Annotated in this window: 52 protein-coding genes, 1 tRNA gene and 1 pseudogene (1 of these 54 only partly in view); 24 read left to right on the top strand and 30 right to left on the bottom strand. The window is 69.6% G+C overall.

Annotated elements, in window-relative coordinates:
• Window positions 1-33 precede the first annotated feature (33 nt).
• The 5 genes from RR1_RS22885 to purS form a co-directional block, all read right to left on the bottom strand.
• The gene (locus RR1_RS22885; RefSeq protein ID WP_010840224.1) at window positions 34-162 is read right to left on the bottom strand and encodes a hypothetical protein; all 129 of its coding nucleotides are present in this window, start codon (window positions 160-162) and stop codon (window positions 34-36) included.
• A gap of 139 nt (window positions 163-301) precedes the next feature.
• Window positions 302-1,585 (bottom strand): M18 family aminopeptidase, encoded by a 1,284-nt coding sequence (locus tag RR1_RS11015; protein WP_072713631.1) that lies wholly within the window; start codon window positions 1,583-1,585, stop codon window positions 302-304.
• A 41-nt stretch (window positions 1,586-1,626) separates the two neighbouring features.
• Entirely contained in the window at window positions 1,627-2,967 is a 1,341-nt protein-coding gene (locus RR1_RS11010) for a glycoside hydrolase family 183 protein (protein ID WP_010840226.1), read from the bottom strand.
• A 134-nt stretch (window positions 2,968-3,101) separates the two neighbouring features.
• Complete coding sequence (gene purQ / locus RR1_RS11005; RefSeq protein WP_010840227.1) at window positions 3,102-3,779, bottom strand: phosphoribosylformylglycinamidine synthase subunit PurQ; 678 nt, start codon at window positions 3,777-3,779, stop codon at window positions 3,102-3,104.
• A 2-nt stretch (window positions 3,780-3,781) separates the two neighbouring features.
• On the bottom strand, window positions 3,782-4,021 hold the full coding sequence (purS, locus tag RR1_RS11000) for a phosphoribosylformylglycinamidine synthase subunit PurS (protein ID WP_010840228.1): 240 nt from the start codon (window positions 4,019-4,021) through the stop codon (window positions 3,782-3,784).
• Window positions 4,022-4,153: 132 nt separating this feature from the next.
• Between purS and RR1_RS10995 the strand changes: the two genes are divergently transcribed.
• On the top strand, window positions 4,154-4,798 hold the full coding sequence (locus RR1_RS10995) for an MBL fold metallo-hydrolase (protein WP_040775436.1): 645 nt from the start codon (window positions 4,154-4,156) through the stop codon (window positions 4,796-4,798).
• A 10-nt stretch (window positions 4,799-4,808) separates the two neighbouring features.
• Here RR1_RS10995 and RR1_RS10990 read toward each other — a convergent pair whose 3' ends face one another.
• The 5 genes from RR1_RS10990 to RR1_RS10970 all read right to left on the bottom strand — a co-directional run bounded on the left by RR1_RS10990 (window position 4,809) and on the right by RR1_RS10970 (window position 9,503).
• Window positions 4,809-5,507, bottom strand: a complete 699-nt coding sequence (locus RR1_RS10990) for a DUF2334 domain-containing protein (protein ID WP_010840230.1) — start codon at window positions 5,505-5,507, stop codon at window positions 4,809-4,811.
• Window positions 5,504-6,985: an MFS transporter gene (locus RR1_RS10985; RefSeq protein WP_010840231.1), complete on the bottom strand. Its 1,482-nt coding sequence runs from the start codon at window positions 6,983-6,985 to the stop codon at window positions 5,504-5,506. The genes RR1_RS10990 and RR1_RS10985 overlap by 4 nt, the downstream gene beginning before the upstream one ends.
• The gene (locus RR1_RS10980) at window positions 6,982-7,494 is read right to left on the bottom strand and encodes a MarR family winged helix-turn-helix transcriptional regulator (protein WP_081634270.1); all 513 of its coding nucleotides are present in this window, start codon (window positions 7,492-7,494) and stop codon (window positions 6,982-6,984) included. Before RR1_RS10980 ends, RR1_RS10985 begins: the two co-directional genes overlap by 4 nt.
• Window positions 7,495-7,585: 91 nt before the next feature.
• Entirely contained in the window at window positions 7,586-8,083 is a 498-nt protein-coding gene (locus RR1_RS10975) for a glutathione peroxidase (protein ID WP_010840233.1), read from the bottom strand.
• Window positions 8,084-8,093: 10 nt separating this feature from the next.
• A complete protein-coding gene (locus RR1_RS10970) occupies window positions 8,094-9,503 on the bottom strand; it encodes a cation:dicarboxylate symporter family transporter (RefSeq protein ID WP_040775439.1) in 1,410 nt (469 codons plus the stop codon).
• Between the two features lie 135 nt (window positions 9,504-9,638).
• On the opposite strand from RR1_RS10970, the gene RR1_RS10965 reads away from it, so the two are divergent.
• Both RR1_RS10965 and RR1_RS10960 read left to right on the top strand, forming a co-directional pair.
• A complete protein-coding gene (locus RR1_RS10965) occupies window positions 9,639-11,249 on the top strand; it encodes a sensor histidine kinase (RefSeq protein ID WP_238559095.1) in 1,611 nt (536 codons plus the stop codon).
• Window positions 11,246-11,932: a response regulator gene (locus RR1_RS10960; RefSeq protein ID WP_010840237.1), complete on the top strand. Its 687-nt coding sequence runs from the start codon at window positions 11,246-11,248 to the stop codon at window positions 11,930-11,932. The genes RR1_RS10965 and RR1_RS10960 overlap by 4 nt, the downstream gene beginning before the upstream one ends.
• A 3-nt stretch (window positions 11,933-11,935) precedes the next feature.
• On the opposite strand, the gene RR1_RS10955 is transcribed toward RR1_RS10960, so the two are convergent.
• Genes RR1_RS10955 through RR1_RS10945 form a run of 3 tightly spaced genes read right to left on the bottom strand, consistent with a single transcriptional unit; the run spans window position 11,936 to window position 15,643 of the window.
• Window positions 11,936-14,077: a S9 family peptidase gene (locus tag RR1_RS10955; RefSeq protein WP_010840238.1), complete on the bottom strand. Its 2,142-nt coding sequence runs from the start codon at window positions 14,075-14,077 to the stop codon at window positions 11,936-11,938.
• 3 nt (window positions 14,078-14,080) lie between these two features.
• A complete protein-coding gene (locus RR1_RS10950; protein WP_010840239.1) occupies window positions 14,081-14,965 on the bottom strand; it encodes a phosphoribosylaminoimidazolesuccinocarboxamide synthase in 885 nt (294 codons plus the stop codon).
• Between the two features lie 45 nt (window positions 14,966-15,010).
• Window positions 15,011-15,643 (bottom strand): TetR/AcrR family transcriptional regulator, encoded by a 633-nt coding sequence (locus RR1_RS10945; RefSeq protein ID WP_010840240.1) that lies wholly within the window; start codon window positions 15,641-15,643, stop codon window positions 15,011-15,013.
• A gap of 70 nt (window positions 15,644-15,713) precedes the next feature.
• Here RR1_RS10945 and RR1_RS10940 point away from each other — a divergent pair, with 70 nt between their 5' ends.
• A complete protein-coding gene (locus tag RR1_RS10940) occupies window positions 15,714-17,105 on the top strand; it encodes an MFS transporter (RefSeq protein ID WP_010840241.1) in 1,392 nt (463 codons plus the stop codon).
• Here RR1_RS10940 and RR1_RS10935 read toward each other — a convergent pair.
• Entirely contained in the window at window positions 17,102-17,719 is a 618-nt protein-coding gene (locus tag RR1_RS10935) for a GyrI-like domain-containing protein (protein ID WP_040775444.1), read from the bottom strand. The two genes, RR1_RS10940 and RR1_RS10935, sit on opposite strands and share 4 nt — an antisense overlap.
• Before the next feature lie 112 nt (window positions 17,720-17,831).
• On the opposite strand from RR1_RS10935, the gene RR1_RS10930 reads away from it, so the two are divergent.
• Together RR1_RS10930 and RR1_RS10925 are read left to right on the top strand one after the other, a co-directional pair.
• Window positions 17,832-19,127 (top strand): HNH endonuclease signature motif containing protein, encoded by a 1,296-nt coding sequence (locus RR1_RS10930; RefSeq protein WP_010840243.1) that lies wholly within the window; start codon window positions 17,832-17,834, stop codon window positions 19,125-19,127.
• Between the two features lie 124 nt (window positions 19,128-19,251).
• Window positions 19,252-20,664, top strand: coding sequence for an MDR family MFS transporter (locus RR1_RS10925; protein WP_010840244.1), 1,413 nt, complete (start codon window positions 19,252-19,254; stop codon window positions 20,662-20,664).
• 3 nt (window positions 20,665-20,667) lie between these two features.
• Here RR1_RS10925 and RR1_RS10920 read toward each other — a convergent pair whose 3' ends face one another.
• Window positions 20,668-22,602 carry an oxidoreductase gene (locus RR1_RS10920; protein ID WP_040775447.1) on the bottom strand — a complete coding sequence of 645 codons (1,935 nt, stop codon included), beginning with the start codon at window positions 22,600-22,602 and terminating at the stop codon, window positions 20,668-20,670.
• A gap of 117 nt (window positions 22,603-22,719) precedes the next feature.
• Window positions 22,720-24,542: pseudogene (locus RR1_RS10915) on the bottom strand (ABC transporter ATP-binding protein).
• Window positions 24,543-24,626: 84 nt separating this feature from the next.
• On the opposite strand from RR1_RS10915, the gene RR1_RS10910 reads away from it, so the two are divergent.
• On the top strand, window positions 24,627-25,043 hold the full coding sequence (locus tag RR1_RS10910) for a MarR family winged helix-turn-helix transcriptional regulator (protein WP_010840247.1): 417 nt from the start codon (window positions 24,627-24,629) through the stop codon (window positions 25,041-25,043).
• Here the strand turns inward: RR1_RS10910 and purB are convergent.
• The 4 genes from purB to RR1_RS10890 all read right to left on the bottom strand — a co-directional run bounded on the left by purB (window position 25,040) and on the right by RR1_RS10890 (window position 29,343).
• On the bottom strand, window positions 25,040-26,479 hold the full coding sequence (gene purB, locus RR1_RS10905; RefSeq protein ID WP_010840248.1) for an adenylosuccinate lyase: 1,440 nt from the start codon (window positions 26,477-26,479) through the stop codon (window positions 25,040-25,042). The genes RR1_RS10910 and purB overlap by 4 nt on opposite strands.
• A gap of 52 nt (window positions 26,480-26,531) precedes the next feature.
• On the bottom strand, window positions 26,532-27,191 hold the full coding sequence (locus RR1_RS10900; RefSeq protein ID WP_010840249.1) for a TetR/AcrR family transcriptional regulator: 660 nt from the start codon (window positions 27,189-27,191) through the stop codon (window positions 26,532-26,534).
• Between the two features lie 74 nt (window positions 27,192-27,265).
• Window positions 27,266-28,423, bottom strand: a complete 1,158-nt coding sequence (locus RR1_RS10895) for an aminotransferase class I/II-fold pyridoxal phosphate-dependent enzyme (protein ID WP_040775451.1) — start codon at window positions 28,421-28,423, stop codon at window positions 27,266-27,268.
• Window positions 28,378-29,343 (bottom strand): LysR family transcriptional regulator, encoded by a 966-nt coding sequence (locus tag RR1_RS10890; protein WP_010840251.1) that lies wholly within the window; start codon window positions 29,341-29,343, stop codon window positions 28,378-28,380. The genes RR1_RS10895 and RR1_RS10890 overlap by 46 nt, the downstream gene beginning before the upstream one ends.
• Window positions 29,344-29,449: 106 nt before the next feature.
• Here RR1_RS10890 and RR1_RS22630 point away from each other — a divergent pair, with 106 nt between their 5' ends.
• The 6 genes from RR1_RS22630 (at window position 29,450) to RR1_RS10860 (ending at window position 35,559) form a co-directional block, all read left to right on the top strand.
• Window positions 29,450-30,829, top strand: a complete 1,380-nt coding sequence (locus tag RR1_RS22630; protein WP_040775510.1) for an MFS transporter — start codon at window positions 29,450-29,452, stop codon at window positions 30,827-30,829.
• Window positions 30,826-31,563, top strand: coding sequence for a 3-hydroxybutyrate dehydrogenase (locus tag RR1_RS22625; RefSeq protein ID WP_010840253.1), 738 nt, complete (start codon window positions 30,826-30,828; stop codon window positions 31,561-31,563). The genes RR1_RS22630 and RR1_RS22625 overlap by 4 nt, the downstream gene beginning before the upstream one ends.
• A gap of 145 nt (window positions 31,564-31,708) precedes the next feature.
• On the top strand, window positions 31,709-32,557 hold the full coding sequence (locus tag RR1_RS10875) for an ABC transporter permease (RefSeq protein ID WP_010840254.1): 849 nt from the start codon (window positions 31,709-31,711) through the stop codon (window positions 32,555-32,557).
• Between the two features lie 13 nt (window positions 32,558-32,570).
• Window positions 32,571-33,302 carry an ABC transporter ATP-binding protein gene (locus RR1_RS10870; RefSeq protein ID WP_040775513.1) on the top strand — a complete coding sequence of 244 codons (732 nt, stop codon included), beginning with the start codon at window positions 32,571-32,573 and terminating at the stop codon, window positions 33,300-33,302.
• 42 nt (window positions 33,303-33,344) lie between these two features.
• Window positions 33,345-34,397: an ABC transporter substrate-binding protein gene (locus RR1_RS10865; RefSeq protein ID WP_010840256.1), complete on the top strand. Its 1,053-nt coding sequence runs from the start codon at window positions 33,345-33,347 to the stop codon at window positions 34,395-34,397.
• Between the two features lie 28 nt (window positions 34,398-34,425).
• Window positions 34,426-35,559, top strand: a complete 1,134-nt coding sequence (locus RR1_RS10860) for an LLM class flavin-dependent oxidoreductase (RefSeq protein ID WP_010840257.1) — start codon at window positions 34,426-34,428, stop codon at window positions 35,557-35,559.
• Window positions 35,560-35,566: 7 nt separating this feature from the next.
• On the opposite strand, the gene purD is transcribed toward RR1_RS10860, so the two are convergent.
• The 5 genes from purD to RR1_RS10835 form a co-directional block, all read right to left on the bottom strand.
• Window positions 35,567-36,826, bottom strand: coding sequence for a phosphoribosylamine--glycine ligase (purD, locus tag RR1_RS10855; protein ID WP_010840258.1), 1,260 nt, complete (start codon window positions 36,824-36,826; stop codon window positions 35,567-35,569).
• Window positions 36,827-36,868: 42 nt separating this feature from the next.
• Window positions 36,869-38,182: an MCE family protein gene (locus RR1_RS10850; RefSeq protein WP_040775519.1), complete on the bottom strand. Its 1,314-nt coding sequence runs from the start codon at window positions 38,180-38,182 to the stop codon at window positions 36,869-36,871.
• 138 nt (window positions 38,183-38,320) lie between these two features.
• Window positions 38,321-40,432, bottom strand: a complete 2,112-nt coding sequence (locus tag RR1_RS10845; protein WP_010840260.1) for an ArnT family glycosyltransferase — start codon at window positions 40,430-40,432, stop codon at window positions 38,321-38,323.
• On the bottom strand, window positions 40,429-41,721 hold the full coding sequence (locus tag RR1_RS10840) for a bifunctional glycosyltransferase family 2/GtrA family protein (RefSeq protein ID WP_010840261.1): 1,293 nt from the start codon (window positions 41,719-41,721) through the stop codon (window positions 40,429-40,431). Before RR1_RS10840 ends, RR1_RS10845 begins: the two co-directional genes overlap by 4 nt.
• A gap of 64 nt (window positions 41,722-41,785) precedes the next feature.
• On the bottom strand, window positions 41,786-44,404 hold the full coding sequence (locus tag RR1_RS10835; RefSeq protein ID WP_010840262.1) for a cation-translocating P-type ATPase: 2,619 nt from the start codon (window positions 44,402-44,404) through the stop codon (window positions 41,786-41,788).
• 61 nt (window positions 44,405-44,465) lie between these two features.
• Here RR1_RS10835 and RR1_RS10830 point away from each other — a divergent pair, with 61 nt between their 5' ends.
• A complete protein-coding gene (locus RR1_RS10830; protein WP_040775529.1) occupies window positions 44,466-44,894 on the top strand; it encodes an HIT family protein in 429 nt (142 codons plus the stop codon).
• A gap of 52 nt (window positions 44,895-44,946) precedes the next feature.
• The gene (locus RR1_RS10825; RefSeq protein ID WP_010840264.1) at window positions 44,947-45,540 is read left to right on the top strand and encodes a methylated-DNA--[protein]-cysteine S-methyltransferase; all 594 of its coding nucleotides are present in this window, start codon (window positions 44,947-44,949) and stop codon (window positions 45,538-45,540) included.
• On the opposite strand, the gene RR1_RS10820 is transcribed toward RR1_RS10825, so the two are convergent.
• Window positions 45,517-46,935 carry a sensor histidine kinase gene (locus RR1_RS10820; RefSeq protein ID WP_040775531.1) on the bottom strand — a complete coding sequence of 473 codons (1,419 nt, stop codon included), beginning with the start codon at window positions 46,933-46,935 and terminating at the stop codon, window positions 45,517-45,519. The two genes, RR1_RS10825 and RR1_RS10820, sit on opposite strands and share 24 nt — an antisense overlap.
• A gap of 2 nt (window positions 46,936-46,937) precedes the next feature.
• Entirely contained in the window at window positions 46,938-47,648 is a 711-nt protein-coding gene (locus RR1_RS10815) for a response regulator transcription factor (RefSeq protein ID WP_040775535.1), read from the bottom strand.
• 120 nt (window positions 47,649-47,768) lie between these two features.
• Here RR1_RS10815 and RR1_RS10810 point away from each other — a divergent pair, with 120 nt between their 5' ends.
• The 3 genes from RR1_RS10810 to RR1_RS10800 all read left to right on the top strand — a co-directional run bounded on the left by RR1_RS10810 (window position 47,769) and on the right by RR1_RS10800 (window position 50,398).
• On the top strand, window positions 47,769-48,641 hold the full coding sequence (locus tag RR1_RS10810; RefSeq protein ID WP_040775538.1) for a hypothetical protein: 873 nt from the start codon (window positions 47,769-47,771) through the stop codon (window positions 48,639-48,641).
• A gap of 475 nt (window positions 48,642-49,116) precedes the next feature.
• The gene (locus RR1_RS10805) at window positions 49,117-49,446 is read left to right on the top strand and encodes a PadR family transcriptional regulator (RefSeq protein WP_010840269.1); all 330 of its coding nucleotides are present in this window, start codon (window positions 49,117-49,119) and stop codon (window positions 49,444-49,446) included.
• Window position 49,447: 1 nt separating this feature from the next.
• Entirely contained in the window at window positions 49,448-50,398 is a 951-nt protein-coding gene (locus RR1_RS10800) for a permease prefix domain 1-containing protein (RefSeq protein ID WP_010840270.1), read from the top strand.
• An 11-nt stretch (window positions 50,399-50,409) separates the two neighbouring features.
• On the opposite strand, the gene RR1_RS10795 is transcribed toward RR1_RS10800, so the two are convergent.
• On the bottom strand, window positions 50,410-51,303 hold the full coding sequence (locus tag RR1_RS10795) for a LysR family transcriptional regulator (RefSeq protein ID WP_010840271.1): 894 nt from the start codon (window positions 51,301-51,303) through the stop codon (window positions 50,410-50,412).
• 161 nt (window positions 51,304-51,464) lie between these two features.
• Between RR1_RS10795 and RR1_RS10790 the strand changes: the two genes are divergently transcribed.
• The 4 genes from RR1_RS10790 to RR1_RS10775 all read left to right on the top strand — a co-directional run bounded on the left by RR1_RS10790 (window position 51,465) and on the right by RR1_RS10775 (window position 55,428).
• On the top strand, window positions 51,465-52,793 hold the full coding sequence (locus tag RR1_RS10790; protein WP_081634272.1) for an NAD(P)/FAD-dependent oxidoreductase: 1,329 nt from the start codon (window positions 51,465-51,467) through the stop codon (window positions 52,791-52,793).
• Window positions 52,794-52,838: 45 nt separating this feature from the next.
• Window positions 52,839-53,297: a hypothetical protein gene (locus tag RR1_RS21940; protein WP_040775455.1), complete on the top strand. Its 459-nt coding sequence runs from the start codon at window positions 52,839-52,841 to the stop codon at window positions 53,295-53,297.
• Between the two features lie 54 nt (window positions 53,298-53,351).
• Entirely contained in the window at window positions 53,352-53,927 is a 576-nt protein-coding gene (locus RR1_RS10780; protein ID WP_010840276.1) for a hypothetical protein, read from the top strand.
• A 61-nt stretch (window positions 53,928-53,988) separates the two neighbouring features.
• On the top strand, window positions 53,989-55,428 hold the full coding sequence (locus RR1_RS10775) for a PepSY-associated TM helix domain-containing protein (protein WP_010840277.1): 1,440 nt from the start codon (window positions 53,989-53,991) through the stop codon (window positions 55,426-55,428).
• Between the two features lie 328 nt (window positions 55,429-55,756).
• On the opposite strand, the gene RR1_RS10770 is transcribed toward RR1_RS10775, so the two are convergent.
• A complete protein-coding gene (locus RR1_RS10770; protein WP_010840278.1) occupies window positions 55,757-56,116 on the bottom strand; it encodes a hypothetical protein in 360 nt (119 codons plus the stop codon).
• 811 nt (window positions 56,117-56,927) lie between these two features.
• Between RR1_RS10770 and RR1_RS23110 the strand changes: the two genes are divergently transcribed.
• The gene (locus RR1_RS23110; protein ID WP_040775458.1) at window positions 56,928-57,149 is read left to right on the top strand and encodes a tyrosine-type recombinase/integrase; all 222 of its coding nucleotides are present in this window, start codon (window positions 56,928-56,930) and stop codon (window positions 57,147-57,149) included.
• A 75-nt stretch (window positions 57,150-57,224) separates the two neighbouring features.
• On the opposite strand, the gene RR1_RS10755 is transcribed toward RR1_RS23110, so the two are convergent.
• Window positions 57,225-57,296: transfer RNA gene (locus RR1_RS10755), tRNA-Thr, on the bottom strand.
• Window positions 57,297-57,483: 187 nt separating this feature from the next.
• On the opposite strand from RR1_RS10755, the gene RR1_RS10750 reads away from it, so the two are divergent.
• Window positions 57,484-57,671 carry the 5' end (the start) of a threonine/serine exporter family protein gene (locus RR1_RS10750; RefSeq protein ID WP_010840281.1) on the top strand. It continues 1,333 nt past the right edge of the window, so the window shows 188 of its 1,521 coding nt (coding positions 1-188); its start codon is at window positions 57,484-57,486; the stop codon falls past the right edge of the window.

The raw sequence follows: 57,671 nt of genomic DNA, 5'->3' as shown, positions 1-57,671 counted from the left end.
GCAGACGCGAGTCGCGAACGAGCGACGGCCCGACTACTCGGCGACGGCGTCGGCCACCAGCGGGGTGATCTGCTCGGTCGCCCACGTCAGCGACGGGCCGGACGGGAACGCGAGCGCGGCCGGGACACCGACGGGCTTGGGGATGGAGACGAGGCCTCCCACGAGTCCGCGTCGGGTTCGGTGTCGAACTGGACGACGGGCGCGAGCGGGCGCTGCGGCGCGTCGTCGACGACGGTCTCACCGAAGGCGCCGCTCAGAGTCACCGGGAACGATCCGGTCTCGGCCGGTCCCGCGGCGTCGGTCAGTCCTCGGGGCTGAGGAAGGCCGCGAGCGCGTCCGAGTACATCCGGATGTCCGCTGCTCCCATGATCTCTCGCGCCGAGTGCATCGCGAGCTGCGGCGCTCCGACGTCGACGGTCGTGATTCCGGTGCGCGAGGCCGTGATCGGGCCGATCGTCGAACCGCACGGGAGATCGGCCCGATGGACGTATCGCTGCAGCGGCACCCCGACCTGCGCGCACGCGAGCGCGAACGCGGCCTCGCCGCGCGAGTCGGACGCGTACCGCAGATTCTGGTTGACCTTGAGGACGGGGCCGCCGCCGAGCGCGATGCGATGCAGCGGTTCGTGCCGTTCGGGCTGGGTCGGGTGCGTCGCATGGGCCATGTCGCCCGACGCGACGAGCGACCCGGCCTTGGCCCGCAGGTACTCCTCGCGGCCGCCGCCGCGCGCGAGCACGATCCGCTCGAGCACGGAGTTCAGCAGATCCGAGAACGCGCCGCGCTCGGACATGCTGCCGACCTCCTCGTGATCGAAGAGGGCGAGCACCGGGACGAAGTCGCCGGGCGCGTCCGCCGCGGCGAGCAGTGCGTGCATGCCGGCGTAGCAGGTTCCCTGATTGTCGAGGCGTGGCGCGCTGACGAACTCGGAGTCGACACCCGTGACCCGGCTGGGCGCGCAGTCGTGCGTCATGAGCTCGAAGCCGAGGACGTCGTCCGGGGCCACCTCGGCGCGATCGGCGATGTAGGCGAGGAACGACCGCGGGGTGTCGCCGAGACCCCACACGGCGTCGACGTGCCGCTGCGGATCGAGGTGCACGCCCTTGCGATCCTCCGACAGGTGGATCGCGAGCTGCGGGACGCGCAGGACGGGATCATCGACCCGCACCAGGACGTCCTCGGCGACCGCGCCGCGGCGCACGCTCAGCCGGCCCGACACCCCGAGGTCGCGGTCGAGCCACGAGTTCAGCCACGCGCCGCCGTAGGGCTCGAGCGCGACGATCCGCCACCCGGCGGCGACGCGATCCGGATGCTGCTTGACGCGGAGGTTGGGGCTGTCGGTGTGGCCGCCGACGATCCGGAACGGCGCTGTGCGCGAGACCGATTCGGTGCTCCACGCGATGAGCGACCCACCCCGGACGACGAAGTACCGGCCGGGCTCGCTCGGCCACGACTGCGTCTCGTCGACCCGGACGAAGCCGCTCGCGAGCAGTGCTGCCGACGCCGTCGCACACACGTGGAACGGCGACGGCGACGCGTCGACGAAATCGCACAGGCCTTCGGCGTTGGTCCACGTCGTGAGGGTCATGCCCCCATCATGTCAGGCCCGCGCCGTGCCGGACGCCACCGTCACCCCGGGTAGTCGATCCGTTCCAGCGTCGTCTGCGGATCGAGCCGGTCGGCCTGATCGGTCGCCGACATCTGCAGGCCCTGCAGGTCGCTGCGCATGTAGATGACGTTGTACCGGTTCCACGTCGTCGCGACGAAGTACAGGTAGCGCCCGTCCGACCACGGATGCATGAAGCCGTCGTACAGCGACGGGAGCAGCGCGCCGTTGAGCAGCGTCTGCATTCCGCTCCACGGCCCCTCGAGGTCGTCCGCCTGCCGGATGACGAGGCCGCGCACGGGATCGGTGAACATCGCGACGTACTTGCCGAGGTAGTCGTTCCACTGCACCGACAGCTCGCTCACGGTGCCGGGGATGACGACGTCGGCGGCCGCGATGTCGTCGACCCACGCCGACCCGTTCCAGTACTGGTAGGCCGCGAGGTCGTTGACCTGCTCGGGCGCGAAGCGCGCGAGACGCGCGGGCCCGAATCTGCCCGAACCGGTGCCGAACTCGTAGATGTAGCCGTCGTCGCCGGTGACGTAGGCACTCTGCTGGAAGTTCGCGTTCGCGGCCGCGACCGACGGCAGCCCCGGGATGGTGACCTCGGGGATGGGCGCGGGCACCCGCGCCGTGCCGGGCTCGGTGGTCCAGTTCTCGCCGCCATCCGTCGAGCGCGCGAGACCGGAGTAGTTCGTCGTCCAGTTGCCCGGCGTGTCCCAGCTGCGCACCGACATGTAGCGGACGTACTGATCGGAACCGATCGAGACACCGGCCGTGGGGATCACGGTGTACTCGACGGGGCTTCCGGGCGGCAGGTCGAGGAGCCCGTCGATGATCTGCTTGGAGTGCCCCGGGGCGTCGAGCGGCGACGAGTCGATCCGCATGCCGTCCTCGAGGTTCGTGTCGCTGCTGCGGAACAGGACGTTGCTCCGCCAGTCGGCATCGGGCGTCTCGCAGTCGCCGACGGTGTCGCCGAAGGCCATCATGACCTCGCCGCCGCTCGGCCACATGATGCCGAGGTCGGTGCCGGAGACGCTGAACCGCTCGATGGTCTCGTTCGGGCTGCCCGGGCCCGTGACCATCTCGATCGCCTGCGTACGCCCGATGAGCTGCGGGACGCCGCCGTCGGGCGGACCCGACAGCCACGGCAGGCCGAAGTCACGGAACGATCCGGTGGAACTACCGAACACCGTGCTGCCGCTGCTGCTTCCGGACGTCTGCCCGCACGGGCCGCCCTGCGCGGCGGCCGGAGTCGCCACCGCGACCGACAACCCCGCGGCGACCGCCGCGGCCGACAGCGCCGAACACCACCGGGCCGAACCCCACCGGAAGGAACTCGATCGAACGTTCGGCACCCGCATCCTCCTCGTCGCACGCAGTCGCACATGCACTCTGGGCATGTGCCGACACCCAATCACGAGGAGGCCACGACGTCCCCGGTTTGGGGCGAGATCGTTACCGGGCGGAGACGGTCCTGGTCGCGCAGAGAGACCGATCAGGCGGAGACGACGGCGTCGAGGACCGAATAGAACATGCCGAGACCGTCGTCGCTCGGGCCGGTGAGCGGCTCGGTCGCGTGCTCGGGGTGCGGCATGAGGCCGACGACGCGGCCGTTCGCCGACGAGATGCCCGCGATGGCGCCCTGCGACCCGTTCGGGTTGTCACCCGAGTAACGGAAGACGACGCGGCCCTCGCCCTCGAGCTCGTCGAGGACGTGCTGCGGCGCCTGGTAGCGGCCCTCGCCCGACTTGAGCGGCACGAGGATCTCGGCGCCGGCGTCGTAACGGCTCGTCCACGCGGTCGAGGTGTTCTCGACCTTCAGCCACTGGTCGCGACACACGAAGTGCAGGCCCTCGTTGCGGGTCAGCGCACCCGGCAGCAGGCCCGCTTCGGCCAGCACCTGGAAGCCGTTGCAGATACCGAGGACGGGCATGCCCTTCCCGGCTGCCTCGACGACCTTGCCCATGACGGGGGCGAACCGGGCGATCGCGCCGCAGCGCAGGTAGTCGCCGTACGAGAAGCCGCCGGGAACGATCACGGCGTCGACGCCGCGGAGGTCGGCGTCACCGTGCCACAGGCTCACGGCCTCGCCACCGGCGAGCCGGACGGCGCGCGCGGCGTCGACGTCGTCGAGCGTGCCGGGGAAGGTGACGACCCCGATGCGTGCGGTCATGCTCACGCCTCGATCCGGCGGACGGTCCAGTCCTCGATCACGGTGTTCGCGAGCAGCGCTTCGGCGATCTGCTCGAGCTGCGCGTCGTCGACGCTGCCGTCGACCTCGAGCTCGAACCGCTTGCCCTGGCGCACGTCGGTGACGCCGTTGAATCCGAGACGCGGCAGCGCCTTCGCGACGGCCTGACCCTGCGGGTCGAGAATCTCGGCCTTGGGCATGACTTCGACGACGACACGGGCCACGCGAACGCTCCTCGGTAGGTACGGCGGGCCGATGGGGGCGTATCGGCCGCTGCCGAGTTTACCGGTCGGTCCGCGGCGGCCCGCAGCGCGTCGTTTCACCACCGGCCGCGCCGGGCCGGTGATACTCGAGGGATGCATCTGACTCACTTCGGACACAGCTGCGTGCTCGTGGAACTCGGCGGCACGAAGATCCTCTTCGACCCGGGCAACCTGTCGCACGGGTTCGAAGGCGTCACGGATCTCGACGCGATCATGATCACGCACCAGCATCCCGATCACGTCGACACCACCCGCCTGCCCGCGCTCGTCGACGGCAACCCCGGTGCCGCGCGCTACGCCGACCCGCAGACCGCGCAGCAGCTCGGCGGAGACTGGACGCCCGTGCGGCCGGGCGACGAGTTCGACGTCGCGAACGTGCACGTCGCGGGCACGGGCGGGATGCACGCGGTGATCCACCCGGACATCCCGCTCATCGACAACATCGCGTACCTGGTCGGCGACGCCGAGAACCGGGCGCGATTCATGCACCCGGGCGACTCGCTGTTCGTTCCCGACGAGAAGGTCGACGTCCTCGCGCTCCCCGCGGCGGCGCCGTGGCTCAAGATCTGGGAGTCGATCGACTACCTGCGTGCCGTGGCGCCGCGGGTCGCGGTCCCGATCCATCACGGCATCCTCGGCGACGCCGGCCGCGGCATCTTCTTCGGCCGTTACCCGGAGATGGCGCCCGAGGGCACCGAGTTCCGCGTCGTCGCCGACGAGGAGTCGGTCGAACTCTGACGACCTGCTCTCACGCGGCGCGGCGCAGCCGCTTCTCCCACGCGTAGACGGCGGGCACCGTGCCGTGGTGCAGCGCGAGGTCCACGGCGTCGAGCACGGCCCGTCTGGGCCCGGAACGGCCGAGCTGCGTCGCGGTGACGGCGAGTCGCACGGTGTTGCCTCGCCGCGCACGCCGTTCGGCGCTGAGCACGACGGCGCGGCACCACCACGGTTCGGTCGCCGAGCCCGCACCGATGCTGAGCAGCCCGGTGCGCGTGAGTTCGCACGTCGTGGTGTCGAGGGTGCCGTTGGCGGTGACGGCGGTCCGGAATCCCGCGGCGGGCAGCGCCGCGAGGGCTCCGCTCGACAGGTTCCAGCGCGGTGCGGCGAAGAGCCGCGTCCGCAGGCCCGCGTGCTCGAGGACGCGATCGGCGGCACCGAGCCGCAACAGCGCCTCGTGCCGCGACAGCGCCGCGAACTCCGCCCTGCGCCGCGAGGTCGCCGCCTGGTCGTAGCCGTGCAGGACGATGGCGTCGCCGTGGGCGCGGCGCTGCCGGAGCCAGTCCTGCGTGGCGTCGTCGCGGACGAGCCGATAGTGCTCCTTCGCGCGGGGTGCGACGAAGAGCGACAGCGGCACACCGCGCTCGTCCATCTCGGCGGCGAACGTCTCGGCGTGGGATCGCGTGAGTGCCCGGATTCCCGACACCGACACGATCAGCTGCGCGGTCACGTCTGCGAGTGTGCCTCGCGATCGTGAACTCCGGGCGAATCGGACGTGTGGCGCGGGCGAAGTCCGCGCAGCGATCGCGAGGCGATCACGCCGACGAGCAGGACGACGCCGACGACGGCGATGAACGCCCCGATCCGCGCGATGCCCTGGTCGCCGGGCCCGACGTCGTGCGTCGCGAGGGCGATGACGACCGCAGCGAGGTTCGCGCCGATGTACTGGATCATCCGGTAGAGGCCGAGCGCCGTGCCCACGTCGCGCACCGTCGTGACGGCGTTGACGACGTTCTGGTTGCCCATGTTGTTGAAGCCGTTCGGGATGCCGAGCACGCAGGCGACGGCGACGAGGGCGACGACGGGCGTCGCGGCGTTCTCGAGCGTCATCAGCAGGACGCCGCCGACGGCGAGCGCGGCCGTCCCGATGCCGAGGGTCCACTTCGGCCCTGCCGTGGCGTACATACGCGACGCGACGATGGTGCCGATGATGCCGACACCCGCGACGGGCAGCATGAGCAGGCCCGCCTGGCTCGTCGAGAACCCGCGCGAGACCTGCAGCCACTGCGGAAGGCCGAAGAAGATGCAGTAGAACGCGGTGTACGTGACGAGCGTGCGGGACAACGTCGCCGCGAGCGCCGTGTTGCCCGCGATCGCACGCACGTCGATGAACGGCTCGCGGACGCGCGCCTCCCAGACCACGAAGGCCACCGCGACGAGGACGACGCCGGGCGCGAGCCACCACAGCGGATCGGTCGTGAGCGAGAGCAGCACGAACATCGCGCCCGACACCGTGAGCAGGAACAGCGCCATCCCGGGCAGATCCATCGAGTGCACGAGCGCGCGGAGGGACGACGGCGCCGGCTCGCCGGCGTCGGCGGCCAGCGCGTCGTCGCGCGGCACCCGCCACAGCACCCACACCGCCGACACGAGGACGATGGGGATGTTGATCCAGAGGATCGACTGCCACCCGAACAGGCCGACGAGCACGCCGCCCACGGTCGGCCCGAGCGCGACCATCGTCTGCGCGCACACGGTGAGGATCGCGAGGGCCGAACGGGTCTCGCCGCCGGTGCGGGTGGCGATCGACCGCACGATCGTCATGGCCGTCGGATACTGCGCGGCGGTGCCGATGCCGAGGATCACGCGGCCCGCGATGAGCCAGCCGAGCGACGGGGCGAGTGCACCGACGAGCGATCCGACGGCGACGAGCGCGAGCCCGCCGAGGAAGAGTTTGCGGGGCCCGACCAGGACGCCGAGCCTGCCCGCCGTCGGCGCCGAGACGGCCGTCGCGATGTAGAGCGCGGAGATGACCCACGTGATGCCGGGACCGTTGCCGAAGTCCGCGGCGATCGCGACGAGCGCGACGGCGATCATCGACGAGTTGAGGCCCTGCAGCATGGTGCCGGAGCCGAGCCCGAGGGCGATCGACGTGGGAACGGCGCGCGGGGTGCGTGGCGCGGCGGTGTCGGTGGCTGCGCGGGTCACTGCCGAGCGCCCCGCTCGCCGGGGTCCGGGTCCCCGCCGAGCCCACGCATGATGCGTCCCGCGAGAAAGAGGACCTCCCGCTCGTGCGGGGTGCACTCGCGTTCGAGGAGATCGGCGAGCCAGCGCGAGCGCAGGACGCGGTCGTCGCGCACGCGCTCGCGGCCGGCGTCGGTGAGCGAGATCAGGCTCGCCCGCGCGTCGTCGGGATCGGGGCCTCGCGTGAGCATCCCCTCGCCCTCGAGATGCGCGATCGTGCGAGCGATCGACTGCGGCGTCACCTGCTCGCGGCGGGCGAGCGCGATGGCCGTCATGGGCCCGTGTCGTTCGAGATGTCCGAGCGCCTGGAGTTGGGTCGGGGTGAGCTTGTGGTCGCGACGCTCGCTGCGCAGGCGGCGGAAGAACGTCGTGACGTCGTCGCGGAACGCCGAGACTTCTGCCGAGACCGCGGGCGGGATGTCTCCCGGGATGTCGGTGGTCCGGCCGGTGTCGAGTGATTCCGCACGCGTCATATAGACAGTGTAGCTGTCGATATTGCCGCCATCGACGACGAAACCCCAGGACCACTCCTGGGGTTTCGTCAGCATTGCTGTTCAACAGCGGTCAGCGGGGCGGCAGGACCGCCTCGATCGCCTCGATCACCTCGGGAGCGTCCGGCTCGGTCCGCGGCCGGAAGCGCCGCGCGACCGTGCCGTCGGGCGCGACGAGGAACTTCTCGAAATTCCACTGCACGTCGCCGGCCTCGCCCGCGTCGTCCGCCTTCTGCGTCAGCTCGTCGTACAGCGGATGCCGCTGCTCGCCGTTGACGTCGATCTTCTCCGTCAGCGGGAACGTCACGCCGTACGTCGTCGAGCAGAACGTCGCGATCTCCTCGGGAGTCCCCGGCTCCTGGCCGGCGAACTGGTTGGACGGAACACCCACGACGGTGAGCCCTCGGTCGGCGTACTCGGTCGCGAGCTTCTCGAGTGCCGCGTACTGCGGGGTCAGCCCGCACTTCGACGCGACGTTGACGACGAGGACGGCGCGGCCGTCGTACTCTCCGAGCGACATGGGATTGCCGCCGAGCGTCCGGATTCCGATGTTCTGCAGCGATGTGGTCATACGCACCAACCTAACCGCGGATCCGTTCGGCCGGGGTCGCGGCGGGCTCGGTCGTCCCGGTCTCGATCACCGTGCGCTCGTCACCGGCGCCGTGATCGTCGACCATCGAGGATTCGTCGAACGGGATCTCGCCCGAGAACACCGTGCGAGCGCGCTCGGCGTCGAAGCTGCCCGTCCATGCACCGATGATCAGCGTCGCGACGGCGTTGCCCGAGAAGTTGGTGATGGCGCGCGCTTCCGACATGAAGCGGTCGATGCCGACGATGAGCCCGACGCCGTCGAGCAGGTCGGGACGGTGGCTCTGCAGGCCGCCGGCGAGCGTCGCGAGACCCGCGCCGCTGACGCCCGCGGCGCCCTTCGACGCGATGATCATGAAGAGCAGCAACGAGATCTGCTCGGTGAGCGTGAGCGGCTGTCCCATCGCGTCCGCGATGAAGATCGAGGCCATCGTCAGGTAGATCGCGGTGCCGTCGAGGTTGAACGAGTAGCCCGTGGGGACGACGACGCCGACCGTGGAGCGCTCGACTCCGACGTGCTCCATCTTCGCGATGAGGCGAGGAAGTGCGGACTCGGACGACGACGTCGCGAAGATGAGCAGGTACTCGCGTCCGAGGTATTTCACGAGCTTGAAGATCGACACGCGGGCGACGACGCGGAGCATCGTGCCGAGCACACCGAACACGAAGATCACGCACGTGAGGTAGAAGCCGAGCATGAGTGCCGCGAGCTGAACGACGGCCTCGAGCCCCGTCTGCCCGACGACGTTCGCGATCGCACCGAAGGCGCCGATCGGCGCGAGCCACAGGATCATCGACAGGATCTTGAACACGAGCTTCTGCAGGTGACCGATGCCGCGCAGGATCGGCTCCCCCGTCTCGCCGAGGCTCTGCAGCGCGAACCCCACGAGCAGCGCGACGAAGAGGGTCTGCAGCACGCTGCCCGCCGTGAGCGAGGACAGCAGCGACGTCGGGATGATCGACGCGACGAAGTCCATCGTCCCGCCGCTCTCGTGCGCCTGCTCGGCGAGCGCTGCGCCCGAGCCGACCGACGCCGGATCGACGTTCAGCCCGGTCCCGGGATCGAGGAGATTGCCGACGACGAGCCCGATACCGAGTGCGGCCGTGGACATTCCGAGGAAGTACACGAGCGCCATGCCGCCGACCTTGCCGACCTTCGCGGCGGCCTTCACGGAGCCGATGCCGAGGACGATCGTGCAGAAGATGACCGGGCTGATCATCATCTTGATCAGGTCGACGAACATCGTTCCGAGCACGCCCACCGACTTGCCGGCACCTGGGGCGAGCCATCCGACGAGGACACCGGCCACGACGGCGACGATCACACCGATGTAGAGCCAATGCGTCCTGTCGCGTTTCCTGCGCGGCGCGCCCTCCGTGGCGGTCGCCTCGGCTGAGCTCATCACGTCCTCCCAACATCACTTACGGTGGTCCCGGTGAGACCGCGCACATTTTTGTGACCGGCATCACGCACGTCGGTCATCTTGCTGTCGGTGTGCCGGGAACAGAAGGTTGTGGTCTTTTCGTTCAGGAGAGTCGTGTCACGGACCAGGCGATTCGGGGTGCGCATCCTGCCCCGGCCCCATACCCTCGCCGGTCGGCTGTTCGTGTGGCAGCTGGTCGTGCTCGTCGCGGTCGTGTCGCTGGGAATCGCGCTGACCATCGTCGACGAGCGGCGTGAGGCCGATAGCGACGCCGAGCACACCGTCACCGAGGTGGCCGCGACGCTCGCACTGAGCGACGGCACCGCGGACGCCGTACGCGCGCCCGACCCGTCGGCCGTCCTGCAACCCGAGACCGAGCGGATCCGTGCGGCGACGGGTGTGGACTTCGTCGTCGTGATGGCGCCCGATCGCACGCGCTACACCCACACCGACCCGTCGCTCATCGGCGGCGCGTTCACCGGATCGATCGACCGCGCGCTCGCGGGAGAGACGTTCACCGAGACGTTCACGGGATCGCTCGGCCCGTCCGTTCGGGCGGTGGCGCCGGTGTTCTCGGGGGACGACGTCGTCGCGCTCGTGTCGGTCGGTGTGACGCGCGAGCGGATCGGCGATCGCGTCGCGGGAGCGCTCCCCCAGATCTTCGCCGTCGCGGCGGCAGGTCTCGTGCTCGCGGCCGGGGCGTCGCTCGCGCTGAGCCGGCGGCTGCGGCGCCAGACGCTCGGGCTCGAACCGGACGAGCTGCGACGTCTCTACGAGCACCGCGACGCAATCCTCCACTCGATCGGCGAGGGACTGATCGTGATTCCGGCAGGGGCGGGTCCGGACGAGCTGCTCGATCTCGTCAACGACGAGGCGCGGCAGCTCCTCGCCCTGCCCGACGGCACCGTCCGGATCGCGGACCTGCCCGAGTCGCTCGTCGCGGCGTCGGGTGGCGACGAATTGCACGTCGCGGGTGACCGCGTGCTCGTCGTGGACCGCAGACCCGTGCTGTGGGAGGGCCGCACGATCGGCACCGTCCTCACGGCGCGCGACCGCACCGAACTGCGGAACGCGCTCGGGGAACTCGACTCGGTGCGCAGTTTCGCGGAGACGCTCCGGTCGCACGCGCACGAGTCGGCGAACCGGATGCACACGATGGTGACGATGGTCGAACTCGGGCGCTACGACGAGGCAGCCGCGTTCGGCACCGCGGATCTTCGGCTCTCGCAGGGGCTGGTCGACACGATCACCGCCGCCGTGCACGATCCCGCCGTCGCGGCGCTGCTGCTCGGCAAGACGGGCGAGGCGGCCGAGCGGGGCGTCGAGTTGACCGTCACCGACGACACGCGGCTCGACGGCACGGCCCCGCTCGGAACCCACGAGGCGATCACGGTACTGGGCAATCTCGTCGACAACGCGATCGATTCCGCGGCCGATCAGCCCGGCGAGGGATGGGTCGAGATCGCGATCGCGCGCACCGACGGCGGGCTGCGGATCACGGTGTCCGACAGTGGACCCGGGCTGGACGACGCCGCTCTGGAGCGTGCGTCGGCACGCGGCTACACGACGAAGGCGACCGGCCCGGCGGGCCGCGGGCTCGGTCTCGCGCTCGTGCGGCGGATCGTCGAGCGCCACCACGGGACGATGGCCGCACGGCGCGAGCCGGAGTCGTCGATCACCGTAGTGCTGCCGGATGTCGTGCTGCCGTACGGTGGTGCGTCGTGATCCGGGTGTTGATCGTCGACGACGAACCGCGCATCGCCGACGCCCATCGGTCGTACCTCGAACGGATTCCGGGGTTCACGACCTGCGGCGTCGTCCACGACGGGCACGGCGCGATGCGCGCACTCTCGGCGGCGGCGAAGACGGCCGAGCCGATCGATCTCGTCCTGCTCGACCTCGGCCTCCCCGACGTGAGCGGACTCGACATCGCGGCGGCGATGAACGCGGTCGTCCCGAATCCCGACGTCATCGCGATCACGTCGGCACGAGACCTCGACGTCGTCCGGACGGCCGTGGCGCGCGGTGTCGCGCTCTATCTGCTCAAGCCGTTCACGTTCGCGGCGTTCCGCGACAAGCTCGAACGCTATCGCGCGTTCCGCGAATCGCTGCCGCCGGGGCGGACGTTGAGCCAGCACGACATCGACCGCGCGATGGCCGCACTGCGCACCCCCGACGTCACCGCGACGACACCGAAAGGCGTTGCCGCACCGACCCTCTCCGCCGTCGTGACGCGGGTCCGCGAGTCGGACACTCCCCTCACGGCCGCGGAGGTCGCGAGCGCGCTGGGCATGTCGCGCGTCACGGCACGGCGCTACCTCGAACAGCTCGTCAAGGACGGGATGCTGGCGCGGCGCCCCGAATACGGAAAACCGGGGCGCCCCGTCATCACCTACGTTCCGGTGTGACCGTCACTTCGCCAGGCCGAGAACGTCGAGGATCCACGCGAACTCGAACGCGACCTCACGCCACTTCTCGTAGCGGCCACTCACGCCGCCGTGCCCCGCACTCATCTCCGTCTTGAGCAGCAGCGGCGCGTCGCCGGTCTTCGTCGCACGGAGCTTCGCGACCCACTTCGCGGGCTCGACGTAGAGCACCCGCGTGTCGTTGATGCTCGTGATCGCGAGAATCGCGGGATAGTCCTTGGCCTCGACGTTCTCGTACGGGCTGTACGAGCGCATGTACTCGTACACCTCGGGATCGTCGAGCGGATTTCCCCACTCGTCCCACTCGATGACGGTGAGCGGCAACGACGGATCGAGGATCGACGTGAGCGGATCGACGAACGGCACGTTCGCGAGGATGCCCGCGAACAGCTCCGGCGCCATGTTCGCGACGGCGCCCATGAGCAGACCGCCCGCGCTGCCGCCGTCGGCGACGACGAGCTCGGGGGTCGTGCGTCCGGTCGCGACCAGATGCCGTGCAGCAGCGACGAAGTCGGTGAACGTGTTCTTCTTGCTCAGCGTCTTGCCGTTGTCGTACCAGTGGCGGCCCATCTCGCCGCCGCCGCGGACATGCGCGACGACGAACTCGACGCCGCGATCGAGCAACGAGAGCCGCGCGACCGAGAACGCCGGATCCATGCTCGCCTCGTACGAGCCGTATCCGTAGAGCAGTACGGGCACCGGACCCTGCGGCTCAAGGTCGGGGATGCGGCGCACGATCGACAGCGGAATGCGCGTGCCGTCCTGTGCGACCGCCCATTCGCGCCGCTCCTCGTACTCGGAGCTGTCGAATCCGCCGAGGACGGGCTGCTCCTTGAGCAGCCGCATCTCCCCCGTCTCGAGGACGAGATCGTAGATCTGCGCGGGGGTCACGAACGACGTGAACAGCAGCCGCAGCGTGGGCTGGTTCCATTCCGGATTCGAGCCGGCGCCGACACTGTAGATCTCCTGGTCGAAGTCGATCTCGCTCGGGTCGCCGTATCCGGCGTCGGTGAGCTTCCAGACGGCGAGCCGCGTGAGCGCGTCGCGCCGGTAGCCGAGCACGAGGTGATCGGCGAACGCGTCGACGTCCTCGAGCCGGACGTCGTGCCGGTGATCGATGAGAATGCGCAGATTCGTGGGGTCGTCGGCGGGGGCGTCGGCGAGGACGAAGTTGTCGGCCTTCGCGCCGTTCACGACGTCGTTGTGCAGGATGAGGAAGCGATCCTCGCCCGCGACGACGGCGTGCTCGACGCTGTACTCGACTCCCTCGCGCCGCGGCAGGACGATCCGGAACTCACCCGTCGGCTCCTGCGAATCGAGTACGCGCACTTCGCTCGTGATCTTCGAGCCGACCCAGATCATGATGTACTTCTCGCTGCGCGTCGATCCGACGGCGACCCAGAAGCGTTCGTCCGGCTCGTGGAAGACGGACACGTCGTCGGCACGCGGGGTGCCGATCTCGTGACGCCACACCGTGTCCGGGCGCCACATGTCGTCGACCGTGAGATAGAAGACGTGCGAGTGGTCGAGCGTCCACGTCGCGCCCGGTGCCGTTCCGGTGATCTCGTCGGCGAGCAGCTCGCCCGTGGCGAGGTCCTTGAACCGGAGCGTGTAGCGCTCGTCGCCGACGACGTCCGTCGAGTAGGCGAGCATAGTGCCGTCCTCGCTGATCGAGAACGCGCCGAGCGAGAAGAACTCGTGCCCTTCGGCTTCGGCGTTGCCGTCGAGCAGGATCTGCTCGCCGTCGGGCACGACCCCGGGAACCAGTTCGGGCGGCGTCCAGTCGTCCTCGGACGCGACGGGACAGCGGCACTGGATGGGGTACGACTTGCCCTCTTCGGTGCGGCCGTAGTACCACCACGACCCCATGCGCGTCGGGACCGACATGTCGGTCTCCTGGGTGCGCGACTTGATCTCCTGGAAGATCTTCTCCCGCAACGGCGCGAGATGCGCGGTCTGCTGCTCGGTGTACGCGTTCTCCGCTTCGAGATACGCGACGACCTCGGCGTCGTCCTTGTCGCGCAACCATTCGTACTGGTCGACGAACGTGTGCCCGTGGTGCTCACGTGTCGTCGGTACCTGCTTCGCCACGGGTGCAGAAGCTGCGCCGGCGTTCGTGTCGGTCATAGGTCACCCCAACCAGTCGTCGAAACTCAGTCCCGAAATGCGTTCGTACGCTTCGATGTATCTCGTTCTCGTGGCGGCCACGACGTCCTCCGGCAGTGGCGGCGGCGCCGTGTCCGAGCTTCTGTCCCAGCCCGATTCGGGTCCGGTGAGCCAGTCCCGCACGTATTGCTTGTCGAAGCTCGGCTGGACGCGTCCGGCCTCGAACCCGTCCGCGGGCCAGAACCGCGACGAGTCGGGCGTGAGGACTTCGTCGGCGAGGATCAGCGAGCCGGAGCCGTCGAGGCCGAACTCGAACTTGGTGTCCGCCAGGATGATTCCCCGCCCGCGCGCGTACTCGGACGCCTGCGAGTAGATCGCGAGAGTCTCGTCGCGCAGTCGTGCCGCGAGCGTCTCGCCCACCTTCTCCTGCGTCTGCTCGAAGGTGATGTTCTCGTCGTGGTCCCCGAGTTCCGCCTTGCTGGCGGGCGTGAAGATCGGTTCCGGCAGCGCACTCGCCTCCACGAGCCCGGGCGGGAGCGGCACGCCGCACACCGACTCGCTGCGGTCGTATTCGGTCTTGCCCGATCCGGTGAGGTGGCCCCGGGCGACGCACTCGATCGGGACCATCCTCAGTCGGTCGACGACGAGAGCGCGACCCAACAAGGACTCCGGGATCCGCGGATCGTCCGGATCGCCCGCGAGGTGGTTCGGCGCGTCGAGCAGCCCGAACCAGAACACGCTCATCGCGGTGAGGACGCGCCCCTTGTCCGGGATCGGAGTGCTCAGCACGTGGTCGTACGCGGAGATCCGATCGCTCGCGACGAGCAGGAGATGACGGTCGTCGATCACGTGGAGGTCGCGGACCTTGCCGCCGGCCAGACGGGGGTAGCTGTCGAGAGTGGGACGCACGATGCCAACCCTATATGTGCCCGTGGTTCGCCGGGCGGGGGTCGGTCAGCGAGGTGCGAACGCCGCGAGGAACGTGTCGACGCCTTCGCGCACGAACGCGTCGAGCTGCGCATCCGGCACAGCGTGTTCGCCGAACCCGCTGATGGCGGGGAGGTCGTCGACGACGAGGACGAGGAACTGCCGCGCCGCCCGCTCGGGATCGACCTCGCAGAGGCGACCCGCGTTGCTCAATCGTGCGAGCTTTCCGGCGAGCCGGTCGATCGTGCGGTCGCGGTTGCGACGGCCCTCTTCGGCGAGGCTCGGGCAGCGCGAACGTTCACCCCACTGCAGGCGCATCACGTTCCGCCCGACGGGTTCGCGAAGGCAGCCGACGATGCCCTCGCCGACGCGTTCCAGTTCGCCGCGCAGGTCGTCGGCACTCGGATCGAACGCGCCGATCACACCGTCGGTTCGCTCGTTCGCGTGTGCCATCCCCCACCTCATGGCCTCGCCGAACAGCGTGTTCTTGTCGTCGAAGTGGTTGTAGACCGTCGGCTTCGCGACGCCCGCGACACGGGCGATCGCCGCAACGCTCGCGTCGGCGTAGCCGTCACGCCCGAAGACCTCCAGCGCGGCGGCGAGGATCGCGTCCCGCTTGCCGGTTCGTGGACGGTCGGTCCTCGTCGTGGGCACGGTCATGGGAGCGATTCTATCCGCTCTCACGAATCAAGGGTTGCATCGATTGAACTCATGGGTTCATTATGAACCCATGAGTTCATTTATCGAGACTTCATTGTCTACCGAGGCTCCACCGTCACTGGCCCGCTCCGCAGCCGTCCTCGTCCCGGGTGGAGCGCTGGCCCTCCTCGCCGTGACCTTCGCCGGAGTGGCGCAGGCGCCGATCACCACCGACCTCGACATGGGTGCGGCGTCCGGCCACTGGATCGCGACCCTCTACCTCCTCGCAGCGGGCATCGGAATCCCATTGAGCGGCTGGGCCGCAATCCGATTCGGCGTCCGGGCCACATGGCTCGTGGCGCTCGGCACGTTCGTGCTCGCCGCCGCGGCTGCTGCCGTGGCGCCCGGTCCCGCTGCTCTGCTCGTGGCCCGGGCCTTCCAGGGCCTCGCGGGCGGCGCACTCGAGCCGATCATGCTCACGGCTCTGGCACGCGCCGCCGGTCCGGAGCGGATGGGACGAGTCATGGGTTCCGTCGCCGCCGTCATGGCGATCGCACCACTCGCCGGCCCGCCACTCGGCGGAGTCGTCGTGGATCAGTGGGGTTGGCGAGCCATATTCGCGCTGACGGCCGCGGCGGGAGCCGTCGTCCTCGCCGCATCGTTCGTCGCGCTGACCCGTGACGCACGAGTACCCGCGCGCCTCGACCTGCTGGGACTGGTACTGCTCGCCGCGACGAGCGCGAGCATCTTGTTCGGGCTCTCCCGACTCGGCGCTCGCGGCGGGATCGATGCCGTCGTCGCCCTCGCCCTGGGTGCCGGGATCGCCGCGGGTGCGGGCTTCGTCTGGTGGGCGCGACGACTCGGAGGTCGGGCGATCGTCGACCTCGCGACCTTCCGGCAGTCCTCGTTCAGGGTGTGCGTACTGATCATGGCGCTTCTCGGCGGTGCGATCTACCCGCTGTTCTTCGGGTTGCCGCAGTTCTATCAGGGTGTCGCGGGGCTCGACCCGACCACATCAGGGCTGCTCATGATCCCCTACGGCGCAGGAACACTCGTCGCGATGTCGTTCGCGGGCCGGCTCAACGATCACATCTCGGCACGCATCCTCGTCCCGGCGGGAGCGATGGTCTCGCTCGGCGGATTCGCCGGCCTCGTCGGGTCCGACGCCGGAACCTCGACGGTGGTGTTCGCACTGACTACGGCGGTGATCGGGCTCGGCATCGGTTTCATCGGCGGTCCGACCGTCTCCACTCTCTATCGCGATCTCCCCGAAGCACTCGTTCCCGCCGGTAGCACCACGCTGTTCGTCGTCAACCAACTCGGCGGCGCGACCGGAGTCGCACTCCTCGCCGTGGTGCTCGGCGCCGGAACCGCGTGGACCGCCGACATCGGCACAGCACCGTTGTGGATTCCGCTGGGTGCCACTGCGGCGATCGGTCTTCTCGCACTCGCACTGCCGCGCAACGCCACCCAGCGAAGCTAGGCCGGGACGACCGGTTGCCGCAGGATCGTCCGGAGCTTCGCGGGCTCGACTCGTCGCGGGTCGCTGAGGTAGATCTCGTGATGCCGTCCGGTCATGCGCAATCCGGAGTTCGGGACGAAGTCGTCGTGCAGTTCCGCGAGCACGGCGGCTTCGTCGTCGTACGAACCGACGTGCAGTGTCTGGACGACCGTTCCCTCGCGAAGCGTCTCGATCCGGATCCTGCCGAGTGCCGCCGGCGGATCGCTCTTCGCGCCGACGGTCTCGATCGCCGCGGCGACCATGTCGTCACCGGCCCAGTCGGGGACCATGAGCATGGCGGTCCACTCCCATTGCGACTTGTCGCGATTCACGGTGAAGGACGTCATGTCCTCGGCCCACCACAACGCCTCCAGCGGCGGAACGACGTAGTCGCGATCGAGTCCCCGTTTGCTCGCGAACTTCAGCGTGTAGGCGACCGGATACAGCGCCGCGAGTGCATCGACGTACTCGCGCGACGTGTTGGGATCACCGTGGCCGTCGATCATGAGGTAACGCAGGGGTGGCACCTCCACGATCCGGAACACTCCGCGTCGTGCCCGGTAGGTGTCGAGGGTCTTCTTGAAGTCGATCTTCATCGAGCTGTACCTGACGTCGTGGACCCTGTCATCGTGACCCATGAAGAGGGCCGGCACGCGCCGAACCGTCGGACGCGACGGTGTGTCGGTGGGTCGGTATAGGCTCGCTTACATGTTCGATTCGGGTGGGGGCGGCTCGGGAAACGAGCTGGTAGAGGCATCGGGACTGGTCGAGTCCAAGCGCGTGTTGGCGCGTGCGGAGTATCGGCAGATCCGTGCGATCGGCGGATTCCACGCGGCGCGAGTCGCGGCGGAGGAGTCCGAGTTCGGGCTCGTTCCCGGGGAGTCGGCGGCGAACGAGGTCGCGCTGGCACTCGGGATGAGTGAAGGCCGGGTGTGGTTCGCGATCACGTTGTGCCGCGAGCTCGACGCGCGGCTGCTGTTGACGGACGGGGCATTCTCGGTGGGTGAGCTGGATCTGGCGCAGGTCCGCACGATCCACAACCTGCTGCAGAACCTGTCCGACGAGAAAGCTCGCATCGTGGAGGCTGCGCTGTTCGCGCGGGGCCCGATCGACCGGCTATCGCCGGCACGCTTGAGCGGACGACTCCGTCGTTTGGTGGCGCGGTACGACCGGGCGGGGTTCGCGGAACGCGCTGCTCGCGCGAAACAGGAGCGGTACATCTCGGTCATGCAGTGCGACGACGGCATGGCGTTCCTGTCCGGTGAGCTGCCGTCACTGGATGCCGCCACGATCTGGAACCGGCTGAAGGAGATGGCCATCGGCGATGTCTGCGCGGGTGACGAGCGCTCCATGCCGCAGCGTCATGCCGATGCACTTGTCGCTCTGGCCGATGGGAGTGGGCGGCTCACGTGTGGGTGTGGGCGTGACGACTGCGCGACCGCTGTTCCGGCCGCGGGCAAGCGGGGGCCGTTGGTGCAGATCGTCGTGAGCGACGGATCGATCGGTGGCGGATCGTTCGGTGCCGGTGCCGCCGGTTCCGCGGGAATCGTGGGCGTCGGGTTCCTGCCCGGTGTGGGTCCGCTCGATCCAGAGACCGTGCGTGAGGCGATCGCGTACTCCGCGACGCAGCGGATCCACGTCAGTGCAGTCGATCCGGTCGAGCCGGCACCGGACATCGCGGCCCTGCGCTATCGCATCCCTCGTGCCCTCGCGGACCGGATCCGCGCGCGTGACGGGGTGTGCCGCTTCCCGCACTGCCCGGTCCCCGCAACGTCGTGCGACATCGACCACACGATCCCGTTCGACCACGCAAATTCCAGCGAGGGCGGCAGGACCGAGGAAGCGAACCTCGCCTGCCTCTGCCGACGCCACCACCGCTGGAAAACCCAGGGCCGCATGGCCGTACAGCAACTCGGCGACGGGCTGCTGCGCTGGACGATGCCCGACGGGCAGGTCTACGACACCGAACCCGACTCACCGGCGTTCTGGGCCGCCGGGGCCTGAGGTCTGCGGCGCGATCGCGGCATCCGACGTCGAGCGCTGCATCCATCGACAGGTCGCGATGGAGGTCGCCCATGTCCGCGTGCTGGTGCGGGTGCCGATTCCCACACCACATAGGGTGCTTTGCATGGCGAACGACACCTCAGTGAGCGTCGGGTTCCGGTCCGAGCGTGGACCGATCCTGGCATCGCTGATGCTGACGACGTCGCTTGTGGCGCTGGATGCCACGATCATCGTGACGGCGGTGGTCACCATCGTCGACGACCTCGGCGGCTTCACATCCTTCCCGTGGCTGTTCTCCGCGTACCTGCTGGCGCAGGCCGTGGCGACGCCGATCAGCGGGAAGCTCTCCGACATCGTCGGCCGCAAGCCCGTGATGCTCGCGGGGATCGCAACGTTCCTCGTCGGTTCGATTCTGTGCGGCCTCGCGTGGAGCATGCCCGCGCTCATCGCGTTCCGCGCCATCCAGGGGCTCGGCGCCGGTGCCGTGCAACCGATGAGCCTCACGATCGCCGGCGACATCTACACGGTCGCCGAACGCGCCAAGGCTCAGGGCTATCTCGCGAGCGTGTGGGGCATGTCGGCCGTCCTCGGCCCGTCTCTCGGTGGTCTGTTCGCGGAATACCTCACGTGGCGGTGGATCTTCTTCGTCAACATCCCGCTGTGCCTGATCGCCGCCGTCGTTCTGCTGCGCAACTTCCACGAGACGGCGCCGCGCGAGAAGCGCAGCATCGACTACATGGGGGCGATGCTTCTCGCGGGCGGCGCGACACTCGCGATTCTCGGGCTGCTCGAGGGCGGCCAGCAGTGGGCGTGGGCGTCGCCGACGAGCATCGGGGTGTTCGGCGCGGCGGGCGTACTGCTCGTTGCCTTCGTCCTCGTTGAGCGACGCGCGGCCGAGCCGATCCTGCCGCTCTGGGTGCTGACGCGGCGCGTCCTCGTCGCGAGCACCGTGCTGTCGTTGCTGATCGGCGCCGTCGTGCTCGGCCTGACGAGCTACGTCCCGACGTTCGCGCAGGGCGCGCTCGGCGTCGGCCCGCTCGTCGCGGGTTTCGCCGTCGCGACCCTCACGATCGGCTGGCCGATCGCCGCGTCGAACGCGGGCAAGCTCTATCTGCGCGCCGGGTTCCGGGTGTCCGCGCTCGTCGGGGCGGTGGCAGCGAGCGTCGGTACCGCTCTGCTGCTTCTGCTCGACGAATCCGCCGCGATCTGGCAGATCGCAGCGGCAGCATTCGTCGTCGGCCTCGGCATGGGACTGACCGCGAGCCCGACGCTCATCGCGGCGCAGGCGAGTGTCGAATGGAACCATCGCGGCGTCGTGACGGCGACGAACATGTTCGCCCGCTCGATCGGATCCGCCGTCGGCATCGCGATCTTCGGTGCGATCGTCGGCTCCCGCGTCACGTCCCTCGACGACGCCGCACCCACCGAGGTCGCGGCCGGAATCCATCCGGTGTTCGTCGGCTGTTTCCTGTGCGCCGTCGCCATGATCGCCGTCGCCGCGTTCATGCCGGGACGACGAGCCGAAGCCGTGCGCTGACTCCTATACCTGCCGCGCCGTGAAGAACGCGGAGTGGATGGCGTCGAACACCCTGCCCGGCCGCTCCGCCGAGCCGATCACGGATACCGCGACTCCGCGGTCGCGTAGGTCTGCGGCGAGCCGAGACTCGTCGTTCGCGCGGCCCAACGCCAGCACCACCGTGTTGGCGTTCAGCACGTCCTCTCCCGCGTCGCTCCGGACATGCACTCCCGCTTCGTCGATCGCGGTCACGGCCGCGGCTGTCCGAATCTCCACCGACGCGGCGTCGAGGAACAACGGCAGACGCTCACGATCGGTGAAGACCTCGTCGTTCGCCAGGATCCGGGGCCCCTGCTCGACGATGGTCACCTTCGCGCTGCCCGTCTCCGCCAGGCGCAGCGCCGCTTCGCATCCCTGAAGCCCACCTCCGATCACCACGACGTCACCACGCGGTACGTCGACGGAACGGACATCGCCTGCGTGGAGGATCCGGTGCTCCCCCGAGATCGGGAAGTGCGGCTTCCGCGGCACCGCGCCGGTGGCGATCACGACGGTCTCTGCGCCCCCGGCGCACAGCGACTCCGCGGTCGCGAACTCGGGGACGACGGTGATGCCGCGCCGCGCCACCTCGTGCACCAGGTGACGGACGAGCGCCGACAGATCGCGTTTGACCTCGAAACCGTTCGCGTGAGCCAGCGCACCACCGAGCTCGCCCGGTTCGTGGATCGTGACGGTGTGTCCTCGATCGTGGAGGATCGCAGCGGCTTTCAAGCCAGCCGGGCCGCCTCCGACGACGGCCACCTCGCGGGGCGAGGGTGCGAGTTCGATCGGGAACCGTCCCTCTTCTGTCACCGAGGGATTGACGCTGCAGCCCGCGCTGCGCCCCTGGTTGAGTCCGCGATGCAGGCAACCGTCGTTGCATCGAATGCACGGCGTGATCTCGAGGACCCGCCCCGACTGTGCCTTGGCGACCCAGTCCGGATCAGCGAGCATCGGCCGACCGAGCGAGACGAAATCGGCCGACCCGGACGCCACGATGTCTTCCGCCGTCTCGGGATCGACGATCGAGCCGGACGCGATGACCGGGATGGTGACCGCCGCCTTGATCGCTTCCCACCCCCATCGGTGCGGCGTCCGTACCTGATACCACGGGCTGACCTCCCACTCGAGTCCCGCGTGATGGCCGCCCGAGCAGTGCAGTACGTCGACGCCGTGCTCCTCGAGCAGCCGTGCCAACGTGACGGTCTCGTCGATCGGGATCCCGTCCGGCTCGTAGTCGCTCACCGACAGCCGGATGCTCAGGGGGAACGCCCGCGGCACCGAAGCTCGGATCTCGTCGACTATGCGCAGAAGCAGGCGCGCTCGGTTCTCGAAGCTGCCGCCGTACTCGTCGTCGCGCCAATTGGTGTGTGGCGAAAGGAAGTTCGTGATCAGATAGCCGTGTCCCGCATGTACCTCGACGATGTCGAAGCGCGCCGCATGCGCCCGCGCCGCAGCCTGGCCGAAAGCCGTCACCACCCCGTCGATCTCATCGATCGTCATCGGCGTCGGCACCACGCCGTACTGATCTTCGATGTCGGACCACGACGAGTCGGTCGCCGACTTGATGGGCGCGGTCCCGAGAAACTTCTGCCGCCCGCCGTGAGCGATCTGCAAGCCGACCTTCGCGCCGGTCGAGTGAACCTCGTCGGCCACCCAACCGAGTCCGGCGACGTGCTCGCGGCGCGAGTTGCCCAGTTGGTTGTGGATCGCCTTGCTCGCGTCGTCGTCGACGTGGCTGTATTCGAGCATGACGAGCCCAACGCCCCCTTCGCCCAGTCGGCGATAGTGATTCACCGTTCGCTGCGTCACGGTGCCGTCGGGGTTCGACGTCGCCGTACTCTGCGGCGACTTGAGCACGCGATTGCGGATCTCCACGGGTCCGATGCGACCGGGCGAGAACAGAGCGGGAAACGTCACGTCAACTCCGATCAAACTGCATACAGTGTTGAATACAGTTAGAGCATGCGGGTGATACTCGCCATACGCAACCGGTGACGCCGGACGTAACCGACTCGAAACGTGGCGCCCCGGCGCTCAGCCTGCGACGGCGATTCGCCCGTGCTCGTCACTGCGAGCAAGCAGGTGCGCGTACTTGCCGCCCCGTGCGACGAGTTCGTCGTGCGTGCCGTGTTCGGCGACCCGTCCGTGATCGAGGACGACGATGCGATCGGCGTCGCGTATCGTCGAAAGCCGGTGCGCGACGGTGATGGTCGTGCGGCCGCGGCTCGCGGTGTCGATCGCGGCCTGGACGGCACGCTCGGTGTCGTTGTCGAGTGCGCTCGTCGCCTCGTCGAGCACGAGGATCCGCGGATCGCGCACAGCGTCCGCGCGAGAGCGATGCGCTGCTTCTCACCACCGGAGAACCGGTGTCCCCTCGCACCGACGACGGTGTCGTATCCGTCGGGCAGCGACGCGATCAGGTCGTGCACCTGTGCCGCGCGCGCCGCCTGCTCGATCTCCGCGTCGGTCGCGTCGGGCCGCGCGTGGCGCAGGTTCTCCCGAATGCTCGCGTGCAGCAGATAGGTCTCCTGCGCCACGACGCCGACGATGCCGGCGAGATCGGCGAGGGCGATGTCGCGGACGTCGACGCCGTCGATCCGCACGGCGCCGCTCTCCACGTCGTGCAGCCTCGGCACGAGCGACGCGAGTGTCGTCTTGCCCGAACCCGTCTCGCCGACGAGCGCGAGCGACGATCCGGCGGGAACGTCGATGTCGATGCCGTCCAGCGCATCACGGTCGGCGCCCTCGTAGCGGAATCCGACGTCGTCGAAACGCACCGCCCCCGGCGTGGTGGGCGGCATCGCGACCGGCTTCTCCGGGTCGGCGATGTCGACCGGAAGATCGAGGTACTCGAAGATGCGGCTGAAGAGCGCGAGCGAACTCGCGACGCTCACGCCGACGTCGAGCAGGCTCATGAGGGGCCGGAACAGCGCGCCCTGCAACCCTGTGAAGGCGACGAGCGTTCCGATCGTCATCCCGCCCGACGTCGCCGGCAGGCCTGCGACGAGATACAGCAGGGCGGGAATCGCGGCGAAGACGATGTTCATCGTCGCCATGCGCCAGCGACCCGAGAGTTGTGATCGCACTTCGAGATCCACGAGACGGTGCGAGGTGTCGCCGAATCGCTCCGAGAGCGCGGGTCCCGCGCCGAGGGTCTTGCCGAGTTGCACTCCGCCGATCGACAGGCCCTCCTCGATCTGGGTCTGCATGTCGGCGAGCGTGCGCTGGCGCTGCGTCGTGATCTCCCGGCGCATCCTGGCGACCTTGCGGGTCACCCAGATCGCGGGCGGCAGGACGACGAGCGAGAGCAGCGACAGCCGCCAGCTCAGCGCCGCCATCGCGACCGCCGTTCCGACGACGGTGGTGACGTTCGCGGCGATCGACGTCGCGGTGGAGGTGACGACGGACTGCATCCCGCCGATGTCGTTGGTGAGCCGCGACTGCACCTCACCGCCACGGGTGCGGGTGAAGAAGCCGAGCGACTGGCGTTGCAGGTGATCGAACACGCGGGTGCGCAGGTCGTGCATGACGTGCTGGCCGACGGTCGTCGAGATCCAGGTCTGCACGACGCCGAGCACCGAACTCACGATCGTGATGCCGATCATCGCGGCGACGGCCCACACCAGCAGCGGGACGTCCTGGTCCGGGATGGCGCGGTCGATCACCGCGCGCACGAGGAACGGATTGGCGAGCGTGACGAGCGATGCCGCGACGATGAGGACGACGACGATCGCGATCCTGATGCGGTACGGGGCGAACAGTCGCCCGATCCGCCGCAGGCTCACCGGTCGGCGATCGAGTTGTTCGCGGTCTGCGGGGTCGAGCTTGGCGGGACCACCGCGTCGGGGGCTCTCCATCGAACCACCCCCTCTCCTGAAGAAAGATACTTATTGAGGTTGCCTCACAGTATGGCACCTGTCAAGTGAGGTAAGCTCAGCATCATGCGTGACGACTCCCTCCGCGATCTCGTGATCGAGACGGCGCACTCACTGCGCAGGCGCTGGTTCCGCACGCTCGAGCCGTGGCAGCTCTCGCCGCACGAGTTCCGGGCACTGCGCGTGATCGAACGCGAGGAACGTCCCCGGCTCGGCGAGATCGCCCGTGAGCTGCGGATCGCGCCGCGGTCGGCGACGGAGGTCGTCGATCGCCTCGACGAACGCGGCCTCACCGAACGCGTCCCCGACGAGCAGGACCGCCGCGCGACGTGCGTCCGCACGACCGAGGAGGGCCGGCGCGTGCTCGCCGAGTTGCGCGACGCCCGCGATGCCGACGCCGACGAGTTCTTCGCGACCCTGACCCCCGGTGAGCGGGCGGAGTTGCGCCGCCTCCTGCAGAAGGTGGGCGGCTCCGCCGTCTAGAGGATCGGCGACGGGGCGTACTTCGCTGCCTCGGGGTTGGCGTCGACGAGCCGCTCCACGGCCGCGACGACCTCCGCGACCTGCGCCTCGGCGGCACCGCTGAACGCGGACTTGTCGGCGAGCAGCACGTCGAGCTCGTCGCGACCGAGCGGCAGTCGCGGATCGTCGGCGAGCCGATCGAGCAGATCCGGCTCGCGGCCCTCCTCACGCATCGCGAGCGCCACGGCGACGGCGTTCTCCTTGATCGCCTCGTGCGCCGTCTCGCGTCCGACGCCTGCTCGCACCGCGGCCATGAGGACCTTCGTCGTCGCGAGGAACGGCAGGTAGCGCTGCAGTTCGTTCTCGATCACCGCCGGGTACGCACCGAACTCGGCGAGGACCGTCAGGAACGTCTCCATGAGGCCGTCGATCGCGAAGAACGAGTCGGGCAGCGCGACGCGGCGGACGACCGAGCAGAACACGTCGCCCTCGTTCCACTGTGCACCCGCGAGCTCGGCCGCCATCGACGCGTAGCCGCGCAGCACCACCTGCAGGCCGTTGACGCGCTCGCACGAGCGGGTGTTCATCTTGTGCGGCATCGCCGACGACCCGACCTGCCCCGGCTGGAAGCCCTCGGTGACGAGTTCGTGCCCGGCCATGAGGCGGATCGTGTGCGCGAACGACGACGGGCCCGCGGCGACCTGCACGAGCGCCGACACGACGTCGTGGTCGAGCGAGCGCGGGTAGATCTGGCCGACGCTCGTGAGCACCGACGAGAACCCGAGGTGCGCCGCGATGGACTGCTCGAGGCGCGTGAGCTTCTCGTCGTCGCCGCCGAGCAGGTCGAGCATGTCCTGTGCCGTCCCCATCGGCCCCTTGATGCCGCGGAGCGGGTACCGGTCGATGAGCTCGCGCAACCGGGTCAGCGCGACGAGCAGTTCGTCGGCGGCCGACGCGAACCGCTTGCCGAGGGTCGTGGCCTGCGCCGCGACGTTGTGCGAGCGGCCGGCCATGACGATGCTGCCGTACTGGGCGGCGCGCTCGGCGAGCCGCGCGGCGATCGCGACGCCGTGATCGTGGACGTGGACGAGCGACTGCCGGATCTGGAGCTGTTCGACGTTCTCCGTGAGGTCACGGCTCGTCATGCCCTTGTGGATCTGCTCGTGGCCGGCGAGCGCGTTGAACTCCTCGATGCGCGCCTTCACGTCGTGACGGGTGACGCGCTCGCGTTGCGCGATCGACGCGAGATCGACGTTCTCGATCACCCGCTCGTAGTCCTCGATCGCACCGTCCGGCACGTCGATGCCCAGCTCGAGCTGGGCGCGCAGCACGGCGAGCCACAGCCTCCGCTCGAGAATCACCTTGGTGCGCGGCGACCACAGTTCGACGAGCTCGGGGCTCGCGTAACGGGATGCCAGGACGTCGGGAATCGCACTACCTGCGGAATCGGCGCTCACGTTCGTCCAGTCTAGTGTGCGACGCGATGCCCGATCCGGGCGGTAAGGCCCGTCATTCCGCGGCGCGGGAATCCACGATGTGGATGTCGGTGGACTCGGCGGTGGCGGACGCGAGCGGGGCCATGATCCCGATGACGTCGAGCAGCAGCGAACGGGTCTCCTCGCGCACGTTGACGTCGCGCCGCCCGAGTGCCCAGATCATCGCGCCGTCGACGATCTCGAGCAGCTTGCGCAGCCGCGCGTCGGGGTCGCGGCCGAGCCGGTCGAGGGCGTCCGCGACGACGTCGGCGAGCTGTTCGCGGAGATCGATCTGCACGCCGCGCAGTTGCTCGCGCCGCGCCGCCGCGACGATCCACTCGTACCGGACGACGAGCCGCTCGCGTTCGTTCTCCTCGGGTTCGTCGTGCGGCCCGACCAGCAGGTCCACCAGGACGTCGACGGTCTCGGCGTCGTCGCCGGGACGGTGATCGAGCCGGCGGACGTGGGCGCGCATCGTGTCGAGTTCGCGCGTCGCGATCCGTTCGACGGCCGCGGCGATGAGTTCGTCGAGCGACTCGAAGTAGTACGTCGTCGACGCGAGCGGCAGGTCCGCGCGCGAGGCGACGGCGCGGTGCCGCACGGCGTCGAAGCCACCTTCCGCGAGCAGATCGGCGGCCGCGTCGACGAGTGATTGCCGACGCCGTTCGCCTTTGGGTGTTGCCGCGGTGGACACGACCTCATGGTGCCAGCCGGAGGCGGGCCTCATGGGAGAATGCGGACTAATCCCCCGCCGCCCGGACCCCGCGGCTAGCTGGACAGATACCCGCCGAGCCGCGACAGCGCGTCGGTGATGTCACCGGTCGCTCCCGCGAACGAGAGCCGCACCGTCCGGTTGCCGTACGCGGTGTCGAAGTCGACGCCCGGGGCGAGCGCGACCCCGGTGTCGGCGAGCAACTGCGTGCACCACGCCGTCGAGTCGTCGGTGAGATGGGCGATGTCGGCGTAGACGTAGAAGGCGCCGTCGGCGGGCGCGAGCCGGCCGAGGCCGATCGCCGGCAGCCCGTCCAGCAGCAGCGAACGGTTCGCGGCGTACCGCTGGACGTGCGAGTCGAGTTCGGCGCGCGCCTCGCGGGTGAACGCGGCGACGGCGGCGTGCTGCGCGAGCGCCGGCGGGCACACCGTGAGGTTCGACGCGAGCCGCTGTAGCGGGCGGCGCAGATGTTCGGGCACGAGCATCCAGCCCAGCCGCCAGCCCGTCATCGAGAAGTACTTCGACACCGATCCGACGACGACGCTGCTGCGCGAGGTCTCCCACGCGCAGCTCGTCGCGTACTCGCCGAAGCCGATGCCGTGGTAGATCTCGTCGGAGACCAGCAGGGCGTCGTTGTCGTCGCACCAGCGCGCGATCGCGGCGAGCTCGTCGGCGTCGATCACCGTTCCCGTCGGGTTCGCGGGGCTCGCGACGACGACGCCCACCGGGCGCTCGGGCATCGAGTCGAGCATCGCGACGGTCGGCTGATAGCGGGTCTCGGGGCCGCAGTCGAGTTCGGCGACACGGCAGCCCAGCGCTTCGAGAGTGTTCCGGTAGGCGGGATATCCGGGTCGCGCGACGGCGACGACGTCGCCCGGATCGAACGCTGCGAGGAACAGCAGCGAGAACGCGCCCGACGAGCCCGTGGTGACGACGACGTCCTCGGCGTCGACCTCGATCCCCGACTCACGGGCGTGATGCGCCGCGATCGCCTCGCGTAGTGCGAGGATCCCGAAAGTCTCGGTGTACCCGAGCAATTCGTTGTCGATCGCGTGGCGAGCGGCCGCGAGGACGGCGGCGGGCGCGGGAGTGGACGGCTGGCCGGCGGCGAGCGAGAGGACGTCGCCGTGCGTCCGCTGCCGCTGGGCGGCGGCCTTCCACATGTCCATCACATGGAACGGCTCGATCGCCGAGCGTCGTGATTCGGTGTGCACTCGTCGACGGTAGCGCGTCCCAGCAGCGCATCGCGGTTCGCGTGGGCGACGGCGCGGATCGCGTCGACGACGACGGCCACCTCGGGACGCCGGAACGATTCGGTGCGGGCGACGAGCCAATAGGTCAGCGTCGCGCCGATTCCCGGAAGGACGCGCACGAGATCGGCGTGGCGATCCGCCATGAACGCCGGCAGCAACCCGACGCCCGCGTGCGCACGTGTCGCTTCGACGTGGACGAAGACGTTGGTGGAGGTGACCGATTCGCTCATCTGCGGCGCGAGCGTGCGCGCGAGATCGAGATCGTCGACCTGCAGCATCGAGTCGACGAAATACACGATCGGATGCTGCGCGAGTTCGCCGCGAGTCCGCGGAACGCCGTGCTCGCGAAGGTAGGTGTGCGACGCGTACAGCCCGAGCGTGTAGTCGGCGAGCCGCATCGCCTCGGCGCGGTGCACGTGCGGTTCCCCGACGACGACCTCGATGTCGAGGCCCGACCGGTGCTGCGAGGCGAGCCGCGTCGCCGTCACGATCTCGACGGTGATCGCGGGGTGGCGGCGCCGCACCGCGACAGCGGCCGGCGCGGCGAGGTACGCGCTGAAGCCGTCGGTCGCCGACATGCGCACCACTCCCCCGAGCGACGAGGTTCCGCTCGCCGCCGCGACGAGTCCGCCGAGCGCGTCCTCGACCCCCTCGGCGGCGGTGAACGCACGACGGCCGAGTTCCGTGAGTTCCCACCCCGCCGAGCCGCGCGCGAGAACGCGTCCGCCGAGCGCCTTCTCGAGACTCTCGATGCGCCGAGCGACGGTCGTGTGGTTGAGCCCTAGGTCGTCGGCTGCCGCGGTGTAGCGCCCGGTGCGCCCGACCGCGAGCAGCACGAGCAGGTCGTCGGGGTTCGGTGCCGTCGCGGCGTCGGAACGCATCTGTGCATATTCGCAGATCTGTGGCGCAGAACACATCATTGTGTGCACGCCCGGCCCACTCCGATACTTCGACGCAGTGGTCTACATCACACACCGAGGAGTGGTCATGGCACGTGCGACTGCGCAATCCACCACCGACGGCCCGACCGGACTACGCCGCGTCGTCGCGGCGTCGATGGCCGGCACCGTCGTCGAGTGGTACGAGTTCTTTCTCTACGGCACCGCGGCGACGCTGGTGTTCAGCAAGGTCTTCTTCCCCGCCGGCGGAAACGAACTCGACGCGATCCTCGCGGCCTTCGTGACGTACGCCGTCGGCTTCGTCGCCCGCCCGCTCGGCGGAATCGTGTTCGGGCACTTCGGCGACAAGTTCGGACGCAAGAAACTGCTGCAGTTCAGCCTGCTGCTCGTCGGCGTCGCGACCTTCCTCATGGGCTGCCTGCCCACGTTCGGGCAGATCGGGTACCGGGCACCCGCACTGCTCGTGACGCTGCGCTTCGTCCAGGGGTTCGCGGTCGGCGGCGAATGGGGCGGCGCCGTCCTGCTCGTCGCCGAGCACAGCCCGAACCGCTCGCGCGGGTTCTGGGCGTCCTGGCCGCAGGCAGGTGTCCCGGCCGGAAACCTGCTCGCCACAGTGGTTCTCCTGATTCTCACCACGAGCCTCTCCGACGACGCCTTCCTGTCGTGGGGCTGGCGCGTCGCGTTCTGGCTCTCGGCGCTGATCGTGCTCGTCGGCTACTACATCCGCACCAAGGTGACCGACGCACCGATCTTCGTCCGCGCCCAGCAGGAGGCCGCCGAGCTGCGGCAGTCGTCGTTCTCCGCCGTCGAGGTGCTGCGCCGCTACCCGCGCGGCGTGTTCACCGCGATGGGGCTCCGCTTCGCGGAGAACGTCATGTACTACCTCGTCGTCACGTTCTCCATCACGTATCTCAAGGTCGTCGTGGGCGCAGACACCGCGCACATCCTGTGGTGGATGCTCGCCGCGCACGCCGTGCACATCGTCGTGATCCCGATCGCGGGACGGCTCTCCGACACGCTGGGCCGCCGCCCCGTCTACTTCCTCGGCGCGCTCACCGCCGCGACGTGGGGCTTCTTCGCGTTCCCCATGATGGACACCGGAGACAACCTGCTCATCATCGCCGCCGTCGTCATCGGCCTCGTGTTCCACGCGTTCATGTACGCCGGGCAGCCCGCGATCATGGCCGAGATGTTCCCGACGCGGATGCGGTATTCCGGTGTGTCCCTGGGCTATCAGGTGACATCGATCGTCGCGGGCTCGCTCGCACCGATCATCGCGACCTCGCTGCTCGGGCGGTTCGACTCGTCGCTGCCCATCGCGATCTACCTCGCGGGCGCCTCGGTGATCACGCTCGTCGCCGTCTGGTTCGCGCGCGAGACGTCGGGCGCCTCGCTCGAAGCACTCGACGAAGCCGACGCCCGCGCGACCGGCGAGGCCCCCGTGCGCACGAGCGGCGTCCCCGCGTGAGCGGCACGACGGCGCTCGTCACGGGCGGCGGCAGCGGGATCGGCGCCGCGTGCGCGCGCACCCTCGCGAGCCGCGGGCTCGAGGTCACGGTCGCCGACGTGGACGAGCTCGCGGCGAAGGAGGTCGCGACCGAGATCGGCGGTCACGCATGGCATGTCGATCTCCTCGACACCGCAGCACTCGAAGACCTGACGCTCGACGTCGACGTCCTCGTGAACAACGCCGGCATCCAGACCGTCTCTCCCATCGAGACGTTCGCGCCGGACGACTTCCGTCGCATCCACCGGCTCATGCTCGAGGCGCCGTTCCTGCTCGTGCGCGCGGCGCTGCCCGCGATGTACGAGCGGGGATTCGGGCGGATCGTCAACGTGTCCTCGGTGCACGGGCTGCGCGCCTCGCCCTACAAGTCGGCGTACGTCAGCGCCAAGCACGGACTCGAAGGGCTCTCCAAGACGACGGCGCTCGAGGGCGCGCCGCACGGCGTCACGAGCAACTGCGTCGATCCCGGTTACGTGCACACCCCGCTCGTGGACCGGCAGATCGCGGAGCAGGCTCGCGTGCACGGCATCCCGGAGTCGGACGTGATCGAACGCATCATGCTCACCGAGAGCGCGATCAAACGGCTCGTCCGGCCTGACGAGGTCGCCTCGCTCGTCGCGTGGCTGTGCTCGGACGACGCCGCGATGGTCACCGGCGCGTCGTACGCGATGGACGGCGGCTGGACGGCGCGCTGATCCGATGCGCGGCGGGAGAAAAGATCACGGCGATTCGAAGTATCGGCGCGGCGCGGCCCGTGCGGGAGCGTAGGACGGCACGGAGCGGGATTCGCTCCGTGCCGACTCCGTCGTCCCACGCCCGCACATCGTCGAGAGGTACCCGATGGTCACGTCCACGCCCGTCACCGCGCCCGCGGCCCCGGTGCGCGCGCCGGTCGCCGGACGGGCACCTGCCCGTGCATCCGGGTGGCAGCGCCACCGATGGACGATTCTGCGTGTCCTGTCGCCGCTCGCGCTGCTCGGACTCTGGCAGCTCGGGAGCTTCCTCGGGTTGATCCCCGAACGCATCCTGCCCGCACCGACCCTCATCGCCGATGCAGGACTCGAACTGGTCGGCAACGGCCAGCTCGCCGATGCGCTGCTCGTGTCCGGAACCCGCGTCGTACAGGGGCTTCTCATCGGTGGCGCGATCGGCATAGCGCTCGGAGCACTCGTCGGGCTCTCCCGGTTCGCCGAGGCGACCGTCGACCCGCCGCTGCAGATGCTGCGTGCACTCCCCCACCTCGGCCTGATTCCGCTGTTCATCCTGTGGTTCGGGATCGGTGAGACGCCGAAGATCCTGCTCGTCGCGCTCGGCGTCGCCTTCCCGCTGTACCTCAACACGTTCTCGGGTATCCGGCAGATCGACCGGAAGTACTTCGAGACGGCCCGTGTCCTCGGCTTCACGTGGTGGCAGCGCTTCCGGACCATCATCCTGCCGAGCACGGCCCCTCAGGTCCTCGTCGGGCTGCGGCAGTCGCTCGCGATCGCCTGGCTCTCGCTCATCGTGGCCGAGCAGATCAACTCCGACGCCGGAATCGGCTTCATCATCAACAACGCTCGCGACTTCCTGCGCGTCGACACCATCATCTTCGGCCTCGTCGTCTACGCACTGATGGGCATCGCCACCGACGGCATCGTCCGGCTCCTCGAAGCCCGGGCCCTCCGCTACCGCACCGACGCGCGTGCCTGACGGAAAGCGGATCATGACAACCCTCGACACCACTGCCACCGTCGGCCGCCTGCGCGGCGTCGACAAGTGGTACGGCTCCCATCACGTACTCCGCGATATCGACCTCGCGATCGGCGCAGGCGAGATCGTCTCTCTCGTCGGGCGTTCCGGTTCGGGCAAGTCGACAATTCTGCGTGTTCTCGCGGGCTTGTCGGACGATCACTCGGGCGAGAGTTCCGTCGCCGGGTCACCTGCCGTCGCGTTCCAGGAGCCGCGACTGTTTCCGTGGCGCAGCGTCCGAGACAACGTCGCCTACGGGCTCAACATCGAGGGAGTGCGCCGACGCGCTGCGCTCGCAGCAGCGGACCGCACCCTCGACGAGGTGGGCCTCGTCGACAAGAAGGACGCGTGGCCGGGCACGCTGTCCGGGGGCCAGGCGCAGCGGGCCTCGCTCGCGCGGGCGCTCGTCGCCGAGCCTCGACTGCTCCTGCTCGACGAGCCGTTCGGCGCACTCGACGCCCTCACCCGCCTCAGCATGCACGCGCTACTGCTCTCCCTCTGGCGCGAGCACGGTTTCGGCATCCTCCTCGTGACGCACGACGTCGACGAGGCCGTCGCCCTCGCCGACCGCGTGATCGTCCTCGAGGACGGTGCCGTGGCCGACGAGGTGGAAGTCGATCTGCCACGTCCCCGCGACCGCAGCGCCCTCGGCTTCGCCAGAGCCCGCGCCCGGCTACTCGACGCGCTGGGCGTCCGCGAGCACTGAAACCTACTCTCACCGAGCACCACTCACCTCGAAGGAACCACCATGCGTCCGACCCTCCGATCCCCACGCCTGCGCAGAGTCGCCGGAGTCGCGGCGTGCGCCACCGTCGCCGCTGCGATGCTGGCCGGCTGCGTGTCGCGCGGCGCCGACGCCGGGCCCGACGAGGCGCCGGACGCCGTTCCGGTCGCCGAACTCACCGACGTCACGCTGAACATCGGGGATCAGAAGGGCGGCACCGAATCTCTGCTGCGTGCCGCCGGCGAGCTGGACGACACGCCGTACGCGGTCGCATTCTCGACGTTCACGTCGGGCCCACCACAAGTCGAGGCCGCTACCGCGGGCCAGATCGATTTCGCTGTCACCGGCAACACTCCACCCGTGTTCGGCGCTGCCGCGAACGCGAGGATCAAGGTCGTCACGGCATACTCGAACACCGCGACGGGCGACCAGGTGCTCGTCCCCGCCGACTCGCCCCTGACGTCCGTCGCGGACCTGCGCGGCAAGAAGATCGCAGTGGGCAAGGGAAGCTCGGCCCACGGCCACATCCTGCTGCAACTGGAAGCGAACGGCCTCACGCCGGAGGACGTCGAACTCGTCTTCCTGCAGCCGGCGGACGCACTCACCGCATTCCAGGGTGGGCAGGTGGACGCCTGGGCGATCTGGGACCCGTACACCGCGATCGCCCAGACCGACTCGGGCGCACGAACTCTCGTCACCGCTGAAGGAGTGGCCAACGGATACGGCTTCGGTATCGCGGCCGACACGGCACTGGCCGACGCACGCAAGAACTCCGCGCTCGAGGACTTCGCCGTCCGGCTCGCGCGGGCATCGCAGTGGGCGCAGCAGAACCCGCAGGAATGGGCGGCGGAGTACTCGGCCGCGGTCGGGATCGACCCGGTGGCCGGCGAACTCGCCCAGGGTCGCAGCCTGCGTCCCGCGATCTCGCTGGACGACGACGTGATCGCGTCGCAGCAACAGCTCTACGACGTGTTCGTCGAGTCGGGCCAGATCCAGGACGGACAACCGTTCGCGGACTTCGTCGATCCCCGCTACGAGGGCGCACTCACCGAGTACACCTCCGTGGCAGCCAACTGACGACTCGCACGACTCACGAGGAGACATCATGACCGCCAGGATCTTCTGGTTCCTGCCCACCTCGGGTGACAGCCGCTCGATCGTCGGTGCATCGCACGCGTCGTCGCACCACACCCGGCCGGACGGCTATCGGCCGCCGAGTCTGCGCTACCTCTCGGAGGTGGCGCAGGCCGCGGACCGCCTCGGCTTCGAGGGAGTGCTGACGCCCACCGGAACGTGGTGCGAGGACGCCTGGCTCGCGTCCGCGGCGCTGCTGTCGCAGACCGAGCGGCTGAAGTTCCTCGTCGCCTTCCGTCCCGGCCTCACTCCCCCGACCCTCGCGGCCCAGCAGGCCGCGACCCTGCAACGGTTCTCGGGTGGACGCGTGCTGCTCAACGTCGTCACCGGCGGTGACGACTCGGAACAGCGCCGCTTCGGGGACTGGGCGAATCACGATCGCCGGTACGCGCGCACCGACGAGTTCCTCACGATCGTGCGGCGCATCTGGACCGAGGAGTCGGTGGACTTCGAGGGCGAGTTCTATCGCGTCGCCGACGCACGTGTCTCCGAGGCGCCGGACCCGTTGCCCGAGTTCTACTTCGGTGGGTCGTCGGCTCCCGCGCTCGGCGTGGCCGCACGGCACGTGCAGACCTACCTCACGTGGGGCGAGCCCCCGCAGGACGCCGCGGCGAAAATCGAGCGGGTCCGCGCCCTCGCTCACGCCGAAGGGCGGACACTGCGGTTCGGCATCCGGTTGCACACGATCAGCCGGGACACGTCGGAGGAGGCGTGGGCGGTGGCGAACCGGTTGCTCGCCGCGCTCTCACCGGAACAGATCGCCCGCGCACACCGGCTGCACGCGAGTTCCGATTCCGAGGGGCAACGGCGCATGGCCGCGCTCCACGGCGGACGGACCGACTCGCTCGAGATCCACCCGAACCTGTGGGCGGGCGTCGGCCTGGTGCGCGGCGGCGCCGGCACCGCACTCGTGGGCAGCCACGAGGAGGTCGCGAACCTCGTCGCCGAGTATCACGATGCCGGATTCGACGAGTTCGTCCTGTCGGGATACCCACACCTCGAGGAGGCGTACCACTTCGCGGAGGGGGTCCGCCCGATCCTCGACCGACGCGGGGTCACCAGCCCCGACCCGAGCACCGCGGGCCTCGTCGGCGCCCCGGCCTGATCGGCGATCAGGCTCCCGGGATCGTGATGCGGCCCTCGACCGCGGCGAGGCCGATGTCGGTGCGGTAGTGCCCGCCCGGGAGCTTGATTCCGTCCAGCCGCGCGTAGGCCTCGTCGCGCGCCGCCGTGAGGTCTCGTCCGGTCCCGACGATCGCGAGCACGCGGCCGCCCGCGGAAACCGTCTTGCCGTCCGTGATCGTGGTGCCCGCGTGGAGGATTCCCTCGCCGTCGGCGCCCGTGATCACGTCGCCCGTGCGCGGGGCGGCCGGGTAGTTCTCGGCCGCGAGAACGACGGTGACCGCCGAGCCGTCGCGCCACCGCGGGGGCTCGGCGTCCGCGAGCGTGCCGGTCGCCGCGGCGTTCAGCAGCTCGCCGAGCGGGCTGTCGAGCAGCGCCAGGACGGCCTGCGTCTCGGGATCGCCGAAGCGGCAGTTGAACTCGACGACGGCGGGGCCGTCGGTGCCGATCGCGAGGCCGGCGTAGAGCAGCCCCTGGAACGGCGAGCCGCGCCGGACCATCTCGGCGGCAACGGGTTTCACGACACTCTCGACGATGTCGGTGACGACGGACTCGGGCAGCCACGGCAGCGGCGTGTACGCGCCCATCCCGCCGGTGTTCGGTCCCGTGTCGCCGTCGCCGACCCGCTTGTGATCCTGCGCCGGGATCAGCGGCACGACGGTCTCGCCGTCGACGACGCAGAACAGCGACACCTCCGGCCCGTCGAGGAATGATTCGAGCAGCACCGGGTGGCCGCTCTCGAGCAGGCCCGCCGCGTGAGCACGCGCGGCGACGCGGTCCGCCGTGACGACGACGCCCTTGCCCGCCGCGAGCCCGTCGTCCTTGACGACCCAGGTCGGGCCGAAGCGGTCGAGGGCAGCGTCGAGGTGAGCGGGGTTGTCCACGATCTCGCTGTGCGCGGTCCGCACGCCCGCCTCGGCCATGACGTCCTTCGCGAACGCCTTCGACCCCTCGATACGGGCGGCGTCGGCGGACGGCCCGAAGCACGCGACACCCGCGGCCCGCACGGCGTCGGCGACGCCCAGCACCAGTGGGACCTCTGGCCCGATGATCACGAGGTCGGCCTCGGTCCGCTGCGCGAGCGCGGCGACGGCCTCTCCCGACGCGACGTCGACGGGATGCTGTTCGGCGATCTTCGCGGTCCCCGCGTTACCGGGAGCGCAGATCAGACCGGTCACACCGGGATCGCGTCGCAACGCGAGGAGCAGGGCATGTTCACGGGCACCGGAGCCGATGACGAGTACGCGCACGCACTCAGCCTAGAGGTCGGCCGTCTCGGCCGGTCACGTGCGTCAGCGAACCTCGACGGTCGCACCCCGGAACGCCGCGGCGCCCACGCCCGCGGTCCAGCCCGGGACGGCGTCGGCGTCGAGCCCGGTCGCCTCGGAGTAGATCGCGGTGAGCGTCGCCCGCTCCGCCGCCGAGCCCGCGTATCCGGGCACGACGTCGGGGACTCCCTCGGGTGCGGGCAGGATCGTCATGGCGGCCGAACCGGGATTGCGTGACGGCGGCGCGTACGACCCGTCGTTGTGTGGCGTCCCCGGATACTGCGGGAACGGCTCCCCCGCGTCCCGGTAGTCCTCGCGGCAGTTCGGGCCGCGATCGTCGAGCATGCGCGGCTCGTCCTGATTCGGCAGGTAGCGGCCACGGGGATTGGTGAGCTGGACCGTAGCGCGGATGCCGGGATACGGGTCGTCGGCGCCCATGATCTCGCGCGCTTCCGGAGCGGTGCGCGCGAACCCCGCGAGCACGCAGCCGAACTCCGGCGAGTAGCGCCCGAGGATCTGCAGCGCCTCGCGAGAGTCGGCGGCGAACGCGATGACGGAGTCGGCGTTCGCGGTGAGCAGATCGGCGGTGTCCGTCGCGGCGAGGTGCCCGGTCCGCCACAGTGCGTCGAGGGTCGTGCGCTTCTCGACGAGTGTCGACCCCACCGAACGGAGGTTGTCGAGCGCCGAGACGAGGTCGGGGACGGAATCCGAGTAGGTCTCGGCGAAATCGCCGAGACCGTGGGTCGCGGCCTCGATGTTCGGCAGTTCGGCACCGAGCGCGCTCACCGTCTCGGTGAGCCGATCGAGCGTGTGGCCCAGTTCGGTGCCGCGGCCGCTCAAACCCTGCGCGAGCGCGCCGAGCGTCGCCGAGAGATCGTCGGGCGGCACGGCCTGCAGGAGCGGCAGCAGGTCGTCCAGGACGGCGGTGATCTCGACGGCGTCACCACTCGAGTCCTGCCGCACAACGGCGCCGTCGCCCAGCATCCCGTACGGCAGATCGGGATCGACGAGCGCGACGTACCGCTCGCCGAAGAGCGTCTTGGGCAGCAGCCGCGCCGTCACGTTCGCCGGAATCCGCGCGGCGTGGGCGGGATCGAGATCGAGGTCCACGGTGACGGCATCACCGTCCGCAGCGGTTCTGGCGACCCGCCCGACGGTGACGCCGCGGAGCTTGACGTCGGCCTGCTGCGGCAGGGCGTTGCCCGCCGAGTCGGTCACGAGGCGGACGGCCACGACATCGACGAACGTCCGGTCGTAGATCGCGACACACGTCGCGACGAACAACCCGATCACGACGAAGAAGGCCACCCCCAGCATTCGCCGGCGACCCACCGACATCCCGTCGTACTCGCCGACGGACGGTGAATCAGCCACGGAGACTCCACAATTCGAGAAAGTATGTTCGTTGCGGAGACTACGTGTGACGCTACGTCACGGGAAGCCACTCGTGACGAGCGCAACAGTCGGCGCTCGGCGTCATGCCGCGGACGGCGCCGTGAGGTCGTACACCTGCGTGCCGCCGATCGTCGTGGCCGTGAAGGTGTCCTTGACCCACTGGGCGATCGCGCTCCCGGTACCCCCACCGCCGGGTCCGCCTCCCATGCCACCTGCGAGGAAGTAGTGGATCTCGCCGTCGGTCACGTACTGCTGGAACTCCTCGAGCGTCGGCGACGGGTCGCTGCCGTTGAATCCGCCGATCGGCATCACCGGTCGCTGCGTCGCGAGCTGATATCCCGAGGCGCTGTTGGAACCCACGGTCGCCGCGACCCAGGTGTAGTCGTCGGCGTCGGCGAGAAGCAGTGACGTGAGTTCCTCGCTCGGCTCGCTGCCCCGAAGCAGACCACCGCCGGGCATGCCACCGCCGGGCATGCCGCCGCCGGGCATGCCGCCGTCCTGCGCGCCGCCGTCCGGTGCTCCCCCACCGGGAAAGCCGCCGTCCTGCGCGCCGCCGCCGGGAAAGCCCATGCCGGCTCCCCGACCGTCCGGGCCTCCCTGGCCACCCGGGCCGGCCATGCCACCGGGGCCGCCCATCCCACCAGGGCCACCCATCCCACCGGGGCCACCGCCTGCCACCGCCGGGCCGGCGGACACGATCGACCCCTCGTGCGGGATCGCGATGGTGTTCACGGCGTAGGCCGTCGGCCCGGCGAGACCGGTGAACAACGCCGCCGCGATCGTCACAGCCGCGAGGCGTCCCGATGTCACAGCCGCGAGGCGTCCCGACGTCACGGGGGGTACGAGCACGCCGATCGTGGCGAGCACCCCCGCCACGACGACCGTCACGCGGAGCCACGGCACGAACTCCGGCGAGCGGCCGAGCAGGATCCACGCCATGACAGCGGTGAGCGCGACGGCGGCTGCCAGCGCGATCCGCACCCACGTGCGCTCGCGGTGACGCCAGGCCGTGACGGCGCCCGCGCCGACCAGTGCCGCGATCGCCGGCGCCAGCGCCACCGTGTAGTACGCGTGGAAGATCCCCGCCATGAAGCTGAACGTGAGGCCGGTGACGAGGAGCCACAAGCCCCAGACGATCACGGTCGCTCGGCGGACGTCGGTGCGCGGTGCGCGGCGCAGCAGGACGAGAGCGACGCCGCCGAGCAGCAGCGCCGCGGGGATCAGCCAGGCGATCTGACCACCCTGTTCGCCGTCGAACATCCGGCCGATGCCGGTGCTCCCCCACATTCCGCCGCCCGGTCCGCCGCCGGGCATCCCCGCTCCGCCAGCGTCACCGGCGCCGCCCGGCACGACGCTGCCGGTCTCGTTTCCGCTGAGTCTGCCGAATCCGTTGTAGCCCAGCGTCAATTCGAGGATCGAGTTGTTCTGGGAGCCACCGATCCACGGCCGCGAGTCCGCGGGCCACAACTCGACGATCGCGATCCACCAACCCGCCGAGACGATCACCGCTCCGAGCGCGGCGAAACACTGTGCGAGCCGTTTCCCGAAGGCCGGTGGGCCCGCGAGCAGATAGGTCAGCGCGAGCGGCGGAACGACGAGCATCACCTGCAACTGCTTGGTGAGGAAGCCGAAACCGACGAAGACGCCCGTGAGTACGAGCCATCGGGTACGGCCGTCCTCGACACCGCGCAACAGCGCCCAGACGGCGCCGATCATGAGCAGCACCAGCAGCGCGTCGGGGTTGTCGAAGCGGAACATCAGGACCGCGACGGGCGTGAGTGCGAGGACGAGGCCGGCGAGCAATCCCGCCGTGACACCGAATCGCCGCCGCACCACGAAGTAGAGCAACGCCACCGATCCGACACCCATGAGGACCTGCGGCACGAGCAGGGCCCACGAGTTCAGCCCGAACAGCCGCACCGAGAGCCCCATCACCCAGAGCGACGCCGGCGGTTTGTCCACGGTGATCGAGTTCGCGGCGTCGGACGAACCGAAGAAGAAGGCGGTCCACGACTGCGAACCCGCTTGTACCGCAGCCGCATAGAACGAGTTTCCCCATCCCGACGCGCTCAGATTCACGAGATAGGCCACCGCCGTCCCCACGAGCAGGGCGCCGAGTGCCCAGACCTCGCGGGGGCGCGATCGCGGTGCGCTCGCCGGGCTCGCCACGGCGGTGTCGAGTGTGGTGGTCACAGCGCGCTCCCCTCGGTGGTGGAGTCCGTTCCGGCGGGCGGATCGACACGATCGCGGACCCGGAACACCCATCGCAGTGCGACGAATCGGGTGATCGTGGCGACGAGGTTCGCGGTGACCAGCACGGCGAGTTCGAGGCCCCGTGAGGCATCCGGCACCGCGCGGTGCAGGACGGCGAGCGAGCCGCTCGTGAGCACCAGGCCGACCGCGAAGACGCCGAGCCCCTGCAGGTGGTGACGCGCGGCGCCGGCGCGGCCGCGTACCCCGAAGGTGAAGGCGCGGTTGGCGGCGGTGTTGAGGATCGCGGTGACGAGCAGTGCGAGCGCGTTGGCGGCCTGCGCCCCGGTCAGCGGATGCAGCAGCAGGTAGACAAGGGCGTACGCGATCGTGGAGGCGATACCGACGACGCCGAAACGCACCATCTGTCCGAGCGTTCCCTTCGGTTCGCCCGCTGCCGGGACGTCGCGTCCCGCGGCGGCGGTGATGCTGCGCAGCGGAACGCGTCCGGTCGCGAGTGCGCGTCCCACCCGCCAGACGCCGCGGAGGTCCTCGACCGCGGTGGCGACGATGTCGACTCGGCTGTCCGGATCGTCGATCCAGTCGACCGGAACCTCGTGGATCCGCAGTCCGGCGCGCTCGGCGAGGACGAGCAGTTCGGTGTCGAAGAACCAGCCACCGTCCTGCACGAGCGGAAGCAACTCGTGCGCGACCTCGGAGCGCACGGCCTTGAACCCGCACTGTGCGTCGCTGAACCGTGCCCGCAGGGTGGTTCGCAGGATGAGGTTGTAGCTGCGGGAGACGAATTCCCGCTTCGGGCCACGGACGACGCGGGCCGATCGCGCGAGCCGGGACCCGATCGCGATGTCGGAGTGTCCGGACAGCAGCGGCGCGACCAGCGGCATGAAGCCGTCGAGCTTCGTCGACAGGTCGACGTCCATGTAGGCGACGACGTCGGCGTCCGACGTCGACCACACCGCCTTCAGCGCACGGCCACGGCCCTTCTCGTCGAGATGGACGACGCGGACTCCCGGCACCTCCTCCGCGAGTCGGTGCGCGACGGCGAGCGTCGCGTCGGTGCTCGCGTTGTCGGCGATCGTGATGTGCGCCGAGTACGGGACCTCGGTCGCCAGATGGTCGTGCAGGCTACGGATGCATCGTTCGAGCGACGCCTCCTCGTTGTACACCGGCACGACGACGTCGAGCGCGGTGGTCCGGCGCGGTCGGGCATGGGCTGGGCCCGGTCGGCGCAGTCCGGTGGGGACGGAGCCGGGGAGGGATTCGGTGGTCATGCTGCCAGCGTCGGATCCCGAGGTGGACCGGCCCTGGAATCGGGCTGGGAGATTGCTGTGAGGCTCAGCGCGTCCCGGCGGCGTACTCGTGCTCGGCCCTCGCTCGGCGCCGCGCCTTGTATGCCGCGTCGACCAGAATCACCGCGGGAACCGCGAACACCGCGAACAGCCAGCCCTCCCAACTCGGCCACCGGCCACCGAACAGGTCCGCGAGCCACGGCACCCCCAGGATCACCGTGAGGAAGACGCATTCGACGGCGATCGCGGCGAGCAGTGGCCGGTTGCCGGTCAGCGCCGTCCGCCACACCGGATCCTCCTCGCTCCGGCACGCGAACGCGTTGGCCATCTGACCGAGCACGATCACGGCGAACGCACTGCCCGACGCGGTCGCGAGCACCACCGGATCGGCGCTCTCCCCCCAGCGCCAGCCACCGAGCAGCAGCACGACGACGAACGCCACCATCGACACCGCCGCCTCGGTGGGCCCGAGGACGAGCAGCGCACGCCGCAGCAGGCGGCCGTCGACGATGGCGCGAAGCCGGCTGCGGCCGCGCATCGTTCGCTTGTCCGGCGGTTCGTCCCCCAGTGCGAGCGCCGGCAGCATGTCGGTGCCGATGTCGAGCGCGAGAACCTGCAGCACGCCGAGGGCGAGCGGAAGCGACCCGGCCGACAGCGCCCACGCCACGAACGGCACCAGTTCGGCGACGTTGTCGGTGAGGTGATAGGTGAGGAAGCGACGGATGTTGGCGAAGGTCGACCGGCCCAGTTCGATCGCGTCGACGATCGTGGCGAAGTGGTCGTCGAGGAGAACGAGATCGGCCGCCGATCGTGCGACGTCGCTGCCCGACTTTCCCATCGCCACACCGACATCGGCCTCACGCAGGGCTGCGGCGTCGTTCACCCCGTCACCCGTCATCGCGACGACGTGGCCGTGCGAGCGCATCGCACGGGCGATCCGCAGCTTGTCGGCGGGCTGGACCCGGCCGATGACGGCGCCGTCGGGCGAGTCGAGCAGATTCGCCAGTGCTGCATCGTCTTTCGGGAGATCCGACGAGTCGACCACGACTCCCTTGTCGCCGAGCAGCCCGATCTTGCGGGCCACCGCCTCGCCCGTCCTGGTGCTGTCGCCGGTCACCATCGCGATGCGGATGTCGGCGTCGCGGCACACCTCGATCGCTTCGGCCACGCCCTCGCGCGGCGGGTCGGCGACGGCGAGCAGTGCCAGCAGTTCCATGTCGCCGGACACGGTGTCCTGCAGTGTCTGCGTGCTCGGGTCGGCCGTCAGGGGGCGGCGCGCGACGGCCATCACGCGCTGGCCCTGGCTCGCGAGCGTATCGAGCTCCGCGTGGCTGCCGTCGAGCCCGCGCGTGCACCGCGCCAGCACGGCTTCGGGCGCGCCCAGCAGATAGCCCACACCGTCGACCGCCGCAGCGCTGCTCATCGTCTTCCGGGTGAAGGGCAACCGCGCGTCGACCGAGGGATTGCCGACTCCCGCCCGCCACGCGAGCGCGTCGAGAGCGGCGTCGAGCGGATCGCCCTCCGCGATCCAGCTGTCGCCGTGGTGCACGGCACGGCCGACGACGCAGGCGGCGGCGCCCGTCGCGGCGGCCGCGAGTACCGACACCGCGTCCGGGTCCCCGTGCACCGTTCCGGCGTGGTCGTAGCCGTCGCCCTCGACGGTCACGGGGCCCGCCGTCGTCCACGCCTGCGACACCGCCATCTGGTTACGTGTCAGCGTTCCGGTCTTGTCCGTGCAGACGAAGGTCGTGGCGCCCAGCGTCTCCACCGCTTCGAGCCGGCGGACGAGAGCGTGACGGCTCGCCATGCGCTGCGCGCCGTGCGCGAGCGAGAGCGTCACCGTGGGCAGCAGCCCCTCCGGGACGAGCGCCACGGTGACACCGATGCCGAACACGAGCGCCTGGGTCACCGACGTTCCGAGCAGCAGTGCCACCGCGGCCAGCCCGACGCCGATGCACAGCGCCAGGACCGCGATCGAGCGGACCAACCGGTGCAGCTGCACCGTGAGCGGGCTCTGCGGCCGCGAGGCGTGCTCGGTCAGCGACGCGATGTTCGCGAACGAGGTGTGGGACCCGGTCGCCGAGACGACGCCGACCGCGTCGCCCTCCACGGCATAGGTCCCCGAGTGCACCGTGTCGCCGCGACCGGGATGCTCGGGCACGCTCTCGCCGGTGAGGACCGACGCGTCGATTCCCAGCCCGTCCACGTCGGCGAGGGTCAGATCCGCTCCGATGCGATCTCCCGCCGACAGCAGCACGACGTCGCCGGGGACGAGTTCGGCGGCGTCGACGGTGGTCACCGCGCCGTCGCGCCGCACCCGGGCAGTCGCCGGCATCAGTGAGCGCAGCTTCTGCGCCGCCTGATCGGCGCGGTACTCCTGGAGAAACGCGAAAACGCCGTTGAGCACCACGATGACCGCGATCGCGGCCGCGAGGACCGGCATCCGCGCGAGCAGCGCGAGGAGCGCCGCGACCCACAGCATGCCCGCGAACAGGTGCGTCATCTGCGCGAGCAACAGCCGCCACGGCGGCTTCGGCGTCGACTGCGGCAGTTCGTTGCGCCCGTCGCGCTCCAGTCGGCGGCGGGCCTCGTCCGTCGAGAGCCCACGGCCGATGTCCGGCCGGTCGGTGCCCGGCCGGTTCGCGCTGTTGCGCGGCTGGTTCACATCTCCACAGTCGACGATGGTGCTCTCCGCCGTGTGGGTTTTCGTGACCTACCCTGACGTCATGGCCTCCGTCTTCAGCAAGATCATCAGCGGCGAGTTTCCGGGTCGGTTCGTGTGGGAGGACGACGACGTCGTCGCCTTCCTCACCATCAATCCCTTCACGCAGGGTCACACCCTCGTCGTCCCGCGTGACGAGGTCGACAACTGGCAGTCGATCGATCCCGCGCTGTGGGCGAAGATCACCTCGGTCGCACAGACGGTCGGGCAGGCCGTCGTCGCCGCCTTCGACGCACCGCGCGCCGGGCTCGTGATCGCGGGCCTCGAGGTCCCGCACCTGCACGTGCACGTCTTTCCCGCGTACGAGCTCGGCAACTTCGACTTCGCGAACGCCGAACGCGACCCGTCGCCGGAGTCGATGGACGACGCCGCCGAGCGCATCAAGGCGGCGCTGCGCGAGCAGGGCGACGGCGAGCACGTGTCGAGCCGCTGACCCGCCGACCTGCCGGACCTCACATCCCGCGGTCGCCCGGCGTCTACCGGTCATGAACGACGCACTCCCCACGATCACGGCATCCGACGCCCGGCTCGCGGCTCTGCACGATCGCCTCGAACAGCGTGCCGACGACGTCGGCGTCCTCGACGTCGCACTCGCGCCGATCGACTCGCCGATCGGGCAACTGCTGCTCGCAGCGACCGAGCGCGGGTTGCTGCGTGTCGTGTTCGACAACGAGGATCACGACGCCGTACTCGCCGGCATCGCCCGCCGGGTGAGCCCGCGGATTCTGCGTGCACCGCGGCGGCTCGATGCGGTGCGCCGGGAACTCGACGAGTACTTCGCGGGCCGGCGCCGCGAGTTCGACGTCCCGCTCGACTTCGCGTTGTCGAGCAGGTTCCGGCGCGAGGTACAGCAGTTGCTGCCGACGATCCGGTACGGCACCACCGCGACCTATGCGCAACTCGCCGCCCGCATCGGCAGTCCCCGCGCCGCACGGGCCGTCGGCTCTGCGTGCGCCACCAACCCGCTGCCCGTCGTGGTGCCGTGCCACCGGGTGCTGCGCACGGACGGGAGCCTCGGCGGTTACCTGGGCGGACTCGACACGAAGACAGCGCTGCTACGGCTCGAGGGCGCTGCCTGACAGGCCTTCGCGCGGCAGCTCGACCCGGAACGTCGCTCCCTCGCCGGCCATCGACTCCACCGAGACCCGGCCGGCGTGCGCGGCGACGAGGGCCGCGACGATCGACAACCCCAGGCCCGATCCACCACTCGCGCGTGTCCGTGACGTGTCCGCGCGATAGAAGCGCTCGAAGACATGGGCCGCATCGTGTTCCGACAGGCCGGGCCCGGTGTCGGAGACCTCGACGAAGACCGAATCCGCTGTCGTCCCCAACCGCACCACGACATCGGCGTCGGCGGGCGTGTGCGCGACGGCGTTGCCGAGCAGATTGCCGACCACCTGCCGCAGCCGCGCATCGTCGCCGACGACCTCGGGTGTGCCGGGACCGTCGAGCACGACGAGCGAGATCGCGCGATCCGGGGCGGTCGCGCGCGCGGCGTGCACGGCGTCGGAACACACCGCGAGCAGGTCGACGGGGCGCCGGTCGAGCGGGCGCTGCGCGTCGAGCCTCGCGAGCACGAGCAGATCCTCGACGAGCAGTCCCATCCGCGACGCCTCGCCCTCGATCCGGCTCATCAGTGCGTCCGTGTCGGGCATCGCTCCCTGACGATAGAGCTCGGCGAACCCGCGGATCGTCGTCAGCGGCGTCCTGAGCTCGTGACTCGCGTCGGCGACGAAACGCCGCATCTTCTCCTCCGAGCGGCGCGCCGCGTCCTCGGACGCCGCGGTGGCCGCGAACGCCTGCTGGATCTGCGCGAGCATCCCGTTGAGCGCGTGGGAGAGCCGGCCGATCTCGGTGCGGCGGTCACGCGCGGGGACCCGCCGATGCAGGTCACCTCCCGCGATCGCGGCCGCCGTGGTCTCGACCTCGCGCAGCGGCCGCAGCGAGCGCCGGACGACGAAATAGGCGGCGACCGCGACGGCGGCCAGGACGCCGAGCCCGATCAGTGCCTGCAGCACGACGAGCCGCTGCACGGTGTCGTCGTTCTCGGCGAGGCTGAGCCCGACCGTGGTCGTCCCGTCGGAGCCGGTCGTGGACAGCACACGCCAGTGCTGATCGCCGTCGTCGGAACCGACTGTCGTCGGCGTGGTCACCGGTGCGTCGGGGAGCGACGGCGTGACGTCGCCGTCGTTGACCTGCCGGAGCACCGTGCCGTCGGGTGCGACCGTGCGGACGAAGAACGAACTGGGCGGTCGCGCCGGCCCGGGCTCACCCGCCAGCTCGCGCGGTGGCGGGCCGAGCGGGCGCGCCCAGCCCTGCGCAGCCTCCTCGAGCTGGGTGTCGACGCGCCGCGTCAGCGAGTTCTCGAGCGCCGACGTCACCGCGACGCCGCTGGCCAGCAAGCCCACGGCGGTGAGCAGCACCACCGCGAGCACGAGACCGAAGCGCAGCGGAAGCGTGCGGACCCCGGGCATCGTCACCGCCGCGGTTCGCGCATCACGTAGCCGACGCCCCGCAGCGTGTGGATGAGCGGCGTCTCGCCGGTGTCCACCTTGCGCCGCAGATAGGACACGTACGACTCGACGACGCCCACCTCGCCGCCGAAGTCGTAGTTCCAGACATGATCGAGGATGCGCGGCTTGCTCAGCACCGTGCCCGCGTTGACCATGAAGTACCGCAGCAGGGTGAACTCGGTCGGCGAGAGCGAGACGGGCTCGCCCGCCTTCCACACCTCATGGGTGTCGTCGTCGAGTTCGAGGTCGGCGAACGTCACGCGCGGCGACGCGACGGCGGCGTCGAGTCGACCCGCACGGCGCAGAATCACCCGCAGCCTGGTGACCACTTCTTCGAGGCTGAAGGGCTTCGTCACATAATCGTCGGCCCCGAGGGTCAACCCCGAGACCTTTTCCTCGACCGAATCCTTGGCGGTGAGAAACAGCACCGGTGCGTCCACACCGTCCGCGCGAAGCCGTTTGAGCAGGCCAAGGCCGTCCATACCCGGCATCATCACGTCGAGCACGAGGGCATCGGGCCGGAACGAGCGCGCGACGTCGAGCCCTTCGGCGCCCGTCGCCGCCGATCGCACCTCGAATCCCTGGAACTTCAGGCTCACGGTGAGCAGCTCGATGATCGTCGGCTCGTCGTCGACGAGCAGGATGCGGGCTTCGGGCGTGGCGTGGTCGGTCACGATCGTCAGTGTGCCGTGGCACGTCACCGGGAAGCTGGGCGTTTCCTGGGAGCTCGCTGTGAGCGTCGACGCTCTCTCCCCACGGCGCCCGAGGCTGTGTCCGGGGTTACAGTGATCACCATGAACCTGGTGTCGCTCATCGCCGCTCCGGTCAAGATCGGTCTCGCCGTCACCGACGCCTCCATCGGCGTCGCGCAGGTCGCACTGGGCAGTGCCCGCTCCGCCGTGTCGAGCACGGCGATCGTCACCGAGAGCGTCTCGGGACTGTCGAACACCGGCGCTCCGCTGCAGATGCTCTACCAGATCTCCAGTCTCACGGCGAACGACCGCCCCCTCGGCCAGGCGCTGGCGCCGGGTGGCCCACTCGACCGGCTGCTCGAGGCCGGCGGTCCCGTCGACCGTCTCACGCGCCAGGGCGGCACCCTCGATCGGCTGCTCGAAGAAGGCGGGCCGGTGGATCGGCTGCTCCAGAAGGGCGGACCGCTCGACCGCGTCCTCGCCGACGACGGCGCGCTCGAACGCGTCCTCAGCGAAGGCGGACCGCTCGACCGGTTGCTCGCGCCCGGCGGGCTGCTCGATCGCCTCACTGCCGAGGACGGCCCGCTCGAACGCCTCACAGCCGACGACGGCGCCGTCGAACGGCTCACCGCGAAGGGCGGCGTCATCGACCGCGCGCTCGCCCAGAACGGCATCCTCGAGACGCTGCTCGCCGAGAACGGCGCGTTCGAGCGCCTCATCGCGGAGGGCGGGCCGCTCGATCAGATCGTGTCGCTGTCGCAGACGCTGACCTCGCTGGCGCCGAACCTCGAGCGCATGAGCGACAGCGTCGAACTGCTGCAGGACACCGTCGCGATCCTCGGCGCGGCCGTCGGGCCGCTCGGCGAACTCGCCGGCAAACTCCCCAACCGCTGGCTGCGCGGCAACCGCCCGCCCGGCGACCGCACGTCGCTACCCGTCGCATCGACGGAAGCCCGCTCGGCGCGCGGCGTCTGACACACCCTCACCCCGACTCGTCGCCGAGTACGGCGTCCAGGTTCGGGGTTCGTACGGTGTAGCGGGTGATTCCCCACCGCTCGCGGTGGCGGACGAGACCTGCACGAATTTCGTCGACGGTGCCGATCCATGCGAACGGCGCGCCGAGCAGGTGCGCCGGGTCGGTTCCGAACTCCGCCGCCAGCCGCGCGGCCTCTTTCTCTGCCTCGTCGGCGACCGGAGCGGTCCGGTCGAGCAGCGCCCGAAAGCCGTTGCCCTCGACGTGTTTCGCGAAACCGAGCCCCCCCCGGACGGGTGTCCGGCCGGTCGAGCACGGAGATGTCGTCGGCGGTGATCATGGCGGCGATCGCGCTCCGATCGACGGGCTCCGTCGTCCGGTTTCACTCTCGGCGTGTCGGAGGGCGCGACAGTGTTGTGCGTCGTACATGAAGATCGTGGTTGACAATAGTGTGCGTCGCACATCATTATGAGACGCATGGACGATGTGACGGCAGGACACCTGCAGGAGTTGCGCCGCGGAACGGTGGTGATGGCGGCGCTGACCGCATTGAAGACGCCGGGCTACGGCTATGCCCTGCTCGGAACCCTCGACGACGCCGGAATCACCGTCGACGGCAACACGCTCTATCCCCTGCTGCGCCGCCTCGAGCGACAGGGACTGCTCGACAGCGAGTGGAACACCGACGAATCGCGGCCCAGGAAGTTCTACCGGACCAGCGAAGCCGGAATTCACTTGGCAGACGCACTGATCGACGAATGGCGCCGGCTCGATGCGAGCCTCACAGAACTGACGGAGGAACACTGACATGAGTACCCTCACCGATCGCTACGTCTACGCCGCGACGCGGTTCGTCGCCGACAAGGACGAGCGCCAGAACCTCGATCGCGAACTGCGCGAACGCATCACGGACACGGCCGAGGACCTGCAGTCCTCGGGTCTTGCGGCGGACGACGCCGAGCAGCGCGCCCTGCAGACCCTCGGCGACCCGCTCCAGGTCGCGGCGACCTACCGTGGCACCCCGATGCATCTCGTCGGGCCACGCTTCTACTTCCTGTGGCAGCGGACGACCGTGATCGCGCTCGCGATCATCCTGCCGATCCTCGCGGCGGTGGACGCGCTGGGACGGATCAGCGACGGCGCCGGAGTCGGGCCCGTCGCCGCCGGCGCCGTGGTGACGGCCCTGACCGGTGCCGTCCACACGATCTTCTGGACGACCGCCGTCTTCGCGATCGTCGAGCGCCTCGCCCCGCAGGCCGCGGACAGCATGCGCTGGACACCCGAGCAACTCCCCGAACTCCCGACGAGCGCCTCACCGCACCGAATCGGCGACACCGTGGCCGGCCTGCTCTTCCTCGGCCTCTTCGCGGCGCTGCTCGTGTGGCAGCACTTCGGCTCGCCGATCTTCGACGGCGGCGAGCGCATCCCGATTCTGGATCCGGAACTGTGGAACACGCTGCTGCCGTTCGTGTTCGGCCTGATCGTCGTCGAGATGGCGCAGACGGTCTGGGTGTTCCGGGCCGGCTACACCCGCGCGACCGCGGTGCTCAACGCGGTGGTGTGCCTCGGGTGGGTGGGCATCGGCGTCTGGCTGTTCACGTCGGACACACTGTTCAACCCGCAGTTCGTCGAACACCTCGGCTGGTCCGGCGCGACGCTCACCGCCACCTGGGTCGCCGTGATCGTCGTCGCGATCTCGGTGTGGGATGCGGTCGACGGCTTCGTCAAGGCCTCGCGACGCACCCGCCCGGCCGCCTGAGTTCCCGGGCGTCACTCACCGCCCTCGGTGTCGACGATCGAACGCCGCAACGCGTCGATCACGACTCCGAGGGCGGGACTCGGTGTGACGCCACTGCGCACGACGCCGCTCACCGGCACCCGGAGCCTGCCCTTCACCTCCCGCATGAAGTGCAGGCCGGTACGGCGGTTCTCCTCCGCGGTGCTGGGATACAGCACGGTCCACGCGCGCGGGTTGCCGATCACCTCGAGGGTTGCGGTGTGATCGCGAGCGATCGCCGGGCCGAGTTGCACCCGTCGGCCCACTTCACGGAAGGCGTCGTCGACGATGTGGTGCAGCAGGACCTGATTGCCCCGCGGCGGCAGCAGCAGCGGGTAGGGCGCGAGTTCGCCCAACTCGACGGTCGAGAACGCCGAGAGCGGGTGCTCCCGGGACGTCACGATCACGAGGTCCTCGATGCCGAGGGGGACCGTTTCGAGACCGGGACGGACCGCCGTGCCGCGGATCAATGCGATGTCGGCGTCGGCGGACGCCACCGCGTCGACACGATCGGCGAAGCTCTTGATGACGAACTCGACGTCGAGTTCGCGGTGCTGCTCACGGACGCGCGCGATCGCGTCGAGAGCCTGGGCGCCGAAGCTCATGTTCGCCGCGATCCGGATCCGGTTGCGAGGTTCGCGCGCGACGGCGTACGCCTGCGCTTCGAGGGCGAGGACCTGCTGAGCGATCGGGGTGAGTCGCGACCCGGCCGAGGTCAGCCGCACGACTCGCGTCGAGCGCTCGAACAGTTTGGTTCCCAGGTCCCGTTCGAGGTTGGTCACCTGATGACTGATGGCCGACTGCGAGATGAAGCAGCGCTCGGCCGCCTTGCTGAAGCTCAACTCCTCGCTGACGGCGAGGAAGTATCTGAGCTGCCGGAAGTCCACGCACCCACCTCCACTTATGAGCGATACCGATAAGAGAATAATGGATTACGCCCTCCATTAGCAGGAACATCCTCGCGCTCTCTACGTTGTTCCTCATATGCGCAGTCGTGACCCGGCCGCGCCACGTGCTGGATCGGAGGGATTTCGTGGGTAACGCCGAGATGGAGCAGACCGCACCTGTGGACACCACGGACGTCGTCATCGTGGGATCGGGCTTCGGAGCCCTCGCGACGGCGAAGAAGCTCGGCAAGGCGGGCGTTCCGTTCGTCCTGATCTCCGACACCACCGAGCACCTCTTCCAGCCGCTGCTCTACCAGGTCGCCACCGGCATTCTCTCCGCGGCCGAGATCGCTCCGCCCACCCGGTCGATCCTCGCGAAGTACGACAGCGCCGACGTCCGCCTCGGCCGCGTCGTCGACGTCCGTCCCGAGACGCGTGAGGTCGACTACGTCGCCGACGGCGCCGTCCGCACGATCGGCTACAAGTCGCTCGTCGCCGCGACCGGCGCCCGCCAGTCGTACTTCGGCAACGATCATTTCGCGAAGGTCACCTTCGCCCTCAAGACGGTCGACGACGCCGAGAACCTGCGCCGCCAGATCCTCCGCTGCTTCGAGCAGGCCGACACCACGCTCGACGCCGATCGTCGCAAGGAGCTGCTCAGCTTCGTCGTCGTGGGCGCGGGCCCGACCGGCGTCGAGCTCGCGGGCCAGATCCGCGAACTCGCGCAGCGGTACGTCGATCAGGCGTTCCATCGCATCGACGCCGACGACGTCAGCGTCAAGCTGATCGAGGGCGCCGACAAGGTGCTGCCCCCGTTCGGCGGGAAGCTCAGCGAATACTCCAAGAACGCCCTCGAGAAGAACGGCGTCGAGGTCGTCCTCGACACCTTCGTCACCGACATCGACGATCACGGCGTCACCGTGAAGTCGAAGACCGACGGCGAGAAGCACATCACCGCCGAGACCGTCATCTGGTCCGCTGGCGTCCAGGCGAACGACTTCGCGGGCGTGCTCGCCGAGCGCACCGGATGCGCGACCGACCGCGCCGGGCGTCTGCTCGTCAATCCCGATCTCACCGTCGGGGGGTTCGCCGACGTCTTCGCGATCGGTGACATGACGAACCTCGACAACCTGCCCGGCCAGTCGCCCGTCGCGATGCAGGAGGGGCGCTTCGTCGCCAAGACCATCCTCGGAAAGATCCAGCGCGGCACCGCCTTCGAGTACTTCGACAAGGGTTCGATGGCGATCGTCAACCGTTTCCGGGCGATCACCAAGGTCCGGAGCATCGAACTCACCGGCATCATCGCGTGGCTCACGTGGCTCGCCGTCCACGTCTACTACGTCGTCGGCTTCCGCAACCGCGCCGTCACGATCCTCTCGTGGTTCGAGTCCTTCCTCGGCCACCAGCGACCGCACTTCCACATGCAGCAGGACGAAACCCCGCTGCACCTGCGGTCGCAGGAAGACGAGAGTCGTCCCGAAGCGGCGTAGCGAAACCCACCCGCACCGTCTGGCGCCGCCCGTAGAGTCCCGATCATGGGACGTCACGGGCGGCGCCGTCGTGTCGCTGTTCTCCTCATCGGAATCGTCGCGGCGATCGGGCCGATCGCCGGGTGTTCGGGCGACTCGGACACACCCGCCGAGACGACCACGCCGAGTGCGACCACGACGGCCCCGCCGACGACCACCACCGCACCCGAGACGACCACCGCTCCCCCGGTGACGAGCGAGGTCGCGACCGAGCCCGCTCCGACGCCGCAGGCCGCCGAACCCACGATCGTGGGCTGCCAGATGGGACTCGGCCCGATCGAGACCTACTGGTCGGACGGCACCGTCACGGGCTACAGCGACTACTGCCAGTCGGTGCACGATGAGAACCTGCAGGGCGAGGCCGAAGCGAACACCCCGGTGTGCGACGGCACGGTGTGCACCTTCCCGAACGGTGCGACAGTGCCCGACCGGAACGCCGACGCACCGGTCGTGCCGGCTCCGTAGAGCCTGCTACACCGCAGGTCGAGGGGATCTGCGCGCGGCTGTATCGTGTCGCGCATGCAGCCGCCGCCGATCGCCGCCCGGGTGCGCGGCGGCGCCGTGGGTGCACTCTCGGGGGCGGTCGGTATCGCCGCACACGGTGCGGCGGGCGGTGGTGAACCGCCGAACCAGAGCGCCGTCACCCTCCTGCTCGCGGTGTGCGCCGGGATCGGGACGCTCGTCGCGGCGTTTCCCGTCGCGCGTCACCGCGTCCCCTTTCTCGTGTCGGCGCTCGCGAGCGGTCAGCTGCTCGCTCACGGTGCGCTGAGCCTCGTCGGCCACGGCGGTCACGGCGGTCACGGGGCGTCCGGCACCGGCGCGGCGATGCTCGGCGCCCACCTCGCCGCGATCGCGGTGTGCACGATCGTCGTGCTCGCCGCCGAGAACGCCGCCGCCGCCCTGGCATCACGGGTCCGGCGCCTGGTGCACGCCGTCGTCGGAGTTCTCTCCTCCCCCACGCCGCTGTGGGTCGTCGCGCCCGCGACGGAAGGTGGCGTCCATCGTCGGCGGCTCCTCGCCGACGCGATCACGACGCGCGGTCCCCCTCGATTCGTGCCGAGCGCCTTCCCGCTCGGCATCTCCTCACTTCACTGACAGCGCACGGGCGACGAGCTCGCGCGCCGTCCCCACCTGTCTTCACGAATCGAGTACACCCGTGTCTCTTTCGCATGTCTCCATCCCGGACGCCGGCGCATCACCGCCGCCCGGGCCCCCGACACCACCCCGCACCGCCCGGCCCTTCTTCCTGCGCCTGCACTTCTACGCGGGCATTCTCATCGCGCCGTTCCTGCTGATCGCGACGATCAGCGGCGGCCTGTACGCGGTCGCCCCGACCCTCGAGCAGATCGTCTACCGCGACTACCTCCAAGTCGACACACCCGGCGATCCACGTCCCGTGTCGGAGCAGATCGCCGCGGCGGCGGCCGAACGGCCCGATCTCACGGTTTCGGCCGTGCAGCCGGCCGCCGAGCCCGGCGACACGACCCGCGTGCTGTTCGACGACCCGTCGCTCGGCGACTCCGAGCGCCTGTCGGTGTTCGTCGATCCGGCCACCGCGCAGCCGATCGGCGAACTCACCGTGTACGGGAGCAGCGGCGCGCTTCCCCTCCGCACCTGGATCAGCGAGTTGCACCGGCACCTGCATCTCGGCGAACCGGGCCGCATCTACAGCGAACTCGCGGCGTCGTGGCTGTGGCTCGTCGCGCTCGGCGGGCTGTACCTGTGGTTCGACCGTCGTCGGCGCTCGCCGAAGAAGACCTCGATTCTCGCCGTCGACCGCACCACGAAGGGCCGCAACCGCACCGTCGAATGGCACGGCGTCGTGGGCCTCTGGATCGCGACCGGCCTGCTGTTCCTGTCCGCGACCGGTCTGATGTGGTCGGCCTACGCCGGCGCGAACGTCGCCGAGGTGCGCTCGGCACTGTCGTGGCAGACCCCGACCGTGGCGACAGCGCTCGGCGGCGCGGGCAGCGCCGCCGACGAGCACGCCGGGCACGGAAGTCACGGCGGCGCCGCGACGTCCACCGGAACGCCCCGCGTCGACGAGGTCGACACCGCGCTCGCCTCGGCACGCGGCGCAGGCGTCGACGGGCCGGTGGAGGTGAGCATCCCGTCCGACGACGCGACGGCGTTCACCGTCGCCGAGATCCGCAGGCCGTGGGTGATGTCGAACGACTCGGTCGCGGTCGACGGCGCGACCGGCCAGATCACCGACGCGTCGTGGTTCGCCGACTGGCCGCTCCCGGCGAAGCTCACGGCGTGGGGCATCCAGCTGCACATGGGCATGCTGTTCGGGATCGTGAATCAGCTCGTCCTGCTCGCGCTCGCAGTCGCGCTCGCGACGGTGATCGTCCGTGGCTACGTCCTGTGGTGGCGGCGGCGCCCGACGAGGGGCGACCGGATCGTCGGGCGCGCACCGGCCCGAGGTGCGGTGCGACGGCTGCATCCCGCGGCAGTCGTCGGGTTGGTGATCGGCGCGATCGCCATCGGCTGGTTCGTGCCGCTGCTCGGCATCAGCCTCGTCGTGTTCCTCGTCGTCGACGCCGCCGTCGGGCTGTACCGCCGCAGGACCGCCGGCGGCACCCACGTGAGCTGACACGAGAAACGACGAGGGGCCTCGCTTCCGGTCGGGAAGCGAGGCCCCTCGCTGTCGCCGGAGCCCCCTGTCGGGATCGAACCGTACTCGCGGCCCTGGCCAGAGGGAAAGATTCGGCCTCACCTGCTGATTCAGGTCTCGCGCGAAGTCGGTCACCCAGACCCGGTCGGGTTCCTGCGCGCTGAACTGGCGGCTGAGCAGATCTCGCGCCCGGACGCCGTCCGCGGAACGAATCGTGGTTTGTGCTCATCCCTCCTGACTCAGAAGGAAGCGGCATCGAACCCAGGTGATTCAGGGCGATCCCGCTAGCCGATCCTCGATCGGCCGACTACTGACCGAACGTGAAGCGCAGATTCGCGTTGATGAGTTCATTCACTCGCTTGCGCATGCGGACGGTCGTTTCCCTGTCCGGGACTGGTTCATCGACGATCAATGTCCAGCACAGAGTAGCGCTGCCGCGTGGTGGGCCCGTGATGTCGAAGCGGATCCGGGCATCCGGGCGCCACGGCCAGATCGACGTCCAGACGACGAGGTTCGGTTCCACCACTTCGGCGATCGTGGGACGTTGTTCGTCGTTGTGCAGGATCAGCCACGGACGAACGGGGTCACGCTCAGGGTTGGTGAGGGCTTCGAAGACAAAGCGAGGCGGTGGTGGTTGGGTGCGACGCCGGCTGGCAATCTCGGGCACACCCGAACCATATCCATGCTTCTCGGATTCCGTTCACCGATCCTCGAACGGTGACGGACCCGAACCACGCAACGCGGGTCCCAGGATCTCGCCGTAGCGCCGCGCTGCGGTGCCTGAGTTCAAAGCTCACCTGATCAATTGTCCACCGCGACGCCCGGACTCGGGGCTCTGGCGGGGGGCTCGCTGATCGGCAATCCCGTACTGCGTGTTCGTTCCGAGCTGCTGGCTCGAGTTCTCCACGGCATTCGCGGCTTGGGCAGGGAGTGAAACCACTACCGTTGCGCCGTGGCGTGGTTGCTGTTTCTTGCCCTCGGAGTCGTGGTATTGGTCGCGCGTGTGGTCTTGCCGAGGCGCGCACGACTCGAGCGGAACCCTGGGTTTCCTTGGTTCTGGGTGGCCTTTCCCGTTACGTGCCTCGCGGCCGTCGCGGCGGTGGGTGCTTTCACTGCCTGGCCCCATGCAGTGAGCGGAATGAGGAGTTTCTGGTGGGATCTGTCCACCCCGGACAACGCGCAGGGAATGCAATTCCTGTCGAGTGAGCAGTACCACCGGCTTGTCACGATGGAGAGGGTGAGGCAGGTGCTCCCCGTAGTAGCGGTAGCGGGGATCGTCTGGTGCGTCTGGACGTGGCGTCGAGGACGCGTGTGAGACAGACCCGTCTCCGGCACGGCGCGTTGCGACCCATTCCGTGTCGCAGTCCCGGCAATCCCGGTCTCGGATAGAGGAACCCGCAGGCCGGAGGCACAGACAGGTGACACCGAGCAGTGGAAACGACACCACGTCGGGACCGCGAAAGTGGCCGGTCGGCCAGGTGGAGAGCGTCGGCCTCGACCGCATTCGGCTGCACGACGCACGGCACACGTGCGGGACGATGATGCACATGCAGGCGGTGCCGATCGTCGTCGTCGCGGCGTGGCTCGGACACTCCGATCCGGCGTTCACCATGAGGACGTACGTGCACTCGCAGAACGAGGCCCTGACCACCACTGCCGCGAGTGTGCAGCGAGTTGTGACAATCCGTGACAATCCGTGACAATCCGGCGTCCGGAGAGAGCTGACAGAGAAGGCCGCTACCGAGATTCGTGCTGGTAGCGGCCTTCTCGTTCCGAGCCCCCTGTCGGGATTGAACCGACGACCTTTCGCTTACAAGGCGAGTGCTCTACCACTGAGCTAAGGAGGCGTGCGGAGCCATCATAATCGAGCGTCGTCACCACCCCGACGACCGCCGTCGCGGCGGCCGGGAGGACACCGGTACGCGACCTGTTCGCGGTGCCCTACCGTAGAGGCATGGTCGTTTCCGGTCCCCCCGATTTCCGGGTGCGCTCGCAGCGGACGAGGCCCCGCTCGTACACGGCTCGCCGCGCCGTATGACGACTCTCGCCCAGTTCTTCGACCGGTTGACCGGCGACCGGCGCGCGACGATCGACACGGTCACGTCCGCGCCGGCTCCGCTGCAGCCGATCGACCTGACCGACGACCCCCGCGTCACCGAGGTGCTCGACCTCGCGGTGCGTGTCGGCGAGGTGTATCTCGCGTCGGGTACGGCCGCGATGGA

This window comes from Rhodococcus rhodnii NBRC 100604 (genome assembly GCF_001894925.1).
Taxonomy (GTDB): Bacteria; Actinomycetota; Actinomycetes; order Mycobacteriales; family Mycobacteriaceae; genus Rhodococcus_F; species Rhodococcus_F rhodnii.
This window is presented reverse-complemented; position numbering and strand designations above follow the sequence as displayed.

Bases quoted from the DNA above. Each gene is read 5' to 3' on its own strand.
- RR1_RS11015 (WP_072713631.1), bottom strand. From the start codon at position 1,585: ATGACCCTCACGACGTGGACCAACGCCGAAGGCCTGTGCGATTTCGTC.
- RR1_RS11010 (WP_010840226.1), bottom strand. From the start codon at position 2,967: ATGCGGGTGCCGAACGTTCGATCGAGTTCCTTCCGGTGGGGTTCGGCC.
- purQ (WP_010840227.1), bottom strand. From the start codon at position 3,779: ATGACCGCACGCATCGGGGTCGTCACCTTCCCCGGCACGCTCGACGAC.
- RR1_RS10995 (WP_040775436.1), top strand. From the start codon at position 4,154: ATGCATCTGACTCACTTCGGACACAGCTGCGTGCTCGTGGAACTCGGC.
- RR1_RS10980 (WP_081634270.1), bottom strand. From the start codon at position 7,494: ATGACGCGTGCGGAATCACTCGACACCGGCCGGACCACCGACATCCCG.
- RR1_RS10975 (WP_010840233.1), bottom strand. From the start codon at position 8,083: ATGACCACATCGCTGCAGAACATCGGAATCCGGACGCTCGGCGGCAAT.
- RR1_RS10970 (WP_040775439.1), bottom strand. From the start codon at position 9,503: ATGAGCTCAGCCGAGGCGACCGCCACGGAGGGCGCGCCGCGCAGGAAA.
- RR1_RS10955 (WP_010840238.1), bottom strand. From the start codon at position 14,077: ATGACCGACACGAACGCCGGCGCAGCTTCTGCACCCGTGGCGAAGCAG.
- RR1_RS10945 (WP_010840240.1), bottom strand. From the start codon at position 15,643: ATGACCGTGCCCACGACGAGGACCGACCGTCCACGAACCGGCAAGCGG.
- RR1_RS10940 (WP_010840241.1), top strand. From the start codon at position 15,714: ATGAGTTCATTTATCGAGACTTCATTGTCTACCGAGGCTCCACCGTCA.
- RR1_RS10935 (WP_040775444.1), bottom strand. From the start codon at position 17,719: ATGAAGATCGACTTCAAGAAGACCCTCGACACCTACCGGGCACGACGC.
- RR1_RS10930 (WP_010840243.1), top strand. From the start codon at position 17,832: ATGTTCGATTCGGGTGGGGGCGGCTCGGGAAACGAGCTGGTAGAGGCA.
- RR1_RS10925 (WP_010840244.1), top strand. From the start codon at position 19,252: ATGGCGAACGACACCTCAGTGAGCGTCGGGTTCCGGTCCGAGCGTGGA.
- RR1_RS10910 (WP_010840247.1), top strand. From the start codon at position 24,627: ATGCGTGACGACTCCCTCCGCGATCTCGTGATCGAGACGGCGCACTCA.
- RR1_RS10890 (WP_010840251.1), bottom strand. From the start codon at position 29,343: ATGCGTTCCGACGCCGCGACGGCACCGAACCCCGACGACCTGCTCGTG.
- RR1_RS22630 (WP_040775510.1), top strand. From the start codon at position 29,450: ATGGCACGTGCGACTGCGCAATCCACCACCGACGGCCCGACCGGACTA.
- RR1_RS10875 (WP_010840254.1), top strand. From the start codon at position 31,709: ATGGTCACGTCCACGCCCGTCACCGCGCCCGCGGCCCCGGTGCGCGCG.
- RR1_RS10870 (WP_040775513.1), top strand. From the start codon at position 32,571: ATGACAACCCTCGACACCACTGCCACCGTCGGCCGCCTGCGCGGCGTC.
- RR1_RS10865 (WP_010840256.1), top strand. From the start codon at position 33,345: ATGCGTCCGACCCTCCGATCCCCACGCCTGCGCAGAGTCGCCGGAGTC.
- RR1_RS10860 (WP_010840257.1), top strand. From the start codon at position 34,426: ATGACCGCCAGGATCTTCTGGTTCCTGCCCACCTCGGGTGACAGCCGC.
- RR1_RS10850 (WP_040775519.1), bottom strand. From the start codon at position 38,182: ATGTCGGTGGGTCGCCGGCGAATGCTGGGGGTGGCCTTCTTCGTCGTG.
- RR1_RS10840 (WP_010840261.1), bottom strand. From the start codon at position 41,721: ATGACCACCGAATCCCTCCCCGGCTCCGTCCCCACCGGACTGCGCCGA.
- RR1_RS10830 (WP_040775529.1), top strand. From the start codon at position 44,466: ATGGCCTCCGTCTTCAGCAAGATCATCAGCGGCGAGTTTCCGGGTCGG.
- RR1_RS10825 (WP_010840264.1), top strand. From the start codon at position 44,947: ATGAACGACGCACTCCCCACGATCACGGCATCCGACGCCCGGCTCGCG.
- RR1_RS10820 (WP_040775531.1), bottom strand. From the start codon at position 46,935: ATGCCCGGGGTCCGCACGCTTCCGCTGCGCTTCGGTCTCGTGCTCGCG.
- RR1_RS10810 (WP_040775538.1), top strand. From the start codon at position 47,769: ATGAACCTGGTGTCGCTCATCGCCGCTCCGGTCAAGATCGGTCTCGCC.
- RR1_RS10805 (WP_010840269.1), top strand. From the start codon at position 49,117: ATGGACGATGTGACGGCAGGACACCTGCAGGAGTTGCGCCGCGGAACG.
- RR1_RS10800 (WP_010840270.1), top strand. From the start codon at position 49,448: ATGAGTACCCTCACCGATCGCTACGTCTACGCCGCGACGCGGTTCGTC.
- RR1_RS10790 (WP_081634272.1), top strand. From the start codon at position 51,465: ATGGAGCAGACCGCACCTGTGGACACCACGGACGTCGTCATCGTGGGA.
- RR1_RS21940 (WP_040775455.1), top strand. From the start codon at position 52,839: ATGGGACGTCACGGGCGGCGCCGTCGTGTCGCTGTTCTCCTCATCGGA.
- RR1_RS10780 (WP_010840276.1), top strand. From the start codon at position 53,352: ATGCAGCCGCCGCCGATCGCCGCCCGGGTGCGCGGCGGCGCCGTGGGT.